Annotated in this window: 45 protein-coding genes (1 of these 45 only partly in view); 20 read left to right on the top strand and 25 right to left on the bottom strand. The window is 51.8% G+C overall.

Translation table 11 applies throughout. From position 1 onward, the window contains the following. The 3 genes from SH287x_RS07355 to SH287x_RS07345 all read right to left on the bottom strand — a co-directional run. Positions 1-603, bottom strand: partial view of a molybdopterin oxidoreductase family protein gene (locus SH287x_RS07355; RefSeq protein WP_479517962.1) — the 5' end (the start) only. The gene continues 1,623 nt to the left of window position 1, outside the view; only the first 603 of its 2,226 coding nucleotides appear in the window; the start codon lies at positions 601-603; the stop codon falls past the left edge of the window. Next, a complete protein-coding gene (locus SH287x_RS07350; protein ID WP_479517961.1) occupies positions 600-2,402 on the bottom strand; it encodes a DmsC/YnfH family molybdoenzyme membrane anchor subunit in 1,803 nt (600 codons plus the stop codon). Before SH287x_RS07350 ends, SH287x_RS07355 begins: the two co-directional genes overlap by 4 nt. Before the next feature lie 93 nt (positions 2,403-2,495). Then, entirely contained in the window at positions 2,496-3,893 is a 1,398-nt protein-coding gene (locus SH287x_RS07345; protein ID WP_479517960.1) for an MFS transporter, read from the bottom strand. Between the two features lie 452 nt (positions 3,894-4,345). Here SH287x_RS07345 and SH287x_RS07340 point away from each other — a divergent pair, with 452 nt between their 5' ends. After that, positions 4,346-6,301: an ATP-binding protein gene (locus SH287x_RS07340; protein ID WP_479517959.1), complete on the top strand. Its 1,956-nt coding sequence runs from the start codon at positions 4,346-4,348 to the stop codon at positions 6,299-6,301. After that, a complete protein-coding gene (locus SH287x_RS07335) occupies positions 6,231-6,923 on the top strand; it encodes a response regulator transcription factor (protein WP_479517958.1) in 693 nt (230 codons plus the stop codon). The genes SH287x_RS07340 and SH287x_RS07335 overlap by 71 nt, the downstream gene beginning before the upstream one ends. A 51-nt stretch (positions 6,924-6,974) precedes the next feature. Here SH287x_RS07335 and SH287x_RS07330 read toward each other — a convergent pair whose 3' ends face one another. Together SH287x_RS07330 and SH287x_RS07325 are read right to left on the bottom strand one after the other, a co-directional pair. Next, on the bottom strand, positions 6,975-7,508 hold the full coding sequence (locus tag SH287x_RS07330) for a hypothetical protein (protein ID WP_479517957.1): 534 nt from the start codon (positions 7,506-7,508) through the stop codon (positions 6,975-6,977). A gap of 19 nt (positions 7,509-7,527) precedes the next feature. After that, the gene (locus tag SH287x_RS07325) at positions 7,528-9,882 is read right to left on the bottom strand and encodes a DUF2079 domain-containing protein (RefSeq protein WP_479517956.1); all 2,355 of its coding nucleotides are present in this window, start codon (positions 9,880-9,882) and stop codon (positions 7,528-7,530) included. Positions 9,883-10,092: 210 nt separating this feature from the next. Here SH287x_RS07325 and SH287x_RS07320 point away from each other — a divergent pair, with 210 nt between their 5' ends. Then, the gene (locus SH287x_RS07320) at positions 10,093-10,881 is read left to right on the top strand and encodes a nucleoside 2-deoxyribosyltransferase (RefSeq protein ID WP_479517954.1); all 789 of its coding nucleotides are present in this window, start codon (positions 10,093-10,095) and stop codon (positions 10,879-10,881) included. A 130-nt stretch (positions 10,882-11,011) separates the two neighbouring features. On the opposite strand, the gene glmS is transcribed toward SH287x_RS07320, so the two are convergent. Both glmS and SH287x_RS07310 read right to left on the bottom strand, forming a co-directional pair. After that, on the bottom strand, positions 11,012-12,874 hold the full coding sequence (gene glmS / locus SH287x_RS07315) for a glutamine--fructose-6-phosphate transaminase (isomerizing) (protein WP_479517953.1): 1,863 nt from the start codon (positions 12,872-12,874) through the stop codon (positions 11,012-11,014). Positions 12,875-13,006: 132 nt separating this feature from the next. Beyond that, positions 13,007-13,966: an NAD-dependent epimerase/dehydratase family protein gene (locus tag SH287x_RS07310; RefSeq protein WP_479517951.1), complete on the bottom strand. Its 960-nt coding sequence runs from the start codon at positions 13,964-13,966 to the stop codon at positions 13,007-13,009. Positions 13,967-14,332: 366 nt separating this feature from the next. Here SH287x_RS07310 and SH287x_RS07305 point away from each other — a divergent pair, with 366 nt between their 5' ends. Together SH287x_RS07305 and SH287x_RS07300 are read left to right on the top strand one after the other, a co-directional pair. Then, entirely contained in the window at positions 14,333-14,629 is a 297-nt protein-coding gene (locus tag SH287x_RS07305) for a hypothetical protein (protein ID WP_479517950.1), read from the top strand. 62 nt (positions 14,630-14,691) lie between these two features. Further along, a complete protein-coding gene (locus tag SH287x_RS07300) occupies positions 14,692-15,042 on the top strand; it encodes a hypothetical protein (RefSeq protein ID WP_479517948.1) in 351 nt (116 codons plus the stop codon). Between the two features lie 26 nt (positions 15,043-15,068). Here SH287x_RS07300 and SH287x_RS07295 read toward each other — a convergent pair whose 3' ends face one another. Continuing rightward, positions 15,069-17,537, bottom strand: coding sequence for a PAS domain-containing hybrid sensor histidine kinase/response regulator (locus SH287x_RS07295; RefSeq protein WP_479517947.1), 2,469 nt, complete (start codon positions 17,535-17,537; stop codon positions 15,069-15,071). Between the two features lie 587 nt (positions 17,538-18,124). On the opposite strand from SH287x_RS07295, the gene tgt reads away from it, so the two are divergent. The 6 genes from tgt (at position 18,125) to SH287x_RS07265 (ending at position 25,613) form a co-directional block, all read left to right on the top strand. Next, entirely contained in the window at positions 18,125-19,243 is a 1,119-nt protein-coding gene (gene tgt / locus SH287x_RS07290; RefSeq protein ID WP_479517945.1) for a tRNA guanosine(34) transglycosylase Tgt, read from the top strand. A 207-nt stretch (positions 19,244-19,450) separates the two neighbouring features. Beyond that, the gene (yajC, locus tag SH287x_RS07285) at positions 19,451-19,816 is read left to right on the top strand and encodes a preprotein translocase subunit YajC (RefSeq protein WP_479517944.1); all 366 of its coding nucleotides are present in this window, start codon (positions 19,451-19,453) and stop codon (positions 19,814-19,816) included. A 183-nt stretch (positions 19,817-19,999) separates the two neighbouring features. Next, complete coding sequence (secD, locus tag SH287x_RS07280; protein ID WP_479517943.1) at positions 20,000-22,996, top strand: protein translocase subunit SecD; 2,997 nt, start codon at positions 20,000-20,002, stop codon at positions 22,994-22,996. A gap of 274 nt (positions 22,997-23,270) precedes the next feature. Continuing rightward, on the top strand, positions 23,271-23,618 hold the full coding sequence (locus tag SH287x_RS07275) for a lipoyl domain-containing protein (protein WP_479517942.1): 348 nt from the start codon (positions 23,271-23,273) through the stop codon (positions 23,616-23,618). Further along, complete coding sequence (locus SH287x_RS07270) at positions 23,602-24,657, top strand: DNA polymerase III subunit (RefSeq protein ID WP_479517941.1); 1,056 nt, start codon at positions 23,602-23,604, stop codon at positions 24,655-24,657. The genes SH287x_RS07275 and SH287x_RS07270 overlap by 17 nt, the downstream gene beginning before the upstream one ends. A gap of 146 nt (positions 24,658-24,803) precedes the next feature. Next, positions 24,804-25,613 carry an SDR family NAD(P)-dependent oxidoreductase gene (locus tag SH287x_RS07265; RefSeq protein WP_479517940.1) on the top strand — a complete coding sequence of 270 codons (810 nt, stop codon included), beginning with the start codon at positions 24,804-24,806 and terminating at the stop codon, positions 25,611-25,613. Positions 25,614-25,639: 26 nt separating this feature from the next. Here the strand turns inward: SH287x_RS07265 and SH287x_RS07260 are convergent, their stop codons facing one another. Continuing rightward, positions 25,640-26,689 (bottom strand): NAD(P)H-dependent glycerol-3-phosphate dehydrogenase, encoded by a 1,050-nt coding sequence (locus SH287x_RS07260; protein ID WP_479517938.1) that lies wholly within the window; start codon positions 26,687-26,689, stop codon positions 25,640-25,642. Positions 26,690-27,042: 353 nt separating this feature from the next. Here SH287x_RS07260 and SH287x_RS07255 point away from each other — a divergent pair, with 353 nt between their 5' ends. Then, positions 27,043-27,324 carry a hypothetical protein gene (locus tag SH287x_RS07255; RefSeq protein ID WP_479517937.1) on the top strand — a complete coding sequence of 94 codons (282 nt, stop codon included), beginning with the start codon at positions 27,043-27,045 and terminating at the stop codon, positions 27,322-27,324. A 32-nt stretch (positions 27,325-27,356) separates the two neighbouring features. On the opposite strand, the gene SH287x_RS07250 is transcribed toward SH287x_RS07255, so the two are convergent. Both SH287x_RS07250 and SH287x_RS07245 read right to left on the bottom strand, forming a co-directional pair. After that, entirely contained in the window at positions 27,357-28,625 is a 1,269-nt protein-coding gene (locus tag SH287x_RS07250; protein WP_479517936.1) for a tagaturonate epimerase family protein, read from the bottom strand. Positions 28,626-28,722: 97 nt separating this feature from the next. After that, positions 28,723-29,778 (bottom strand): Ldh family oxidoreductase, encoded by a 1,056-nt coding sequence (locus SH287x_RS07245; protein ID WP_479517935.1) that lies wholly within the window; start codon positions 29,776-29,778, stop codon positions 28,723-28,725. Between the two features lie 435 nt (positions 29,779-30,213). On the opposite strand from SH287x_RS07245, the gene SH287x_RS07240 reads away from it, so the two are divergent. After that, positions 30,214-31,836: a serine/threonine-protein kinase gene (locus SH287x_RS07240; protein ID WP_479517934.1), complete on the top strand. Its 1,623-nt coding sequence runs from the start codon at positions 30,214-30,216 to the stop codon at positions 31,834-31,836. Positions 31,837-31,843: 7 nt separating this feature from the next. Here SH287x_RS07240 and SH287x_RS07235 read toward each other — a convergent pair whose 3' ends face one another. The 3 genes from SH287x_RS07235 to hrpA all read right to left on the bottom strand — a co-directional run bounded on the left by SH287x_RS07235 (position 31,844) and on the right by hrpA (position 37,550). Beyond that, the gene (locus SH287x_RS07235) at positions 31,844-32,542 is read right to left on the bottom strand and encodes a uracil-DNA glycosylase (protein ID WP_479517933.1); all 699 of its coding nucleotides are present in this window, start codon (positions 32,540-32,542) and stop codon (positions 31,844-31,846) included. Between the two features lie 156 nt (positions 32,543-32,698). Continuing rightward, positions 32,699-33,595: a rhomboid family intramembrane serine protease gene (locus SH287x_RS07230; protein WP_479517932.1), complete on the bottom strand. Its 897-nt coding sequence runs from the start codon at positions 33,593-33,595 to the stop codon at positions 32,699-32,701. Positions 33,596-33,626: 31 nt separating this feature from the next. After that, complete coding sequence (gene hrpA, locus SH287x_RS07225) at positions 33,627-37,550, bottom strand: ATP-dependent RNA helicase HrpA (protein ID WP_479517931.1); 3,924 nt, start codon at positions 37,548-37,550, stop codon at positions 33,627-33,629. A 204-nt stretch (positions 37,551-37,754) separates the two neighbouring features. On the opposite strand from hrpA, the gene SH287x_RS07220 reads away from it, so the two are divergent. Continuing rightward, positions 37,755-38,522: a class I SAM-dependent methyltransferase gene (locus SH287x_RS07220; RefSeq protein ID WP_479517930.1), complete on the top strand. Its 768-nt coding sequence runs from the start codon at positions 37,755-37,757 to the stop codon at positions 38,520-38,522. A 142-nt stretch (positions 38,523-38,664) separates the two neighbouring features. On the opposite strand, the gene SH287x_RS07215 is transcribed toward SH287x_RS07220, so the two are convergent. Then, positions 38,665-39,540: a ThuA domain-containing protein gene (locus SH287x_RS07215; RefSeq protein ID WP_479517929.1), complete on the bottom strand. Its 876-nt coding sequence runs from the start codon at positions 39,538-39,540 to the stop codon at positions 38,665-38,667. A 207-nt stretch (positions 39,541-39,747) separates the two neighbouring features. Here SH287x_RS07215 and mtnA point away from each other — a divergent pair, with 207 nt between their 5' ends. Beyond that, on the top strand, positions 39,748-40,833 hold the full coding sequence (gene mtnA / locus SH287x_RS07210) for an S-methyl-5-thioribose-1-phosphate isomerase (protein ID WP_479517928.1): 1,086 nt from the start codon (positions 39,748-39,750) through the stop codon (positions 40,831-40,833). Between the two features lie 197 nt (positions 40,834-41,030). Here mtnA and ilvC read toward each other — a convergent pair whose 3' ends face one another. Together ilvC and ilvN are read right to left on the bottom strand one after the other, a co-directional pair. After that, on the bottom strand, positions 41,031-42,035 hold the full coding sequence (gene ilvC / locus SH287x_RS07205) for a ketol-acid reductoisomerase (RefSeq protein WP_479517927.1): 1,005 nt from the start codon (positions 42,033-42,035) through the stop codon (positions 41,031-41,033). 311 nt (positions 42,036-42,346) lie between these two features. Continuing rightward, positions 42,347-42,892, bottom strand: a complete 546-nt coding sequence (gene ilvN, locus SH287x_RS07200; RefSeq protein WP_479518677.1) for an acetolactate synthase small subunit — start codon at positions 42,890-42,892, stop codon at positions 42,347-42,349. 711 nt (positions 42,893-43,603) lie between these two features. Between ilvN and SH287x_RS07195 the strand changes: the two genes are divergently transcribed. The 5 genes from SH287x_RS07195 to SH287x_RS07175 all read left to right on the top strand — a co-directional run bounded on the left by SH287x_RS07195 (position 43,604) and on the right by SH287x_RS07175 (position 47,663). After that, positions 43,604-44,200: a 4Fe-4S binding protein gene (locus SH287x_RS07195; RefSeq protein WP_479517926.1), complete on the top strand. Its 597-nt coding sequence runs from the start codon at positions 43,604-43,606 to the stop codon at positions 44,198-44,200. Between the two features lie 345 nt (positions 44,201-44,545). Then, positions 44,546-45,139: a DUF2203 domain-containing protein gene (locus tag SH287x_RS07190; protein ID WP_479517925.1), complete on the top strand. Its 594-nt coding sequence runs from the start codon at positions 44,546-44,548 to the stop codon at positions 45,137-45,139. A gap of 62 nt (positions 45,140-45,201) precedes the next feature. Further along, on the top strand, positions 45,202-45,762 hold the full coding sequence (locus tag SH287x_RS07185) for an NADH-quinone oxidoreductase subunit A (RefSeq protein ID WP_479517924.1): 561 nt from the start codon (positions 45,202-45,204) through the stop codon (positions 45,760-45,762). Positions 45,763-45,834: 72 nt separating this feature from the next. After that, positions 45,835-46,356, top strand: a complete 522-nt coding sequence (locus SH287x_RS07180) for an NADH-quinone oxidoreductase subunit C (protein WP_479517923.1) — start codon at positions 45,835-45,837, stop codon at positions 46,354-46,356. Between the two features lie 56 nt (positions 46,357-46,412). Beyond that, on the top strand, positions 46,413-47,663 hold the full coding sequence (locus SH287x_RS07175) for an NADH-quinone oxidoreductase subunit D (protein ID WP_479517922.1): 1,251 nt from the start codon (positions 46,413-46,415) through the stop codon (positions 47,661-47,663). 44 nt (positions 47,664-47,707) lie between these two features. On the opposite strand, the gene SH287x_RS07170 is transcribed toward SH287x_RS07175, so the two are convergent. The 8 genes from SH287x_RS07170 to SH287x_RS07135 form a co-directional block, all read right to left on the bottom strand. Then, positions 47,708-49,225 carry a hypothetical protein gene (locus tag SH287x_RS07170; RefSeq protein WP_479517921.1) on the bottom strand — a complete coding sequence of 506 codons (1,518 nt, stop codon included), beginning with the start codon at positions 49,223-49,225 and terminating at the stop codon, positions 47,708-47,710. Between the two features lie 359 nt (positions 49,226-49,584). Further along, positions 49,585-50,292: a response regulator gene (locus tag SH287x_RS07165; protein ID WP_479517920.1), complete on the bottom strand. Its 708-nt coding sequence runs from the start codon at positions 50,290-50,292 to the stop codon at positions 49,585-49,587. Positions 50,293-50,485: 193 nt separating this feature from the next. Beyond that, positions 50,486-51,187 (bottom strand): phosphate signaling complex protein PhoU, encoded by a 702-nt coding sequence (gene phoU, locus SH287x_RS07160; protein WP_479517919.1) that lies wholly within the window; start codon positions 51,185-51,187, stop codon positions 50,486-50,488. 60 nt (positions 51,188-51,247) lie between these two features. Next, positions 51,248-52,024 (bottom strand): phosphate ABC transporter ATP-binding protein PstB, encoded by a 777-nt coding sequence (pstB, locus tag SH287x_RS07155; RefSeq protein ID WP_479518676.1) that lies wholly within the window; start codon positions 52,022-52,024, stop codon positions 51,248-51,250. Positions 52,025-52,088: 64 nt separating this feature from the next. Then, positions 52,089-53,147 carry a phosphate ABC transporter permease PstA gene (gene pstA / locus SH287x_RS07150; protein WP_479517918.1) on the bottom strand — a complete coding sequence of 353 codons (1,059 nt, stop codon included), beginning with the start codon at positions 53,145-53,147 and terminating at the stop codon, positions 52,089-52,091. Then, entirely contained in the window at positions 53,144-54,175 is a 1,032-nt protein-coding gene (pstC, locus tag SH287x_RS07145) for a phosphate ABC transporter permease subunit PstC (protein ID WP_479517916.1), read from the bottom strand. The genes pstA and pstC overlap by 4 nt, the downstream gene beginning before the upstream one ends. 116 nt (positions 54,176-54,291) lie before the next feature. Further along, positions 54,292-55,287: a PstS family phosphate ABC transporter substrate-binding protein gene (locus tag SH287x_RS07140; protein ID WP_479517914.1), complete on the bottom strand. Its 996-nt coding sequence runs from the start codon at positions 55,285-55,287 to the stop codon at positions 54,292-54,294. Positions 55,288-55,688: 401 nt separating this feature from the next. Next, positions 55,689-57,515 (bottom strand): sensor histidine kinase, encoded by a 1,827-nt coding sequence (locus tag SH287x_RS07135; RefSeq protein ID WP_479517913.1) that lies wholly within the window; start codon positions 57,513-57,515, stop codon positions 55,689-55,691. Positions 57,516-57,671: the final 156 nt, after the last annotated feature.

The following is a 57,671-nucleotide window of genomic DNA, read 5'->3' as shown; positions in this document are numbered from 1 at the left end:
ATATGGCGGTGCATCGAAACCAAACGATTCTTTATATGCCACAACGGCCGTTGCCATACATTGCCGCGTGTTACCATCACCGTGCTGGAGATTCATGCCAAATTTGGCCAGTGATCCAAGAAAAGCCATCTCTTCTGTAGGGATCTGTCCCGTACTGAGGAACGCCACGGCTTGCGGCCCGTGTTCTTTCTGAATTTTCTTGAAGCGGCCTGTGAACAGCTTCATTGCCGTGTCCCAGTCCACGGCTTCCAGACGACCGTTTTTCTCGGCCCTGTATAACGGAGTTGTCGCACGATCTGGTGCATCGAGAACTCGAAGAGCCTCCCACCCTTTGGGGCAGGCCATCCCAAGATTGACCGGGTATGACGTTGTGGGAGTCAGATTGACCGCTTCCCCATCTTTCAGATGAATTTTCAGATTGCAGCCGGTGGAACAGTATCCGCAGACCATTTCTGTGGTCGAGTCAGGGGCCATTTGTTCGGGAACCTGACCTAGCCCAAAACCGCCTGGTTCTTGCAGCAATTGCCGGGTTAATTGACCATCTCGTTGATGGAATAATGTCATCAGCGGACGTGTCACAGGAGTCTCGGGGAAGAAGCTCATGGCCGCACACCTCCGGGCATCCGGGGATTGGAGACCGCAGAAAAGAAGAGATACCGCTCTAGAAGTTCACCACCCAGGCAGCAACCCCATGCCAGGCCAATCAATAAAGTGGTGATCAGGCTGAACTGGACGGCTTCCGTTGAGGCGTTCGCTGGGAAAGTGGTATCTCCAAAGAAGCTGAGAGGAATCACAATCCCGCCAATACCACCCAGCAGGAGGCGGCCCATGGAAATGTGTTTCAGTGGGCCGATCACCAATCGTGCCGATCGCTTAAGCGAAGAATTACGGAATGTCGCCAGATGACGTAAAAGTGAAACGTCATAGATTAACTTGAGGATGGAGAACGCGATGACAGCGCGTGCGAGAGGACGATTCAATTCCAGTGCCAAAGGTTCCCAGGTTTCGGAACTTAGAAAACCTCTGGATAGACATAGCATCAACCAGATCGTGGCGACGCCCAGGAGAGCCGTAGTTAATCCAAAACGGATCGATGTCCGTTCCAATGACCAGAGTTCCCGCTGTGTGAAAACGTAGATCATGACCGAGCAGAAAACACCGACCAGGCCGACGATCGACACACTCAGTGAGAGAGGGGAAAGCCAGGGCTTTAAGTCATTCATGTTAATGACATGAAACAATTCAAAATCAGATATCGGCGCTCTCGTTGAAATCCAGCAGATGATAGCAAACGGAAATGCCAGCCCTGCAAAGACACCAAAGGCCACAATTTCACGACTTAGCCACGAATGACGGAATCCCAGAATGCCACGAAACGCATAGAGGGGCCGGCCCAGATGTAGTGTGCTGGCTGCCAAAGCAAGAAGCCCCAAAGCCAGGGCACCCGTGGCATGGATGGGACGGAAGGCAGATGCCAGGCTTGGTTCGAGAACCCATTCGAGATAGCAACCTGTGGTAAATGCTCCCACAGAAAGCTGTGTAAGAACCAGCATGACTATTAAAGGCCAGTGTGGATGCTGCGGATTTATGGAGTGATAATCAGCGGGAAGCAAATTTCGGGGGAAAACACGTGACGACTTATAGGTGGTTGTCGGAAGCGTGATATAAGGTTCTGGAGCGGCTGGTAAAAAATGATCGGCTTCCGAGTTCTCAATCACGCGTGTCACATCGACAATACGGATCGAAATCGCCTCGTGAGGGCAGGCTTGAACACAGGCCGGAGCTTCGCCGTGTGCCAGCCGGTTGGCACACATGTCACACTTTCGAACGATTCCTTTGGCATGGTGGTATTTAGGAACATCATAGGGGCAGGCCAGGGTGCAGTATTGGCAGCCAAAGCATTGATCATCGAGGTGACGCACGATTCCAGTGCGGGGATCTTTTTCATAGGCATTGACAGGACATGCCTGCATACAAGCCGGTTCAAGGCAATGATGACAGGCCGATGTGACGTGTTGAATGACCGGTAGAGCTTCCGTCCCACCAACAAGCAGGCCAACGCTTCGCCACGTTTCTGTATCATCCAGTCCGTTCAGAGAATGGCAGGCCGTCACGCAGGCTTTACAACCCGAGCAACGATCCAGATCGACCTCAAATCCATATTGTTGGCCGGGATTGACAGCCGTCGCGGGTAACAGTTTTGCATAGTAATGCGCCTGATCAGGAAGCGTGCGCATTTCTTGATCACGACTGAAACTCTCGACGGCTGTCAGTTCCCGCTGCTCATTCAACAGCCGACGCACTAATTGCTCACCTTCGGATTGGATGACATCGGGAGAGGTATACCCGGTCATCAGGTCATCCAGAGTGAGAAGTCGTGTGAGTGGCAATGTGTCGCTCATAAACTTCCGATTCACAGTCAGAAGGACAGCTCAGTTCATTTTCTGATACCGAAAGACATACTGCGGGGCGAGTGGAAACTCGTGTTTGCCACCTCACGCAGGAACCATCTCTGTCGAGCGCTCTACGACCAGGTCTTGATGACTGTTGTCGTGACCGATCGTACCGGGAAAAGCTGATGCTTCTGGTGTGGACTCTGTTCGTGCGGCAAAGCGAATGGCAAGGACACCAAACGAAAGGCCAGTGATCAGAACACCCAGGATCAATAAGGCGGTCGGCCACGTGATGGCAGAGCTTTTCAAGAGGAAGCCAATAGCGACAGCCGCCATGTTCCCGCCAGCCCCGACTATTCCAGAAACCGAGCCTAAGGCCCTTTGATTGATGAACGGGACAACGGCATAAGTTGCTCCGTTGGACATTTTGACGAACAATCCCAAGATCAACATGGATGGGATGGCGAAGGCTAATGTTCTGGCTTGAGAAAAGAGGATCAAGGCGATCCCCTCACACAGAATGGCAATAAAGAGTAAGCGGACACGTCCAGATAATGCCCAGTGAGCCGCAAAGCGATCAGAGGCATACCCACCCAACGCTCGAGCAAAAAGGTTCATCGATCCAAACAAGCCTGCTACAAATCCAGCGATTCCTAACGCGTGGATTGGGTCGGCATTTTTGAGTTCATCAAAGCTGTCCATGAAGTAAAGAACGGCAATGTTGTCGAGAGTCAGTTCTAATCCAAAACAGGCACCATAGATCAGGAATAAAATCCAGACGCGATAGTCACGGCAGGCTTCCTGAAAGGCCCCTTTTGTCGCTGATTTCTGGGGCATCTTCCCAGTTGCCCGCAGCGGCGCGAAGTTTCCTTCAGGTGTATCCTGAGTTAAGAAATAGTAGGCGACACCAGCCAAGGCACAGACCACACCAGCCAGTAGCATACAGACCCGCCAGGAACTGGCCGTTGATATGCCAAAAACGGCAATCAATAGAGCGAACAGGGCTGGCATGACCATTTGTGTAACACCACCACCGAGATTGCCCCAGCCAGCGCTCGTCGCGTTAGCCGTTCCGACACAGTTCTGTGCGAACATGATCGACGTGTGATACTGTGTGATTACAAACGAGGCACCGATTGCGCCAATGGCGATGCGAAACAACAGGAATGTTGTGAAGTCATAAGCCAATCCGATCCCCATGACAGGAATAGAGGCCAGAACTAACAGGCCGCTATAGGCCAATCGCGGCCCGACACGGTCGCACAACCAGCCGACATACAAACGAGCCAGAACAGTGATGGCAACAGAACCAATAATGCACCAGCCCACCTGATCCTTGGTCAGCTGCATTTCATCGCGTACCACAGGCATTAAGGGCGCGATGCCAAACCAGGCGAAAAAGCATAGAAAAAAGGCGAACCACGACATGTGGAACGCACGCATGGGAGCCGTTTGAAAATCCCACAGCCGAATACTTGTGGCTTTGGCAGAAGGGGGCATTCCGGGAGACCTTACTGGACGTCAATCATCCAAGCCTCACTTTTCCGACGAGCGACTGTCGTTCGCTCCCTTTCAGGAGTGACAAGTGAAACCTTTGCGTCAAAGACCTCAATTGCAGGTTCGATTCCATTGTGGATTAAGGAACGGATTTGTTCGGTTACCCGAACTGAGTGGGGGGAACTCAAGTGATGAACGCCTTATTCCGTGCAACCGAACAAGGCAAAGCTGCATGCTTTTCTCGCGAACAAGTCCTGTCATGGCATCGCGATTTACCTGAGAAAATCACTTCAGGAACAGTGAAATCAGGCGATCTGGCAAAATCTCACAGGAATCCCTGATCCTCGGCATGAAGTTTTCAGGTAACGACTGTCTCACAACAAAGGCTGTCTGCCAGGAATATGGCCAGCGGAGATCGTGTGTCAGATTGTGATAGATGCCAGAGATATTTCTTGATGACACAAACTTCGGAGAAACTGATTCAGGGAATGAGTCGCCGCTACATGGTGATTCTGGCGATTGTGGCTCTCTTGTTGTTAATTGATCAGGCGTTGTTGCAACCGGTCTTAATGAGATTGAATGGCATGGGGCCGGTGATCAATCTGGCGGGCCGACAGCGAATGTTGAGCCAGCGGATCACGAAGGCTGCGCTGGCGATGGAACTGGATCATACGCGATCAAGTCAATGGCGAGAGGAATTACAGACTTCACTCGCTCGCTGGCGTACCACTCATTTGGGCTTATATCACGGCGATCCTCAACTGAACCTGCCTCCAGCGAGTGACGCTCGGATATTGGCGGCGTTTGAAGAACTGGAGTCACCTTTTCAATTACTCTCATCTGCTGTGGAAAGAGTGCTCAATGAACCATCTGGCAGCGAAGAAAAAACTTCTCATCACCAGCTTTTACTTCCGATTCTTGAACAGGAAACCCGCTATCTCCAGTTGATGGAGCAGACTGTCGGATTATTTGAGCAAATCGCGAGCGAGCAGGTTCGGTGGTTACGCGGGCTGGGACTGATTTTGACGGTCGCCGTTCTCGGTTCGATGGTGGCATTGTCCTGGTTAATTCTGAAGCCGGCAAAAGATCTGATTCGATCACAATGGCAACAACTTCATACCAGTGAGGCCAAATTCCGTTCGCTGGTTGAGCGAATGCATGATGGACTGGCGGTCTTATCCCAAGACTATCAGATTCTCTACGTCAATGATCGCTTTGCAGAGATCATACAACGCCCTGTGACAGAACTGTTGGGACGTCAGTGGTTGGAGTTCGTGACATCGGAATCGCTCGCGAGGGCCGCTCAATTTGTCGAGAACCTGACTGACGAAGGAGGAGCTGTTGTCAATGAAGTGACCTGGGTTCTTCCTGCGGGAGGCTCGCGGATTACTCTCGTTGCACCAGGACAATGCCCTTTGCAGTCAGACTCTGATGAATTGAGATTCTTGATCGTGACGGATATTTCCAACCAAAAGCGAGCGGAAGATCGCCTCCGTGAGGCCCATCTGGAGTTGGAACATCGTGTTCTATTGAGGACTCGTGAACTCGCAGAAAAGCACCAGCAACTTCTCCATGAGATCGAAGTCAGGAGCATTGCGGAAGAACAATCTCGACAGTTGCAATCTCAATTGACACACGCCAATCGTGTGACAAGCCTGGGACATTTTGCCACGGGGATTGCCCATGAAATCAATCAGCCGTTAGGAGCCATTGCGACCTATTCGGATGCCTTGTTGCTGTTATTACAGGCATCCTCTGCTTCGTCAGAAGAAGCAGAAAGAATCGCTGGTCGCATGCGGGATGCATCACTCCGCGCGGGGGCGATTGTCTCCCGGATGCGATCTTTCCTGCGAACATCACGTCTAGAGGTTCGTGATGAACTCCTTAATACTCTCGTCGACGATGTGTTGCTTTTGTGCTCTGGGGAACTTCTGAAATATCGGATTAGAGTCCTCTGCCAGTTAGATGAAACGCGTGACCGGAAAGTGCGGGTCGATGCGATTCAGATTCAGCAAGTCCTGATGAATCTGATTCACAATGCCATTCAGGCCATGGCGGGGGAGGAACAACCTACCGGCTGCCTGACGATCCGATCGTCTTGCTCAGAAGAGAAAGCCACGATCTGTATCGAAGATACGGGGCCAGGGTTTCCCTCTGAATGGTTGGAATCCTGGCCACTCCCATTCCATTCGACTAAAGCCCAGGGTCTGGGAATGGGTTTGTCAATCAGCAACTCCATCATCAAATCCCACCTCGGCACTTTTGAAATTAATAACATTTTTCCACGCGGTGCTCGCGTTCAATTGACTCTCGCGTTAGCCCATGAGGTTCATGATGCCCATGACTCTTACGATACCCCATTCCTCAATACTTCCCACTGCTCAACGGCCGACCGTCTATGTGCTGGATGATGACATTGATCTGCGGGATTCTGTCGAGACGCTCTTGCGAGTGGCGGGGCATCACGTCGAGAGTTTCTCTAATGCTGTCGAGTTCCTGGCTCATTATCGGCAGGGGCAAGCTGGCTGCCTGCTGCTGGATATTCGCATGCCTGGCATCAGCGGCATCGAACTCTATCAACAACTTCTTTTAGAGGAAAAACGACTTCCTGCCATTTTCATGACAGCGCACGCGAATGTTGAAATCGCGGTCAATGCGATGAAATCGGGAGCGATCGAGTTTTTGGAAAAGCCTTTTCCGGGCGATCGTCTCTTAAAGCTGGTGGCTCATGCTTTAAAGATTGATGCTGACTGGCGGAGCAATGAAGCTCGTTTTGAACGTTTAAGCCTAGCTATTCAGGAGTTAAACGCCACAGATCGTGAGACCCTCGAACTGATCATTCAAGGCGAAACCAATAAGTCGATGGCAGCTCGGCTTTTTATCTCAGAGCGCGCTATTGAGTTAAGACGGCAGCGGCTCATGCGGCGGCTTAATGTCCGCAGTCTGGCCGAACTTCTCGACCTGACGATCACACACCGTGTTCTCGCCGAAGTTCGTCAAATCAATCTGCAAAGCACTGACCGACTTCGATAAGCATCATTATTGCGAATGCCCCGCGAGATAAATCCGTCAGACGGCACCGCACTATTTCTTTTTTTGCTTTTCTGCGAGGCGGCGATAGATTTCTGCCACCTTGGGCTTCCCTTTTGCCTCGGCCTCCTCAGCCTTCTGCTGGTAATTAGTCGTTGTATATCGGGAAGTGGCTAGTGGTTGCAGAGTCGTATCCCCTGCCATTGGGAAATCGCTGGAAGCACTTTCCAGAATCTGGCGATCCATTTCTCGAAGATCGATGATTCGAACACTCGCAGACATACTGCCGCCGCTTACCGTGCGACCGTAACCCCCACCTCCCCAAAGTGGGCTGCGAGATACAGGCCCACGGCCCAACGGAAAAGAGGGCCGCGTCATCGAAGAGGCACCACGCGACACGCCACCAAGAGATGCACTACCACCATCAGGAACACTGACTGAAGTACCAATGCTGGCCTGGCCAACTGATGGAAGTTGCACGGCTTGAACGGGTTGCTGAGCGGACGCATCGTCACCGGGAAGAACGAACTCTCTCACGATGATCATCGAACCGATCGCGAGCATTTTGAAAGATATTTCAGCAGACATTGTGAACTCCTCGCTCAAATCATTGAGGCGACGGAAACGATCCTCGTCTAGTTTCAATCATTTTTTCTGGTGGAGCAGGGGCTGGTTTGGAATCTGTAGGCCGCCGCTTCAAAATATAATAATACCCATTGGTGTGATCAGGGAGAAGCTCCCATTTATCAGGGTGCTGGGCATACTCGGGAATCTTATCGGGAGCGTCGATCTCGCTGTAGGGGCCTTTCGCATCAATAACAATATATTCCGTATCGTGGGGCACACGGAGTTCATAACCACTGACTTTACGAGGGTATTTGCTGTAGTCATATGATCTGAGATGATGGGTATACCGGGGGTGGACATAATCGGTGGACGCTACGGTCGATGTGTTGGGCACGATGTCGGCAATTTTCTGAAAAGCGGCGGCACGTTCGGTTGGTGCATACAACTTGGCCAACGACCAAAGGGAATTGGGATCCCAGAAAGTCACTCCTAATGGCGAAAGCGAGAACCAGATTCCCGTCTGAAAAGCAGCGGAGGCTGCGAGAACAGCCATTGATTCTGATGACCAGCGACGACTTTCGCTTTGAGGGAGAAAAGGTGTCAGGTTCTTCCAGCGGTAGATCACCGCTTCGCTCGCGGCTTGGATCACTCCTCGAATAGAAACAATTCCTGCCGCTGCCGACCAGAATACAACCGCCACCAAAGGGGCATGGAAATGATGCCGGGGGTCTTGTGCGATGTTGTTCAGACTCAACAGGCAAAAAAGAGGCAATCCCACCAGTAAGCGGGTGGGGGCCGCTATTGGAAGAAAAGCACAAGGAACCAGCAACAATAGTGCAAAGAGTGTGGTGGAAAGGTTGGCCAGTCGTCCTAGAACACGATCGGGTCGCAAAGCCATGTTCCAGGCAATTTCAGTGAAAGAACTGCCAAACTCGGCGTAATAGCGGGCGTAATGCACGCCCTCGCCACTTCGGAAGTAAGGAATGGCCACTTTGACTGCAAAGAGCAGATAAGCCACGGAAAAAATCAGCAGCATGCCACCGAAGAATCCTTGCGGTGTGCGGAACGTCTGGATGAGGGAGGGGATCCATTTTTGACGTGGCGCTTGCTCTAATTCAGGATTTTCAACGGAAAATGATTCGCACCAGGTAACCCAGACGATCCATAAACCCAGCGGGCCAAAGACCAGTGAATAATCTTCTTTCACTGTCAACGTCGCGAGAAGTGCCGCCAACAATGGCCAAAATGAGCCGGTTTTCTGACGCCATCGCTCCAGAAGCCAGAATGTCAACAGGAGCAGGGGAATCCCAAACGCTTCAGGTCGGAAAGTTTTTAAGTCAATTTCAATATCCAGAAACTGCATAGGGAAGTAGAGCAGATAAGCCAGTCCGAGCCAGAACCCGGCTCGTCGGCTTGCTCCTAAAGTTAAGCAAAGCTGGAAAACAATCAGTGAACCGGAAGCAAGTGCCAGCGTCTCACAGAGTTCCAGCAGCAAATGGGATGGCCAAAAGTAATATAAAGGCAGTAGCCCGACATGCACGACTTGCAGGTGCTCTCCCAGAAACAGACCCTGATCGAGATAACTGCGAAATCCTTTGCCGTGTAACAGGTTCCAAAGGTGTTCTTCGTACATGACGGAGTCACCATGGGGCATTCGCAGATTTCCCCACAAAGCCCAGTTCATGCTGACAAAAATCACACTGTAGGCCAGCATGACCACGACCAGAGCCTTAAACCCCCAGCGTCCTTCATGCGACTCAACCGGAGAGAGTGCGAGTTGATCAGGAGGCGTCGTGAATAAAAACCACCAGTTCCACATGGCCAATGCAAGGCTCATGCTCAGCGTTAATGAAGCGGTGGCCTCTGCGAAGCCTTGAAGACTTTCCCATCCTGTGAGCAGCCCCACTGTCCACGCAAATTGCCACAGCATTAACAACGACAAGGACTGTCCCAGCCGCTTACCCCATAATGGAAATTTGCCAGGCGGTTCCTCTTTTCGTGCGGGATCAGTTGGTGCAAAAGAGGTTGCGGGAAGAAACCAGCCACCAACAATCCAGAACGACAGCACGATCACGGTGCTGATGACAACAGCCGAAACCAGAGGAACGGTGAATGAAACACGTACTCCTTCTGCATTAGTCAATCGCTGAATGCCACTTCCCAGGTTGAAACAAAGCGTCTGCCAGGTGGAAGGGCTGAGGAATTGACCGGCGAGATGCTGTTCACTCAACCAGTCACGCACGCACATCGCCAGCGCAATGATCGCCAGTCCCAGCCAGCCGCCGGCACTTCGCCATGGGGTACGCTTCCAGCGGGAATCAGCAGCTGAACCTGAAGAATTTGGCGTTATTTGAGCCGATCGTCCGGTGCGGTCGGCACGTTTTTTTTTCGACATTCGCTAAACTGGCTCGCCATAGCAGGGAATGCAAACTGATATGAACAGATTCGCAGAGGTCGAGTCTTCTGCCAGATCATCAAAGACCTCATACGAAAACTGTGACAGAGACACTTTAAGCCGACCACATTAAGGGTACGACATCCTGGCCGCCATGCAATGAATGCCAATTGTACGAATGCCTGGTATCGATCGTCGAAGGATTCGGAAATGCCTCAATCAGCCAATGGCTGTGAAAACACTCACTTAGGTCAGCCGGCCAAATCTTTGGAGGCGTGCCGGATTTATTGTGCCGGCCCACTGTTTAATAGTTCTGAACGAGAGGAAATGACCCGGATTGCTGATCGGCTGGTCGCAGCCGGCTACCCGGTTTATCTGCCCCATCGCGACGGGATGGAGTTTCGCCTGGTGCTGGAAGTGCTGATTGAACGAGGCTATGAGAAAGCCGTTGCGGGCCAGTTTCTGCATAGCGCCATTTTTGCACTGGATGTGTTTCAGCTTGTCCATGCCTGTGATGCCGTGGTTTGGAATCTCAATGGGCGTGTTCCCGATGAAGGGGCCGTGTCAGAAGCCGCCATGGCCTGGATTCTTGGTAAGCCGATGGTGGCCTATGCCGACGATGCCCGTTCATTAATTGAAGGGCGAATCAATCCTCTGCTGTTCGGCTTAGTCGATTTTCAAAAAGTGACGACAATCGAAGAGATTGTTCCCAGTCTAAACCAAACGCTTCATCGCGCGACAACCGAAGCCTGGAACGCTGAAACCAAACGCCGTACGATGAACCTGCCTCCTCGCGTTGCTCGAGCCGTCTCAGATGGCGCTGCCCTCTGGAGTTTGCTGGAAGGTCATCCACATGAATTAAATCAGGAATGGCACCACATTCCCGATTATCAGGTATCTGTCGTATTACCTGCGAAGAGCAAGATGGAGACTTCAGACGAGATTGACAATGAGCGTATTGCCGATTGTGTGACACGCCTGTTCGCACCAGATCGATGAAGCCACCATGTCATGCTGCGTTTACAAAAACCAAGGGCTTGAGAAGGAGCGAAAAATCCTTCTCAAGCCCTTGGTGAATTTCTGGTTATGGTCGCTTCAGCGTTCCAGTAAACGGCTGCTGTTCGACCAATTATTCGACAGTGACGCTCTTCGCCAGATTACGAGGACGATCGACGTTACAGCCTCGCAAAACGGCAATTTCATAGGCCAGCAATTGCAGTGGAATCGAGGTCACCATGGGCTGAAGATATTCATCCACATCGGGAACATAGATCACGTCATCAGCCAGATCGGCCACCTTGTCATCACCTTCACAGGCAATGGCGATCACCGGCCCGCGGCGGGCTTTGACCTCTTCCATATTGCTGATGACTTTGGGATAGATCTGACAACGAGGTACGACAAACACGCTCGGCGTCTGTTCATCCACAAGTGCAATGGGACCGTGTTTCATCTCAGCGGCGGGATACCCTTCCGCATGGATGTAACTGATTTCTTTGAGCTTTAACGCTCCTTCCAAAGCCACAGGGAAGTTATGCAGACGCCCCAGATACAGGAAGTTTTCAGCGGTGTAATACTTGCGGGCGATTTCCTTGACCCGGTTATAGCACTCCAGGGTCTGGCGAATCTTGTCGGGCATTTTTCTCAGATTGGCAATCATGCGCTGGCCGGCAGGGTACGAAAGATGCCGGATACGTCCCATAAAGAGGGCCAGTAATGTCAGCACAGTGACCTGAGAGGTGAAAGCTTTCGTTGAAGCTACGCCAATTTCGGGGCCGGCATGGAGGTAGATCCCTCCATCGGCTTCACGGGCAATCGATGAACCAACCACATTGCAGATGGCAAGCGTGGGGTGCCCTTTGCGTTTGCATTCTCTCAATGACGCCAGAGTGTCGGCCGTCTCACCACTTTGGGTAATGGCGAAGACCATCGTTCGTTCTGACATAGGAGGGTTGCGATATCGCAATTCGCTCGCATATTCCACTTCCACTGGAATACGGGCAAATTCTTCGATGATATATTCACCAACAAGTGCTGCGTGCCAGCTTGTCCCACAGGCGGTGAGCACAATTCGATCGATCCCGCGTAGCTGCTGAGGATCAAGATTAAGTCCACCAAAGCGAGCGGTGGCTTCATCATCATCCAGGCGACCGCGGAAAGCATTTTCAATACTGGTTGGTTGTTCGAAAATTTCCTTGAGCATGTAATGCTCAAACTGTCCCAGGTCGGTATCAGTGGCTGTCTGCTCCAAAACACGGATATGAGGCGTCTGGGAGCCGGTATCGCGATGCAAAATTTCCAGCTGATCAGCAGTAATGACGGCAATTTCGTGGTCGTTAAGATAGACCACTTCTTCCGTGTAGCCAACCAGAGGACTGGCATCACTGGCCAGAAAGTGTTCCCCTTTACCGATTCCCACAACCAACGGACTTCCCAGGCGGGCAGCGATCAGCAGGCCAGGCATCTCGCGGAACAGGATGCCCAGGCCATAGGTTCCTTTCAACTGCTTAATCGTGTTTTCTACAGCACGCAGATATGTCGCCTTGTCTGTGACATCGGCCCCAAGTTTGATTTCTTCTTCGAGTTGATAGGCCGTCAGATGCGCGACAACTTCAGTGTCGGTTTGTGAGTAAAACACATAGCCAAGCTCCTGAAGCTGATTCCGCAGGCTGGCATAGTTCTCGATCACACCGTTGTGAACAAGAACTACTTCACCATTCCCTCCTATATGAGGATGCGAATTCACATCGCTCGGCTGGCCATGGGTCGCCCAGCGGGTATGCCCAATTCCATAATGACCAGTCACCGGTTGGGTCTTCAGCAACTCGGCCAGTTGACCAACGCGGCCAGTTTTCTTACGAACAGAAATCTGATCACCGGTTTGGACAGCAATGCCGGCACTATCATATCCCCGGTATTCCAGGCGGAAGAGACCTTCCAACAGATAGGACGACGCAGGCTTCGGGCCAATGTAACCAACGATTCCGCACATATTCAAAATTCCAACATGAGTCGCACGAACCGGTCTTTTGGACAACTCTGTTCACAACCATCGCGCAGATGGGATTTTATGGCAATATCATCTGGCAGAACTTACGAAAGTAAATACAGTGAGAGCTATTAGTTAAGCCTGATTTGCAAACCATTGCACTGTTTTTCGCAGCCCGACCATCAGTTCATGCTCAGGCTTCCAATTGAGAAGCTTTGCTGCTCGTTCTGGCAGAACAAGACTGGAGCGAAGGTCTCCGACTCGTGCCGGCCCATAGTTCATGCCAGGTAATTCGACTTCAGTCCCTTGCGATTTTCTCAGGGAGATCAGTTCGGATTTAATCGTTTCAGCGAGCTGATTAACATCTGTCGGAATCGCTGTCCCGATATTAAACGCATCAAAGTGAGTCGAGAGTGTTGCTTCCAAAGCAAGAGCGTTGGCGACAGCCACATCAGGCCCATAAACATAATCACGAATATATTTTCCATCGCCATTGATGGTCGGTGCCTGCCCGGCAAGGAGCTTCTGACAGAAGATCGCGACCACACCCGCTTCCCCGTGAGGGTTCTGGCGTGGGCCATAGACATTAGCGTATCGTAAGGCAATACCCTGCATGCCGCGTTCACGAGCATAGAATTCAAGATATTTCTCACCGACCCATTTACTGATTCCATAAGGGGAAATAGGAGCGGCTGGATAATCTTCTGCAGTCGGCTCGGTGACATCCCCATATAGCACACCGCCAGAAGAGGCAAATGTGATTCGCTTCGCGCCTACAGCCGCGGCGCTATCGAAAACATTGAGCAACCCCATCACATTGACTTCTGCGTCGAAAAGCGGTTCGCGAACCGATCGACTCACCGACATTTGAGCAGCCTGATGAGAAACGCAGTCGGGCTTCACCTCTTCAAAAATTTCACGCACTCGCTGACCATTGCGAAGATCGGCCACAAAGAGCGGTGTTCCTTCGGGAAGATTCTTAGGAGAGCCTGTCGAAAGATCATCAATCACAAAGGGTTGGTGCCCTCTTTGAATCAGGGCATCTACGATATGGCTGCCAATAAACCCGGCACCGCCTGTAATGATAACTTTCATAAGTGTGCTACTTCCCTGAATTTAAGGCGATCGACATTTTGAGCATAGCTCGAAAAAACATCCAGAACAGGTACAGGCTGACAATTTTCCAGCAGCGACGACCCGCCCTTTGGCTGAGGCCTTGACTTGAACACGATTGATAGCGATGGATTGCATTGTTTGTAAAGCCTGATCTTCACGAGGGTTCCATCGGTAATGACCCTAAATCCGGTCTTGCAGCAAACTCAAGTTAGCTGCTATGAACCGTCATGCAGGCTGTAATCGGCCTGATTTGCCTTGATAGATCTGGCAAGTTTGTGACTGGAAAATCTCATAAACGCCCCTTGTTTTTTGACAGATATCGCTAATCTCCGACAGGATCGACGCATGGCTTTCTCCGCGCCGTCCCCAATAATTGTGACAAAAAGCACACGCATGAGCACTTATTGCCGCCGCGTTGGGCCGTGCTCCACCATCGGCGGCTACTTGTTGGTCATGTTGATGTTCGCGGGGTGCAATGCTTTTAAGCCAGATCGTGCGTTTTCCGGCTTACCCCCTCAAACAGAACCGCCGGTTAAGTCCGTCGAACGTACCGTCCCAGATCTTAAAAGCACTTCTGATACCAAGCTCACTCAATCCCTGGATACTGACACTAAATCCGTCAATGAGTTTGGTTTTGATTAATGCCTATCACAGAGATCCTTTTTCACTAAATTTGCAATCGCTGTCAGGGAGACGGTGGAGAAATGGTCTCAGGCCACATCCTCAAGCCTGCAAAACTCATGCGGATCCTTGCCGTCATAGCGGCATTGTCTTCGCTGGTCTCTACGGGTTGCGTTACTGGCAACAAAAGTTTTTCAATTGACAGTAACTCACGCGTCCCGTTTTTTGGGCTGGAATTGGCACCCGCCGATCGTTCAACAAAAAACGAGATTCGCTCGATAGGACAAGCCGGTAAACCTCATCGCACGTGGAGTGATCCGTTTGGCAAAGAGTCTAAGAATCGTGACGCACTTCCCCGAATCCCACTTCCACGCACTGATGACTCACCAGGCGAACCAATAGCACTGGATTCGGATGCTCTCAGCGAATTCTAAAAGGCCATGAGGTTCGCATCGCTCTTTTACTGACTGGATTTCACTATTGTCTTTGCTAATCCACGGAAATGATGTGATTGAGTCGGATCGCTGGATATCGTATCTGGTTCTTGCTGTGGTTGAGATATTTGATCTCGAATAAGCTCTATCAGGCGGGTCTTGTTAATAGGCTTGGTTGTGTAGTCACTGCAACCAGCGGCGAGGCATTTCTCACGGTCACTACTCATGGCATGGGCGGTCAACGCCACAATAGGCCGGGTGTAGTGAGCGTCGCGCAACCGCCGCGATGCCTGATAGCCATCCAGCACGGGCATCTGCATGTCCATCAGGATGACATCAAACGCTTGATCATTTTCTAATGCGGATAACGCGGCCAGACAGGCCAGTTCACCATTTTCAACGACGGTCACTTCGGCACCGGCTTTTCGTAGAATCAGAGAAATCAGCTTTTGGTTATCCGGCCCGTCTTCCGCCAAAAGAATTCGGCAGTTAAGAGGCGGGAGACCCTGAGCAGGCGCTGTGCGATGGTCATGAGGTGTCGTCAGTAATTGGCCCTGTGCTTTTAAGTGACCCTGTATTGATTCATTGGCTGGTCTGGAAACAAATTGTGGCGAGACGGCTTCAATACGCAACGCGAACACCGAACCGATATGCTTCTTTGACGTCACGTCGATATCGCCATTCATCATACGAGCCAGGCGGCGACTGATTGTCAGGCCCAGGCCCGTTCCACCATACTTGCGTGTTGTTGATGTGTCGGCTTGCATGAAAGGTTGGAAGAGGCGACTCAATTGCTCTTCAGTCATGCCGATTCCTGTATCACAGACACTGAATCGTAATTCGCCTTTTTTGCAGGCGGCGACATGGCTCTCTGCTCCACCTAGGGGCAAATCGCTTTGGTTTGGCTCGAGATACTCGACCCGGAGCTGGATGTCCCCACAGTGGGTAAATTTCACCGCGTTTCCTAACAGATTCAGGAGAATCTGACGCAACCGAGTCGGATCCGTTTCAACATTGTCGGGAACATTAGGAGCGGTATGCACAATCAGCCGCAAGCCTTTGTCGCTCGCTCGGATTCTCATGAGCGCGCAGGCATCATTGACAATCTGAATGGGTGAGCAACACACACGTTCAATCGTTAACTTATCCGCTTCGATTTTGGAAAGGTCGAGAATATCATTGATAATTTCCAACAGGAACTCGGCATTACGACGCACCGTTTGAAGAGATTCCGCCGCATGCGGAGCAATGTCCGGTTGTTCGATCAGCAGTTCGGTATATCCTAGGATTGCCGTCATTGGCGTCCGGATTTCATGGCTCATGTTCGCCAGGAAGTCACTTTTGGCACGAGCCGCATCTTCTGCCTGAGTTTTGGCTTTTCCAAGTTCCTCGACCAGTCTGGCGAGATGCGCACTGTTTTCTTCTTCAAGTTCTTTGACCCGCTTCAGGTCGTCGGCATAGCGTTTCAGAGCCTCTTCGGCATGGATTCGCTCCGTGATGTCTTCAATCGTGCCGACGTGAGTCGTGCCTTCATCTGAAAACACCGGGTTGGAACGAATCTGAACCCAACCAGCAGTGCCATCAGAGTATTGACTACGAAAGATGCCAGAGAATCCTTCCAGTTCGTCAAGTCCTCTCTGCCACCCCAGACGGACTTGTTCACGGTCATCGAGATGAACAAATTCAAACCATTCGCGTGTCAGGCTCTCCTGAAGCGTCATCCCGGCAATGGCTCGCCAGGCGCTATTGGTATAGCGGCAGTGAGCACCCGCTCCTGCTTCAAAAATCCCGATAGGCACCGATTCACTTAAGGTTCGCAAGCGCACTTCGCTCACCCTGAGGTGTTGCAGCGCATCTTCCAATTGGGATCGTTCGCGCGAACGCCGAACTTCTTGTGCCTGCTGCTGGTTGAGTTGCCTCGTTCTGACGACATAGATCCCTGTCGAAAAGATGATCGCCGCCAGATAGCTGGTGATATCAGGCGAAATCGGCAGTCCAAGCCACCATTGACGATAGATAATGATTTGAATCAGGCCGAGAATGCCTGCCACGACAAAATCCTGACGATGGCGAAAAACAACCACCATCCCCAGGCAAGTGACCGCCAGCTTTAACCCTCCGACAGAAGAGTTGCTTTGAAAATAATCGATTAGGGAAACGGTAAAGAGGGCTCCCATCAAGAGAGGAGCGCAGTCAGTCACCCAACTGGGTAGCCGGGTTTCCTGCCGGACAATCGCGATCATCAGAACGCAGATCAGCAGATGAACCGCATGCGACCACTCATAAATCCAGCTAAGGTGGGTTATGTTGGAATCGCTGAGAATCGCCAGGCCGTGCATGGCGATGGTAGAAATCGCGACCCAGCGAAGAATCTCGCTGGCATCGAGAGAAAACTGGGAAGAGATCGCTTCACTGACGCTGGTCTTAGGTTTGAAGGCAGCTGTATGTTGCCGGAAAAGTTGGTCTGACTGGCCAAAATCAAGATCAAGCCGCATTTCGTCGCCCCCAATACTGCCCCAATTCAGAGGTAGCCTCAATCCGCGATTAGTCCGCTGCCAAGCCAGGAATTTGGTTGCCACATTGATGTGACAGGGCGCGATATGCCCGACAGTGTCGTGATTCGCCGTCATGTTGCTTTTGGGAAACGTAGATTGGTATTGGCGTACAGTTGAGGGATTTTCCGCAAAGCGGGGTGAGAGAAATCTCTCCAACCGTATTTTCAACGCGTAGATCGATTGTGCCGGTTGTGACGAGTGCCGTGTCACGGCTTTGTCTTCGGGTTGATGTCGCCGCAACGTCCTCCGTTGTCGGACTTAACAACAGAAGGGACCCGAATTTTATACTTTGACAATGCACGAGTAGGCCAAAAGCGACGAAGTCGTCTTTTAGGAGGAAGTCAGCTATCCTGCGGAAGACCCTTGCAAGAGTTTCGTGCTGCTCCTACATAAATTTTACGGTAGATGAGCCGAAACGGAAGTGGCCGATGAGTCGTGGCACAAGCCTGAATAACATCATCGAGATCAGGATTGGCAGGGTTCTCAATGAGAGTTACTGCGTTTGTAAGACTGTTGAAGGATGAGTTTTGACGAAGTTTGGCTACAAATTATTGGCGACAGATCGTCAGTCAATGGCGCGGGCTGGTGTCTGGTCGACACCTCACGGTGAGGTATTGACTCCGGCGTTCATGCCCGTTGGAACTGCCGGAACTGTGAAAGGGCTGACTCCTGATCAGATCCGTGCGACAGGGGCCGCAAAGATTTTGGCCAACACCTATCATCTGGCTTTGCGGCCTGGCGCTGAGGTTGTGGCAGATCTTGGAGGGTTGCATCGCTTCTTTGACTGGAGTGGCCCGATTCTGACCGATTCAGGTGGGTTCCAGATTTTCAGCCTTGCAAAGCTGTCAAAAATGACGGAGGAGGGAGTGACTTTCCGATCACATCTTGACGGAAGCCCACTTAACCTCACCCCTGAACGGGCGATGAAAATTCAGGAGCTTCTCGGGGCTGATGTCATCATGTGCCTGGATGAGTGCCCCCCGGCTGACGCTCCCTATGAGAAAATTTTGACCGCAGTCGACCGCACGACTCGCTGGGCGGCTCGTTGCCGGGATGCTCATCAGAGTTCTCAGCAGGCTTTATTTGGGATTGTTCAGGGCGGAACCAATGAGTCCCTGAGGGTTCGTTCTGCAGAGGCCTTGCTTCCTCTCGATTTTCCAGGGTATGCGGTGGGTGGACTCAGTGTCGGTGAACCTCCTGTGGAAATGTACAAAACACTGGAGTTCACCACTCCTGTTTTACCGGTGGAAAAACCACGATATCTGATGGGAGTGGGCCGTCCGATTGATCTCATAGAAGGGGTTTTGAGGGGGATTGACCTGTTTGACTGTGTCATGCCCACTCGCAATGGCCGAAATGGGATGGCGTTTACAAGCCAGGGAGCTGTCAGACTGAGAAATGCCAAGCACTTACGTGATTTAGCCCCTTTGGATCCAAATTGTCTGTGCCAAGCCTGCCAGAGATTCAGCCGGGGCTATCTCCGGCATCTGTTTATGGCGGGGGAAATGCTCGGGCCAATTTTGCTGACATTACATAACATCACGTTCTATCAGAACTTGATGCGAGAGCTTCGGGAAGCGATTCTTGCGGGAAGAGGAGCAGACTTCCGGGTCGATCAACTTGCCCGGTGGGGGGAGTCCGGCTAGGATACGCCCCGCACGAATGATCGAGAGAGTCCGCGCTGAGTCTTATCCCACAACAAGTTGGGGAATTTGTGCTCATCTCGGACTCGCTTGAAAGGTGATCGGAACCGAAAATCTTCGGCTGAAAGCTGGTTAGTGCATCATCAGCAGTGAACGATACAGGTCAAATGCCAGCGATTTCTGGTGCGACGACCTGAAGGGAGAATTCGAGTGAATTGGCAGGCGGGCTTTTCAATCGCACAACAGGCTGCACCGGCTCCTGCTCCCAATGCAGGCGCTGAAATGTGGGGTATGTTCGTCCCCATGATCATCGTTGTGGGACTGTTTTATTTCCTGATGGTGGTTCCTCAACGCAAAGAGCAGGCCAAGCGGGATTCCATGATCAAAGCCCTCAAGAAGAACGACCGGGTCGTCACTATTGGCGGCATGATTGGTCAGGTCGCCAACATCTCGGCAGATGGCAAAGAAATCACCGTTAAGTTTGGTGACAGCACACGTATCCCTTTCCGCCGCAGTGCCATTCAGGAAGTGCTTGTTGGTGAAGAATCTCCAGCAACCGAAACCAAACTCTCCTGATTTTTACTGACGCTCTGCCTGAGGACAATGGTTAATATTCTCCCGTTGATAAATGCTTCCAGTCAGTACTGCCTTAAAAAATACAAACGCCCCGCCAGTTTTGATCCAGGCGGTAAGAAATATAGAACCTCATACAAGCACGGCAACAGCAGAGTTCGCCAGCAACTGATAGGAACATGCGGAATGGAAGGTTTGTTCTCAGGATTGACTTTGCTTCAGGCGGATCCCGTGATCACAGCGGAAGCAGCAAAGATGTCGTCTTCTGATCTGTGGCTGATGGCCGTGATTGCCATCAGCGTGGTGACGCTTCCCTTTGTGCTGGGCACATTGATTGCCAATGCGTTGCGAATGAAGGATATCGGCTTCAGGCTGAGTATCGTCCTTTTCTCCGCAGCGCTCGCGCTCACCCCCTTCATTTATCATGGAGTACGGGGCGAAGGGATTCTCAAAGCCATTCCCCTTGGGATCGATTTGGCCGGGGGAACGAACCTGGTTTATCAGATCGATACTGAAGCGGCCAAAGCTGACGGAAAGACTCTGGATACAGATACAGTTGATCGCCTGGTACAGGCTATCGCCAAGCGACTCAATCCTTCGGGGGCAGAAGAAATCACGATTCGCCGCGTGGGTCGCGACCGAATTGAAATCATCATTCCCGGTGCCGACAAGGATATTGTTGAGCAGAAGAAGCGACTGATTACCCGGCTGGGAAGCCTGGAATTTGCAATTCTTGCTAACAGCCGCGACCACGCCACCCTCATTGGTCGGGCTAAGCAATTAAGTGATAATATTGACGACCTTCGCGAAGATGGTCTGTTGGTGGCCAGTTGGCGAAATATTGCTGCCGGGAAAACTGTTGGGCAAAACCCCAACGACCAAACTCAAACTCGTCTGGTCAAACGACGAAATGACCAAGGGACTGAAGAACCCGTCGAGCAGTTTCTGGTTGTTCACGAAACCCCAGATCGTCAGGTGACTGGTAAGTATCTGCAGAACGCTGGCTACACCCAAGATCGTCAGGGGCGTCCTGCGGTCGCATTCCGGATGACCACAACAGGTTCGATTCGACTTGACAATCTGACCTCGAAGTATGCCCCTGATCCCGTCGACAAGTTTGAAAGACGGTTGGCGATTCTCCTCGACGGCAAGATTTATTCAGCGCCCTCTCTGCAAGATCGCTTGTCCTCGGGCGGTGGTGAAATCACCGGGAACTTTGATCGTAAGGAAGTGGACGAACTCTCTGGCGTGTTGAATGCGGGGGCTTTGGAAGTGCCACTGATTCCCACACCCGTCAGTGAATTCACCATTAGTCCTCTGCTGGGGGCCGACGTCCAGCAGAAAGGGATTCTGGCAATTGTTCTCTCTGCCGCTGCAGTGTTCATTTTCATGGCAGTGTATTACATGGTCTCGGGGGTCATTGCCGACCTCTGCCTGATCCTCAACCTGATTTTGGTCGTGGGGGCCATGGCCTTTATCGATGCCACATTCACCCTGCCAGGTTTGGCGGGGCTGGTGCTGACCATCGGGATGGCGGTTGATGCCAACGTGCTGATTTACGAACGGTTCCGCGAAGAAATGGCTCGTGGTGCCAGTCTGCGGATGACGATTCAAAACGGCTTTGACAAGGCGCTCTCAGCCATTGTCGACGGCAACGTCACCACGCTGATAACGGCTGTCATCCTCTTCATGATTGGCACTGATCAAATCAAAGGATTTGCCGTTTCCCTGTTTATTGGTTTGACGGCTTCGATGTTTGCGATTCTGGTCTTTGGTCGTATCTGCTTCGACATTATTGAACGAAAGCGACTTGTCAAAACCTTGACCATGATGCCAACCATCAAGATTCAAGGTGTGGATTTTCTTGCAAAGAGTGTTCCTGCCATCATCTTTTCAATGGTCGTGATTGGAGCAGGACTTTTTGCTCTGGTAGCACGCGGAAAAGATAATCTCGATATCGACTTCACTGGCGGTACGATGATTACACTGGAATTCCAGAAGCCTCAAAAAGCCTCTGTTGTTGAAGAGAAGCTTGAAGAAAAATTCCCCTCAGCAGTCTCTGTCGAAGAACTGCGTCTGAATGACCAGTCTTCAACTGAGGGAACGCGTTTCCGCATTCGTACCAGCCTGTTTGATCGCGATGAAGTTCGCTCTCTGATCAATGCCGCATTCGCTGATCCTGAGCAAGCATTGACTCGCGTGCAGATGAAGTTCGGTGAAATCACTGCGGTGACCCCCGAAGACGCCAAGACCATTCGGATGCGAGCCGGCTCCAATATCGATCGCTTCAGTGGTGGCTTGCGTGTTCCACTGACATTCACAGGGCCAGTGGCCGAAGGCACTATTGCCGAGTATGTCGCCGAACAGTTGAAAAGCATTACTGGTTCAAATGATCGCCCAAAGTATGACACTCCGATCGCACTGGTGTTGGTCGATGGCGTCAGCACCGATGGCAACAAGACATCTGCCAAGTACACAGAACTTATTGCCCGTGTGACTCCTGATGTCAGCAACGCCGACCTTGCGAAAGCACTTCAGACGATTTCCACACAGCTAGCCAATGAGCCTATCTTTGACGAGTTCAACTCGTTCGACACCTCAGTAGCATTGGAAGCTCAGGTCAATGCGTTTGTGGCGATCGTGTTGAGCTTGATTGCGATTGTGATTTACATCCGCTTCCGATTTGAAAAGTTCTACTTCGGTTTAGCGGCTGTGGCAGCATTGACACATGATGCCCTGGTCGTGCTTGGCAGTGTGGCTCTGGGAGCCTGGGCTGCTCAAACACCGATCGGCCCGATCCTTGGTCTGGAAGACTTTAAGATTAACATGGGCTTCATTGCCGCGATCCTCACCATCATTGGTTACTCACTGAACGACACGATCGTGATCTTTGACCGTATCCGTGAAATCCGCGGCAAAAATCCCAATGTTACTCGCGATATGATCAATCTCAGCGTGAACCAGACCATGTCGCGAACGATCTTGACTGCCACGACTGTGTTGATCGTTGTGGTGATCCTTTACATCTTTGGTGGGGAAGGGATCCACACTTTTGCCTACAGCTTTATCGTGGGAACGATTGCCGGTACCTACAGTACGGTATTTATTGCCAACCCTGTCCTCTTCTGGCTGGTCAATCGCGAAGCCTCACGAACGGCATCTCCTGCAAAGGTACTTGGTTAAAAAACGAATGGTTGATCATCTGAACTGATCAGTTATCTTTGATCGACATTGACCAGCTTCACGAAGTTTCTCAGTCACCGCTGCCACACCTTTTGCGTGGCAGCGGTGACTTTTTTTGATCTCCATAAAAGTTTTGGCAGCTGGAGAGATGGCCATCAGGGAGCATGAGCTTTACAACTCAAGATCGGGATGTTTTGCCCTTGATGATGCAGATGGAGTAAATTCCAGTTCCTGAAAATGCTCATGCACGGGCAGTTGTCTGGAGAATGCCGCAATGAATAATTCTTCGATCCCTGCTGATTATTCCCCGAGTGAAAAACAACTGATTGATATTCATGCTCCAGACTGGTCAACGGGAGATGAGTTAATTCTTTTTGCCTGGCTGGTGGATGTCGATGATCTCATCTCTCCCGGTGACAGGTTGGCAGAAATCGGAATTGAGGGAATCAGTCGTGACCTGGAATGCCCTTATCCGGGCACCGTTGCCGCGCGATATGTCGTCAGTGGCAGCACCATTTCTCCCGGCCAGCGGTTGCTGACACTCAAAGCTGAAGGGGACACGGCAACGCCAGGCCAGGGTCCGAATTTAGAGGAGCCATCCAGCAATGTCAGTCTGGAATAATGTTCTTGGGCAGGCTGCAGCGATCGAGCAACTCACTCGGGCTGTTTCACGCGGGCGACTCGCGCATGGCTATCTCTTTGTCGGCCCTCAGGGCGTTGGAAAATCGTTGATTGCCAGAAAGTTCAGTCAAGCTCTTCTTTGTCGTCAGCGAAGCCCGAACGAGTTAGATGCCTGCGGAGAATGCAGCAATTGCAGACCATTTCTCGCGGGGAATCATCCCGATTTCCAGCTTGTCGAATGCCCGGAAGGGAAGCGGGAGATTCCCATTGAGCTGCTCGTGGGTTCCAAAGAAAACCGGGGGCAGGAAGGATTATGCCATGGACTCTCGCTCAAGCCCCTCGTTGAGAGTCGGAAAATTGCGGTCATTGATGACGCTCACCTGCTTAACGAAGCCGGGGCCAATGCCATTCTGAAAACATTGGAAGAGCCTCCGGAACGAGCGGTTTTGATCCTCGTGGCAGCAACATTAGACACGGTGCTTCCCACCATTCGCTCCCGGTGTCATCTGGTCAGGTTTCAACCTTTACCAGAAAAAGATCTCCTGACGCTGCTCACCGCGGATGGTTCAATCAATTCAACCTTTGCAGAAGAAGTTTGTGGCATAAGTGATGGCAGTCTGGCGACCGCCCGGCAACTGCTGGAACCCACTCTGTGGGAACTGCGTCGAAAGATTCAATCGACACTCAATGAACGCAACTTCTCGGCTCAGAGTCTTGCCAAATCGGTGATGACCACGGTCGAAGGCCTGGCATCAGAAACGTCTGGCCAGCGCGAGCTTTTACAGCATATTTTCAAATTCACAATCGACTATTTACGGCAGGTGATGGCAGGGCTTTGCGAGAAGTCTTCTGAAAGTCGTTCGGCGAAGCCCTTAATTGTCGCGCACCTGAAGGCAGATGTTCGAAGTTTGGAGGGATTAGCCAGAATGATTGAGCGCGTCATTTTAGCAGCAGCTCAAATTCATCAAAATGCGAATCTCGGACTCTGCCTGGAAGCTTGTTTTGATGATCTGGCACGTACGCGGGGCCAATTGGGCTGATGTTGAGTGAACGTGCTCTATCATCTGAGCCGCAAACATGTTATGAAGGTGCATTCTGCCGTAATGGTCTTGCTGAATCGTCATGTTGTCAAAAACCGACATGCGCGATTATTCAAGAGAAGCTTGCTCGAACTGGGTGTTGAACCGTGTCACGTCTCGCCTCCATGGCTGATTGCTGGGGAGTCATTACAGGAGCGTCGTCAGGGATCGGTGCCGAGTTTGCCCGTCAACTGGCCGCCCGAGGTATGCATCTTGTTTTGATTGCACGTCGGCAGGAGTTGATGGAACCCTTAGCTGAAGACCTTCATCGTCTCCATGGGACGCGTACTGAGATCATCAGTATTGATCTGACAAGCGAAAATGCCGTTGGTGAAGTCGCACGACGCATCGAGCATATGGGAGTCGAGATCGATCTTCTGGTGAATAGTGCCGGGTTCGGTATTGTGGGTGAGATTCTTGAAACCGACTCTCAGCGAATTCAAAAGATGCTTCGTCTGAACATCGAAGCATTGACAGCTTTAACGTACCAGTTTCTTCCATCCATGATTCGGCGAAATCGTGGTGGCGTGGTGAATGTGGCTTCACTGGCCGCTTTTCAACCCGTGGCCTACATGGGAGCTTATGCCGCCAGTAAATCTTATGTGCTGCACTTTTCTGAAGCACTTCATGCGGAATTGGCAGACACCGGCGTCGTCGTCATGGCTCTCTGTCCGGGGGTCACTCAAACCGACTTTTTTGATGTCGCCGGCGCACCTGGTTGGCTGCAAAAGAATTCATCCCAGACACCAGAAGTGGTGGTTCGCAAAGCGATGACTGCACTGGATCATGGTCGGCAGTACGTTATTCCCGGATGGCGCAATTATCTGATTACCATTCTTGTCCGCATGGGGACACGCTGGCGCGTTGTGAATGAATCCAAACGTTTCTTCCGTCCACGATCGACCAAAAAAAGATAGTTGCCCGCTGCTTGAGTCATCTTCCCTTACGTTGCTTCAACCCCGTTGGGAATTGCATCCACGATGGCGGCGATCTCGGTCGATTCTGATCGTGGCGGGCGTTCCAGCAAGGTGGCTGTTGCCCGGGCAGGTGTCTTGCCTTCATGCAGGACTTCATAAACCTGTTGCATGATCGGCAAATCCAAAGCGTGCTGCTTTGCCAAATCGGCGATACTGCGGGACGTTGCGACTCCTTCAGCTACTCCCTCCATGCTCCTTAGAATCTCGGTGATCTGTTCTCCTTGACCGAGTCGGAAACCCACTTTGCGATTTCGACCGTAAGGGCTGACACAAGTGGTGATCAGGTCGCCCATGCCAGCCAGTCCTGTAAATGTCATCGGGTTAGCGCCAAAATGGACACCAAAACGCTGCATTTCCACAAGCCCGCGTGTCATCAGGGCCGATTTGGTGTTGTCACCAAACCCCAGGCCGTCACTAATGCCCGTGGCGATGGCGATGACGTTCTTCAGGGCGCCGGCCAATTCCACGCCGATGGTGTCGGCATTCGTGTAGATCCGAAATCGATCCGTCGAAAACATCTGCTGTACGCGTTCTGCCAGATCAAGATCATCACTCGACGCCACGACAGTGGCGGGCAATCGCCGGGCAACTTCTTCCGCATGGCTTGGCCCACTGAGAATGGCAACAGGACGATTTCCAAGAATCTCGGTCACAATCTGACTGGGGCGCTGGAATGTCCCGTTTTCAACCCCTTTGACCACGCTGATTACAGGAATATCAGTGGGTAATGACTTTTCAATGACCTCTAAAGAGTGGCGCAGGAACTGACAGGGGATACCCAACACGAGGTAATCGGCTCCTTCAGCCGCTTCCTGAATCTGAGACGTGACAGTGACATTCTCTGGCAGGATGGCACCGGGCAGGAGACGGCGATTTTCTCGCAGTTTCTGCATTTCGGCTCCCTGTTCCGGATCACGAACCCAGATCGTGACCTGCTGATGGGGCTGCTCAGCCAGCAACAAGGCACAGGCTGTTCCCATGGCACCACCGCCGAGAATCGTCAATCGCGTTGTCATACTGTAAGTCTCGATCCCTCTGAGAAACATTTCCGCGAGATGACCTATTTCATCCTTATCTTATTATGCCATTTGATCTTCGGTGTGATAACCGAAATGCCACATCTCTGAAAGTGTAGAGCCGAGATTGGCTGATTCCTTGCTGCCATACCTGACACCTGAAAACTCTAATGACCTGAAAAGAGACATCCCCAGGCCCTCTGGCCAGTGTGATCGGACTGAGGAGCCATAAGTTCTGGGGAAATCGTGATTCTGCGTTTGCATTCTCGCAGCCACAACCTAGGTTTTTCAGAGTCGACAGATTGCACTTGCATTCTATTCCCTGCCAATGAATTCTGCCCGGAGCGTGTTCAATGGACACCTTTCAAAGTTATCCCGTCCCGTCACTGACTCCCCAATCCACTTCGGGAACTCAGCTGACGTCTGCGCAATTTGCCGACCGACGTGCGTCACGACCAGAAGGGCGGGGCGGCGGGCCTGAACGGCGTCAGTTTACCACGACCCCCAGTTCCATGCGGCCAGAAGTGGCGGAACTTGCCCAAGCCGTTGACCTCTATAAAATGGAACACCGACGACGATTCATCACTTTTGAAGAGCTTTTCAATGTGATGACGTCTTTGGGATATCACAAGTAACTGGCCAGTAAGTCGCTGACAGAGAATAGCGTTTACATGCCAGAGCGAAGCGCTTCCAGGTGCTTTACAAAATGGGTTTCCAGCACATCGCTATAGATGGCCTGATTCTCTCGCAGGATTTGCTGGACGATCGCCCCCCAGTGAGGATCCTGAAGTGTACTACCGAAAGTGCAATGGAGTATCTGTCGTCCTGGAGCACTAAACCCAAGGCCTGCGGGGACGTCTTCCCAATTTTCTAAATAGATCTGCCGCAGGCGATCATCAGAAGAGATGTCGTCTGGTGCGGGAACGGTCTCGAGCGTTGCCGAAACGTGGTATGTCGCTCGATCGACGTCATAATGGTCTCGTGCATAGGCGACGAGAGACCGGAACTCGGACGGTGCCGCAATCGAAACAACACGCAAGGCTTCCAGATAGCTTGTCCCCGCCGTTTTGACGTGAAACATGCCACCGGTCAGCTTCGCTAACTGCTGATAAACGGTGAGCTTGTCAGATCCCGAATGGAGACTCAGCTTATAAGGCCCCACCACTTTGGCAATGGAAGCGTGGTCGGCGAGTGACTGTTCCAGCGCGGTGAGATCTCCCTTGAAATCAACACCTTTCTCAAACTCCCCGATGAATCGGGGAGCGAGGCTGACCATGCGGACTCCGGCCGAGAGCAGTTGCTGCGCAATAATCAGATGCTCAGCTGCCGTCGTAGGTTGGTCGGTCTCATCGATACTCAGTTCGATTTCGCAGCCACGGCCTGCTCGATCCTGTACCGATTGTATGTAGTGCCCCAGACGGATGGCAAACTGGATCGCCTGCCCATATTTAACAGCGGCTCGCATCAAAATGGGTTCGTTTAGCTCAATGACAGTCCCATGAGGAAGTGTGATCTTCTTGCCCAGGTATCCATCGACCCAGGGAGCAAACTCTCTGGCATCATGGAAGCGATATTTCAGCTCGTCATGGGAGTAATTATCGGCCTTCTGATCAACGTAGCCCGAAGGGTCAATCGTGAAGAATACGAACCCTGCATCCGCTGTGACATCGACATCGGCTTCCGTCTTCAGATGGTCAGCATCAGCACCCACCGGGCCATCCCAATGGGCTGCCCTGACGGATCGGAAAGCGTCTTCAATCACGGCTTTTGCATTTCGTCCCGTTCTCGCCATTTCGCGAATCGATTGCTGGGCGAAAATCGGCAGAATCCCGGCGCCGCCCGCCTTCATTGCGGCAATGTGCCCTGGAGTGGCAAGACCTGTTCGGTCTCCAAAACCAAAACTCGGATTTAACCCCAGACAGCTTGCAGACATCATGTAAACCCTTTTGTGTTGGCCTGATGGGTCTTCTTGAGACTTGAAAACGTCTTCTAAAAGAAAACCATTCATGGTGTTTCTGAGAAAAGGCGGCAAGCTAAACGGCTGGCGCAGCAACTCCCAACTTTTCACTGAGGTTCACCAGGGCTTTCCAGTTGCCTTCATCAAGCGGAACACCACTGGCCGAACGAGAAGCCAATACGGCTCGTTCGGGATCACCGGGGAGCATGATTGTGGCGGCTTCATCGATCTTGGGGACACTGCGGACATACTCTTCCAACTGCTTGACTTCACAGAGAAGGTGGTCGGTTCCTCCAAAGAAATCTGGAGAGATCGCCATAAACCAGCCGCAGTTACCGATAGGAGCGGGAGGGTTGGGATAAGCGCATTGCCCACCAGAAAGGGCACCGCATAACATTTCGATCATGAATGCCAGCCCAAAGCCCTTGTAGGCCTGATCGCCTCCCAATGGGAGAATCGTCCCCGGTGGATTTCCATAAAGCTGATTTGGATCGGTACTGGGGCGACCGTCGGGATCAAGAATCCAGCCGAGGGGAACTGGTTCGCCGGCAATCTTTTTCACCCGCACTTTTCCTTCGGCCGTCGCGCTGGTGCCGATATCAAAGATGAATGGCCCGTTAGCTCCGCCGGGAACTCCAATACAAATGGGGTTCGTCCCCAGGCGGGGGCGTTTTCCGCCCACTGGTGCCACCCGCTGGGCCGCCCCATGAGTGTTGGCCAGGCCCATGGAAATAAGACCTTTTGCGGCGAATTTTTCTGCATATTCGCCGAGTCGTCCGATGTGTGATGACTGTCTGAGCGTGCCAATCACCACCGCGGAATTGACCGCTTTTTCGATCATCCGATCGACCAGTTGATGTGCCAGTACCAGCCCCAGCCCCCAGTGACCATCTGCCAGAATGGATGATGCTGATTCTTTGACAACTTCTAACTGGCTTCGGGGGATGATCCGCCCTTGCTGAATCTGGTCAACATAGGAGGCAATCCTCATGACCCCGTGGGAGTCGTGTCCCCGCAAATTAGCCTCAGTCAGGCTGGTCGCCATTCGATCCGCATCTGTGGGCTCCACCCCTGCTGCCCGAAACAGATCACTTGCAAATTGAGTCAGTGTTGAAGCAGAAATCAAAGGCACAAGGAGATCCTTTCAGAGATGAAAACCTGCAACCGCGCCACGGTGCAAGGCAGCGTACGTGTTAACGAACGTTGATGCCACCGAACGACGGTCTGTCTTGTTCATCGAAACTGGTGATCTTCGGCCTTTCTAAAAAACAGATGCAGAAAAGCCAGTTTCTGTGAACTTGTGAACTGGTGCCACGTCCACTATTGGCATAAGATGCCAGCAATGAATTGATGATCAAAATGATCTTAATTGAAATTCAGTGGGCGATTCACGGGCTTTTTTGAGGGCATCATGCTCTCACGCGTTGGGCTTACTTGCCGGTTCAAACTGAAATTATCCAGGTGATGGGGCGATGGTATTCTAAAGATGTCTCCTGCCACCCTGTGTCACTTTTCACAAACATGAGCTGTGGCTCAAACATTGCGAGTACCGTTGCCTGGAAGTCCAATGCCTGACGAAGAGTTCATCTCCTCGAAAATTGAAGCTCAACAATTTCCCCAAGCTCCCGGGGATTCGCTGAATGAGTTAGCCAACCTTTCTGACGAACTTAAGACGGCGTTTCTTCACACCAGTCCTTCCCCACAAACCGCTGTCATCGGAACTGCAACTCTCCAGCGGATGGACAAGCTGCTTGAAAACCTCAAGACCCATCTGAAGGGGGAGTCCGAGAGAACTTCTCCGTCTGTTTTGATCGATTGCCCCAGTCATGTTGGGCGCTACCAGATCATTCGGCTTCTTGGGCGTGGTGGTTTTGCTGTGGTCTATCAGGCCCACGATCATCAGTTGGAGCGGGATGTTGCCCTGAAAATTCCTTTGCCCCATCGTCAGCTGACTGAAGACACTCGCCGTCGATTTTTAATTGAAGCTCGGGCTGCGGCGCGCCTTGATCATCCCCACATTGTTGCGACGTTTGAGGCAGGAGAATCAGAGAGTACGCCCTATATTGCTTATTCACTCTGTCCGGGGCCAACACTTTCTCACTGGATACAAACACACGGGCCACTGCCTCCACATGTTGCCGCACGGTTAACGATGCAGCTTGCAAAGGCGATTACTTATAGCCATCAATTGAAGATCCTGCACCGTGATTTAAAGGCCGCTAATGTTCTGTTATTTCCCAGTAGCGACCCTCAAGATGCCGAGTTTCCTTATATCCCCCGACTGACAGACTTTGGCCTGGCAAAAGTGCTGGAATCGGCTGCGATCGAAACGCGAACCAGCATGATCATGGGGACTCCCAACTATATGGCGCCGGAGCAGTTGGAACTGGGCCTGCGCCATTGTGGGCCAGCGACTGACATCTTTGGTTTGGGGGCCATTCTTTACGAGTCGCTCACGGGAAAGCCGCCACATTCTGGTGTCACACTGGTTGAAATTATTGCCTCCATTCGTGACGGAGCAATCCCTTCTGTTCGCAGCTTGCGCCCCGATGTCCCTGGGGATCTGGCGAAAATTTGCGAAAAATCCCTGAGTCGGCGTCCAGAAGATCGATATGCCTCTCCTGACAAAATGCATGACGATCTTCAGCGGTTTCTGGCTCGTGAATCGGTTCATGCGGTCGGGCCTGGGTTGACGACCCGCGTGATTCGTGTCATTCAGGATCCTATTCGGATTCGTGAAGCCTCGGTCTTTCTGATGCTGAGCCACGCCACAATTCTGTTTTGGATTTCCACATTCCCGCTGGCCATCTGTCTGGGAATGGCCATGACACGTGGTTTCACAATGGAGGATCTGATCCCTTACACAGCTCCCTTGTGGGCTTTTCATCTGACTTCGTTGATTTTCGGTTGGTGGGTCGGTCGAAAAAGTGTCTGGGCGGCGGCCGTGTCGACGATTTCAGGCCTCTGCCTCATGGTATTCATCTTGTTAGTGCTGACCCGATGGATTAACCCGCCTTATCCTGCCGTCTACTCCGATGCGAGATCACGAGATATTGTGTTTGTGTTGCTCTTTGGAACCTTTGGCGCCCAGTTTGCTCTGAGCTTCTGCGCCTGGCAGGCAATCCTGGCGTCAAACCGGCAGCAACGACGTCGGCAATCGATCGAATTGGCCAGTGAATGGCCGAATTGAGACCTCTTCAGAGACTTAGCCGTCGTTTGGCTTCAGTGAAGATGCTGTCGAACATGGGTTCTGTCAGTCGTCCCGTAAATGTGTTTTGCTGGCTGGGATGATAGCTTCCCAACATCCATCGACCGTCAGTAAATTCAATCATGGCTCCATGCGAGAACTTGGGGAGCGATCCTTTCCAGAGGCCGGCTTGAATCGCGAAGTCCATGACACCTCGCCAGGCAATTTGTCCCAGTGCCAGATATCCATGAGGTGCAAACAGCTGAATGGTTTGCGAAAGATAAGCATGGCAGTTGGCAATTTCCTCGCGCTCAGGCTTGTTGTCGGGAGGAGCACAGTGACAGATGGCTGTAATCGCGCACTGGTGAAGTCGCAACCCGTCATCACGTGAGACCGATTCAGATTGATTAGCAAATCCGGATTTATACAGGGCGCGATAAAGCCATTCTCCGCTGCGATCTCCCGTAAACATCCGGCCGGTTCGATTGGCGCCATGAGCAGCGGGAGCCAACCCGACGATCAATAACCCACTGTTCGTTAACACTGTTTTTTCTGGGAGCAGATTAGGGACGGGCTTTCCCCAGTATGTGTCATTCGTAAATTGGCGGCGTTTTTCAGAGGCAATGGTCGTACACCATTCCCGCAATCGTGGGCAGCGTTCACACTCCACGATCGTCTGGTTCAGTGTGGCGAGAGCCTCTGTTGACACCTGAAAACCTTTCACTGCCTGGTGCATTGCCAAAGTTGAAAAGCAGGGTTTAACAGGTTGTCAAGTCCGACAACGGAGGACGTTGCGGCGAAATCAACCCTAAGACAAAGCCGTGACACGGCACTGGCAGACATCCGCCGCATCACGGGGTTGAGACTAACGAAAAAACTTACGGCGTACGGTGACATCCAGCCAGGCAATCCCACAGCCCATGAGAAAACCGACACCGTGGGCCCAGTTGGCCATTCTCATGCCGCCACCCATCCATTCACTGCTGATACCAAGAAACATCCAGACAATCGCAATCACAAAGGATTGTCGCGACAGGAGCACGCCTTCTACGGGCGCCATTTTTCCTTGGACGACGGCGTAACCAATCAAGCCGTAAGCCACGCCACTGAAGCCACCGAAGATGGGGTTCACAAACCAGGCTTGTGCGAAGTTAGAGCCGACCCCAACAACCAGGATAAAAACCAGCATCCAGATCGATCCGCGCCGCCGTTCAATGGGTGGTGAAAGGTCGTAAAGAATCATGCCGTTGAACAAGATGTGGAAGAGACCAAAGTGTAGAAAAATTGGTGTGATTAACCGATAAAATTCACCGGCTTTCAGCTCACTCCAGTTCATATCAGTAGAGAACAACAACAGTGAAACCCACGGGCTTTTGGGATCACCGACTCCAGTTATTACAGCCACCAAAATGCAGATTGCCAGCATCATGAACGAAATGGGCGCCGCGCCACCTTGAGCATCGGCGTTCCAATACTTACGGGGATCAATGGTATTTTTGCGGTACTGCTGCCGGACACTCAGTTCCGCCCGGCGAGCCGCTTTGGCAGCTTTAACCCCCTCCTGATATATGTTTGCGGAAGGATCTTCGATAAATCGCTGAAAATGTTCTCTCGCCGCCAAAACTTGATCATCATCCAAGGCCCAAAGCACAAATTCTCCGTCTGGCGAGGGATTGATATGACAGCGAATCCCTTGAGAAAAGAGAAAATCTGCCAGTAAATCGGCCTGCTGAACGTCACCCAACGCCCCTACTTTCCGCATGCGATTTCCATCTTTCCAGTCATGAGTCAAATTAAACGGTGGTTGATAACCACTGTTTTTCCAGGCGTTTTTCAGAGACAGGAACGGCAGTTGTCATCTCCTGCACGAAGAGATGGACTCGGTATTCTTCAATCATCCAGCGAAACGTTTCCATCTCGACATCGACCAGCTTGCGGCGATTATGATCGTTCAACCGCTGAGCGTAACGAACAATCCATGGCTCCAGTTGCATGATGCGGTCGCGGTCTTTCTGCACATTCCCTGTTAATCGATCCATTCGCATGAGAATGGCTTTGAGATAGCGTGGATATTGCGCCAGCCAGAACCAGGGAGTCTGCGTGAGGAACCCACTGGCAAACAACCAGTTGTATTGCCGATGAAGATCACGTTTTGTCAGTTCGTGAACCGGTGGGATTCGATCGAGCCGGACGCGAATTTCAGCCGCTTGCTGGAAGATGCTGGTCATCAATCGAATCATCTCACTGACGGCGTTCCCCAATTCATCGAAGCCGGCATCAATCAAGTGCTGAAATTGTTCTGGCGACCTGGGCAGCGTCTTGCCTTCGCAAACCGCGCGCATGGCTAACAGATCGACCAGGTGCGCTTTGAGCGGCAGAGGTTGGGGCAGGGCTTTGGCCGCCAGTTCCCAGCGTTTGATCTCTGGCAAGTGCGTCACTTGCATCGATAATTCTTTGTGCAGTTTGATTGCGGTGAGGCGACGCACCCCTCGCTTATGCTCGTGCAATGCTCGCAAGGGGTTGTCAAAAAGCTTTAGACCGACGGTCTCACCTTCATCGAAGATCGCCGGGAATGCTTCAATTTCAAGTCCTGATTGCCGAACGATCATCTTTTCGTGAACGGTGGCAAAATCCCATGTTTTGACGCCCGTTCGCTCCAGAGTACGACTGGCAAGCTCACTGGGTATCAATTGCCCGGCCTTGGCCTCCAGTGTGCTTTGCTCTCGGCTTGTAAGAACTGTTTCTCCCTGAGCATTAACCAACCGGATATTCATCCTGAGATGATGCGGCAGTTTGGATTCATCGAACATTGCCGGTAACACGCGAGCCCCGAATTTGTCCCGGACAATCTTGGCCAGTTGATCGGCCAGCATTCCTTGTCCCATCTTCAACAACGGGAGGATCTGCTTGACGCTCTCCGGGATCGGAGATAAGGAGACGCGGTACTCTTTGGGTAATCCTCTGAGAAGCGCAATGACCTTTTCTTCCAGAAGCCCAGGAACCAACCAGCCCAGACGCTGCCAGTCCAACTGGCGGAAGCCGGCTTGAGGCACATTGATGGTCATGCCATCCCGATCACTTCCCGGATCGAGGTGATACTCGACATTTAACTGCATGCTGCCGACTCGGATCTGGTCGGGAAACCGCTCGCGCCAGTCATCATCGGCTTCGCTGGCCAGCAAGTCTTCTCGCGTCATTTTGAGGATGTCTGGAGACTCCTTGGTAATGATGCGCAGCCACTTATCTAACTTGGGGCCGTCGTAAACATCTGCAGGAAGTCGATCGGCATAGAACTTCGCCTGTGTTTCAGCATCGACGACCAGCACTGGCTTTCGCAGTCGGGCCTGAAGATCTTCCAACTCTTTGCGAAGCTCCAGGTTGTGCACGAGGAACGGAGGAGGGTTGGGGTAATCCGCTTCGACCAGTGCCTGTTTGATAAAGATCTCGCGTGCCTCAGCCGCATTGACGTTGCCGAACTTCATCCGGCGACGATTAACAATTGGCAACCCTTGCAATGAGACCTTTTCATAGGCCACAACGGCTCGACTGTGAGCTTCCCAGTGGGGATCATGATACGTGCGGTTCACCAGATGGGGAACGTAAGGCTCGACCCATTCCGGTTCGATCTTGCCAGCGACTCGCAAAAAACGACGGGTCGTTTCCACAAACTCGGCAGCCACAATCCAGCGAGGTCGCTGCGAGGCCATCCCTGAGCCAGGCCAGAGGACGCCCATCATTCCACCCGCTACCTGATATTCCCCACTATCTGTCTTCATGGCGATATTCGTGGGAAACCCGGCCAGCATGGCCCGGTGGATGGCAGAGGTGTCCAGCAGCCTTGGTCTGATCACCAATCCTGCGGCTCGAACCAGTTCCGAGAGTTCTCGATGCAGATCACTCCATTCGCGCAGGCGGTTCAACGAAAGGAAGTTCTGAGAACAAGCTCTTTGTAACTGGCTGCGGGACAATTTGGCTTTCAGGTCGTGGTAGAAATCCCAAATTTTAAGGTAAGTCACAAAGTCCGACGTTTCATCCAGAAACTTAGCGTGAGCTTCATCTGCAGCATCCTGCTTGCCAACAGGGCGTTCACGTACATCCTGTGCTTCAAGAGCCGAGGCAATGATCAGCATTTCCGCCAGGCAAAGTTGTTCATTAGCGGCAAAGAGGACGCGCGCAATCCGGGGATCTGTCGGGAGCTTGGAAAGTTTCTTCCCCAACTCAGTGAGCCGGTTCTCCTCATCAACGGCCCCCAGTTCATACAATGTGCGAAAACCATCACGAATGGCTTCTGTCTTGGGGGGATCAAGGAACTGGAACGTTGAGAGACTTCCCAAGCCCAACGATTCCGTTCGCAAAATGACCTGAGCCAGATTGGTTCGCAGAATTTCTGGAACAGTGAAAGGCTCGCGAGCGATGAAATCATCTTCTCCATAAAGTCGATAGCACACGCCAGGGCCGATACGACCGCATCGGCCAGCACGCTGATTGGCAGACGCTTGAGAAACAGGCTCAATAGGCAACCGTTGAATTTTGGAACGGGGAGAGTAACGACTCAGCCGGACGGTTCCGGTATCAATCACATAACGAATTCCCGGCACTGTCAACGAAGACTCCGCCACGTTCGTCGCCAGAATAATCCGTCGCTGGCTGGAAGACGTCTCGAAGACTCTTTGTTGCTCGGCGGCAGAGAGTCGGGCATAGAGTGGCAAAATCTCACGGTGGGCTGCTGCTCGCTCACCTCCACGCAAGACTTTTGCCGTTTCATGGATCTCACGTTCTGTCGGCAGGAAGATCAGAATGTCACCAAAGCCATGGGCAGTGGCTTCCTGAACGGCTTCCACAATGGCCCGCTGCATTTCGGCGTCGCCGTAACTTTCGTCATCGTCTTTGAGATGAATCGGGCGATAAGCGATTTCAACGGGATAACTACGTCCTGAAGCTTCGATAATGGGAGCTTTGACCCCATGAGCTTCAAAATGCTCACTAAAACGCTGCGCATCAATGGTGGCGGACGTGATGATCACTTTGAGATCATGCCGCTGCTGCACGAGACGTTTGAGATACCCCAAGAGAAAATCAATGTTCAGCGACCGCTCATGGGCCTCATCAATGATGATGGTGTCGTAATGCTGCAAGAGAGAATCTGATTGAATCTCAGCCAGCAGGATGCCGTCTGTCATTAACTTAATGAACGATTGGGGGCCAACTGCCTCTTGAAAGCGGACCTTGTAACCCACAGCCTGCCCAATCGGCGTGCGGAGTTCTTCCGCCAATCGGGCTGCTACCGAGCGGGCGGCAATTCGTCGGGGCTGGGTATGTCCGATCAGGCCATCAATACCGCGGCCAGCTTCCAGGCAGAATTTGGGAAGTTGAGTCGATTTCCCCGATCCTGTTTCTCCGCAAACGATGACAACCGAATGCTGCTCGAGAGCGTTGAGAAACTCCTGTTTTCGTAGCATGATCGGAAGATCGAGATCATATCGCACCTGGGGTCGGCGGCTGATACGTTCATTCCGGGCAGCAGTCGATACTTCCAGCCATTGGAGAAAACGAGCCAGGTTTCGATCACAGGGCTGGCCTCGCTGAGCCATTTTCTGTGTTGACTGCAAAAGTCGATGCAGCCCCGGTCGCTCATAGGCCAAGGCTTCGCGAATCCGATGCCTGAGAGCGGTAAAGTCGGGTGGGGGAGTCACTGCCCCCGCTGCGACTGAATCCATTTCGCCTGATTGATCCAAACCATCAGCCCATCAAAGACAAGAACTCACCACCAAAACCCTGCTCAGGATTGTAGCTGACGCACGTTGTCGGCAGGATGTTCAGAGGAAAAGTTCTCTCTAAATTTGAAAAGCCAAAATCTCAAAGCTGGCAGAACATTGGCTTGCAAATGGCGATTTCTCTCGCAAGCAAAGGACACGCGACCGTTGACCGAACATCCCAGCCACCTTGCTGAGCCGAGGGCATCAACGACTTCATCTTCACTTTTGAAGGAGATTCGTTATCCGGCACAGCCTCTGGTCGAGCTTCCTCAAGGACTGTTTCCGATCCCTGATGGCTGGGCTTTGGCTCGGTATGATGTTGGCTACAGTGAACCATTAAAACTGTATCAGCCAGCCCGTCCTGATGCGTTTCTTGAAGATGATGCCGTGCTGGCTCGCCATGAAAAAGACGGGTACATGCCCTATTGGGCTTATCTGTGGCCAGCTGCTGTGGTGATGGCGCGCGTCCTGCAACATGCCCCCTGGCCAGTCGGTACATCGCTGCTGGAAATAGGGGCTGGCGTGGGACTTGTGGGTGTCACTGCGGCCATGCGAGGCGACCACGTGACGATGACTGATTATGACGCTGACGCCGTCAAAGTTGCCGCACTGAATGCGGAACTCAACGGCGTTACGGCCCGCGCGCAGACTCTCGACTGGCGAGAACCCATGCTGGAATCGTTTCCAGTGATCATTGCCAGTGAAGTGCTCTATGAGGAGCGAAATCATGCTCCCATTCTGTCGTTACTTGAGAAAGCCTTGGCCAAAGATGGCGTCTGCTGGATCGGCGACGCAGGCCGAACACGAGCTGAATGGTTTGCCAGTAAGCTGAAATTTACGCCGTTTACTTCCCGGCTGTTCGATGAAAACTATCAACCGATCCCCGCCCCACGATTCGGTGAGTTCCAGTTATTTGAACTGCGATGGAAATGAGTCCCTTGCCGGCCTATTCAAATACCAGCATAAGAAGAGACGGAACAGGGCAGTGTAAAACATCACAACCAGTCCGACTTTCTCTGAAGAGACTCGGGATTAGACGGGCTGGTTGATGCACTTGCAGTCCATCAATTGACGATTACTTGGAAGCTTCGACTGCTGCTTTGGCTTCTGCCTGTAATTTGGCTTGCAGTTCAGGATTCGGAGTGGCATCACCCTTTTCCAACCCCATGGCCCAGCGGATGCCCTGTGTCGTGTGAGCGAGGAAAGCCGGGTTTGTCCAAGTGGCTTCATTGTGTCCCAGGTTGGTGTAGAAATAACGGCCGTTGCCATATTCCTTGACCCAGGAAACCGGCACCATATAAGGCCGCTTGGTCTTGCACTTGGACATATCCAGACTCATCAGCACCCGTACTTTTTCAGGTTGGTAATGCCTGTACTGGTAGATTTCATCCTTGATGACCAGTTCATCGCCCAATGGCTTTGTCGCGGGAAATTCGGGATCATTGACCTTGATTGTGACCGTTTCACCAGATCCCCAGGGATGTCCATCGAATGTACCGCCAATGAAATCCCAGTAGGGCTCATAATCTTTGAAGGTATCTGTGGCAGAATGAAAGCCAATGAACGAGTGTCCTTCCTGCTTCAGCCATTCGTTAAAAAAATAGTCTTTGTCGGCTTTTGCAATTGGCAGATCACCTGTCGTGTAGAAAATGACCATGTCGTACTTGGCCAGATTCTCCTTGGTGAAGTCAGCAGCAGCGTCCTGTGTGCAAGTGACATCGAACAGTCCGGTCTGCTGGCCTAATTGCGTCATCGCCACTTCAGAGGCACTCAACTTCTGTGGAGCATCACCTTCCACTTTGGGGCGGCTTACAGAGCCATGCTTGAACCCCACACTCTGGGTCAGCATCAGGGCCTTGGCCTTCTTCGCCGGGGCATCCTCAGCCTGAATACCGAACGTTAACAGAGAGCAGGCCGCCAAAGCGAGAAAACGGACAATCATCGACCGCATCACAGATCTCCACGGAGTCAATTTGAGGTGCCATTCAGCCCAAAATAGATGAACGCTTATTGATATTAGCAATAGTCTACAGCCAAAACATCTGATGACTTGAGACTGGACTGGATGGCTGGATGGAAGTGATTCCGATACGTTTGGAGCATTCGGGGACATTTGCCCTCTTTGTGAACGACACCCTGTATAGCCGCGAGCCTGCTGATGACGACCCCCTCAACGACTCCCAACTACCGTGCTGCTGAATGGATGGGAAATGCCACGACCGGCTGGCTCAAGCTGATTGATCAGACGTTGCTGCCAACGCAACTGACGTATGTGGATTGCACAACCGTAGAGATTGTCTGGGATGCGATTAAGCAGTTAAAAGTCCGCGGCGCTCCGGCCATTGGTGTGGCGGCGGCCTACGGAATCGTGGTGGGGATGCAACCTCTGTTAGCCAGCGACGCCAATATCTCGCGAGCGGCCTTCGATCTGAAACTTCAAGAAGTCGCGTGTTATCTGGCAAGAAGTCGACCGACAGCCGTCAACCTTTTCTGGGCCATCGACCGGATGAAGAAGGTTGCCCAAGCCGAAACGACTTTGACACCTTTACAGCTTCTCGAACGTTTACTGACAGAAGCGATCACAATCGATGAAGAAGACCGGGGCATGTGTGCGAAGCTCGGTGAATACGGAGCATCGCTTCTCCCTTCAAATCAGGGTGTTCTGACTCACTGCAATACGGGTGGTCTGGCCACCGCTGGTGACGGAACAGCTTTTGCCGCCCTGGCCCATGCTCATGCTCAAGGCAAAAACATCCACGTCTATGCCGATGAAACGCGACCGCTTCTCCAGGGTGCCCGTTTAACCATGTGGGAGTTGATGCAACGAAAGATTCCCTGCACGCTCATCACGGATTCAATGGCTGGTCAGGTGATGAAGGAAAAACGCGTCGGTGCGGCCATTGTTGGTGCCGACCGAATCACTGCCCGTGGCGATGCGGCCAACAAAATTGGCACTTATACTGTGGCCGTGCTTTGCAAGTACCACGGCATCCCCTTCTATGTCTCGGCACCATCTTCAACATTTGATCTGACGCTGACCGATGGTGGCTCGATTCCCATTGAAGAGCGAGTTTCTACAGAGATTACACATCCGGGAGGAACACAACTCGCGCCGACGGGTGCGCAGGTTTATAACCCGGCATTTGATGTCGCTCCCGCTGAACTGATTACTGCAATCATCACAGAGAAGGGGATCATTCAGCCTGTGACCGAAGAAAACATCCGGCGAGTGCTGGGAGCCTGAACGAGAGCAGCAGGAATGAGAAGCTTTCACTGACGAAAAAACGTAACGGCCTCTGTTCAACGCGGAATTGAACAGAGGCCGTTAATCGTTCAGGTGCGAATTCCGTGATAAGTGTCGCGTTCTGGCGGCGTACATTCCCATTCTTTTACGAATAGATGTCGTACACACGCCGCCACAGTCCCCGGAACTGGGTTGGCTTAAAATTCCTTGGCGTTGATCCACTTCATCATCTTGCGAAGATCGCGGCCAACCTTTTCAATCTGATGCTCACGTTCACGGCGGCGAACCGCCTTGAAGCTGGCCTGGTTGACCTTATTTTCCAACAGCCAGTCGCGAGCGAACTGACCACTTTGGATTTCGCCGAGAATCTTCTTCATTTCCTGCTTGGTTTCAGCAGTGACGATGCGTGGGCCACGGGTGTAATCGCCATATTCAGCGGTATTCGACACGCTGTAACGCATGTAGTTGAGGCCGCCCTGATAGAACAGGTCGACGATCAGCTTCATTTCGTGCATGCACTCGAAGTAAGCCATTTCAGGCTGGTAGCCAGCTTCAACGAGAACTTCAAAAGCGGCCTTGATCAGGGCGCTCACGCCGCCGCAAAGCACCACCTGCTCGCCAAAGAGATCGGTTTCCGTTTCTTCGGCGAAAGTCGTTTCAATCACGCCGCCACGAGTTCCGCCAATCCCCTTGGCATAGGCCAGAGCCAGCTTACGGCTGTTGTCGGAGGCACCTGGCCACAAAGCGATGAGCGAAGGAACCCCGCCACCCTTTTCGTATTCGCTACGAACAAGGTGTCCTGGGCCTTTCGGAGCCACCAGAGCAGCATCGACACCCGCTGGTGGGACGATCTGGCCAAAGTGCAGGTTAAAACCATGCGAGCACAACAGCAGAGCGCCAGGTTTGAGATTGGGGAGAATCTCAGCCTTGTAGGTATCCCCCTGAACTTCGTCTGGGAGCAGAATATTGATTAAGTCAGACTGCTTGACAGCTTCAGCAATCGAAAGAGGCTTAAAGCCATGGCTGACGGCCAAGTCATAGTTTTTGCTGCCAGGTCGCTGACCTACAACGACATTCAGGCCGCTGTCACGCAGGTTCTGGGCCTGCGCATGACCTTGGCTGCCATAACCCAGAATGGCAATAGTCTTCCCCTTGAGCAGGGAGAGATCGGCATCGTCGTCGTAGTAAACCTTAACTGCCATGATACTGCGAATCTTTCGTAGAGAGTCTCAATCGGAGGACTCGGGTTCCTCAAACAGCGGTAGAAATCTGCACCGCCTTTTCAAAATTACGGCATTCACTTTCGTTGATCAGTCCAGCGAATTGCCAGAGTCTAATCAATTGTGCGGGAATTTCAGCTACGACGGCCAGAATTGAGCCAAATGCCTCTGGAGTGACAGGTTACCAGCATACGCAACAGGCATGTCTTACCAGCCCTGAGCGTACCACTCCGCGATGTAACTTACGACCAGAAAACATCTTACAAACTAGCGACTTGACACGAGTACGATTGCTAGACAACGACTGGCTCATCTGATGTGTCATAGGGAGCTGGTGGCTGAAGAGCATCTTCGATGGACATGGAAGTCTCACGTGCCAATGCGATTCGGCCGGTTCTGACCAGTTCCAGAATACGAAATGGCCGCATGAGATCGATAAACGCGTCGATCTTGGATTCGGGGCCGGAGAGTTCAATCATGAGATGGTCGGCTCCCACGTCCACAATTTTGGCGCGGAAAATGTCGACCAGCTCTTTCACTCGGGCCAGGCCGCACTCGGCGGTCGACACTTTAATAAGCATCAGATCACGCTCGACAATGTCCTGATTGCCGTAGTCCATCACCTTGACGACGGTGACAATCTTTTCAAGCTGCTTACGAACTTGATCGAGAACCTTATTATCGCCAGCGACGACAAAAGTGATTCGTGAGAAATCAGGGCGTTCGGTTTCTCCGACAGCCAGGCTTTCAATATTGAATGCTCGCGAGGCCAGCATTCCTGAAATGTGAGCCAGAACGCCAGGCTGATTCATTACCATGGCCGACAAAACATGCTTCATCATGAACGTATTCTTCTTCGCACGAGAACTTGTTTCAAAACCATTTCACTGCAAAGGTTTTAAAGCTTGGAATGAACGATTCTGGCGACGATCAGAGCCAATCAGGGATCGGCCAATCAAGTGCAATCCTGTTTCGCTAAGGTAACCCAATCACGCTAACCATTTCTCAGCGTGCCAAGTCACTTCAACGGCAACGAAAACATTTCACCTGATATTTGCCTGTGACACCAGTGTTTCCAGGTGAGTTCGCCTGCAAACTCTCATGCCCGGAAAATTTCAAACAAACAGACGCCAAGTTTGACCAGTCTAATGCGCCGCCTGGGGAGTCACAACCAGGCATCAAAGGAGTTGCGAAGACAGAGTGTTGATGGGGCTGGAAACACTGACTGGGTAAGGGAGGAGTTAATCGTCGGAGAACCTTTTTTACGAAATGAGAACCATGTCGATCGCCAACATTTGGGATAATTCAGTTAATCTCGATTCAGTTTTGAAACAGAAGAGTAAGAGTAAAAATGGGGAGTGAAACGGAGATACAGGGGCAGTATGGTCAGTTTTGTGAACCCGTTTAATGGTTGCCGGCTCATTCATTGTGGACTGATCGTCGAAAATTGAAGCGAAGCATGCCTGAAGGGATGGCCTTGCGGCTATTTGGGGGCACCCTATAATTTTGGTAGCGAAATTGGTGATGCCATTGTTTTGGCGGGACTCTTAATGCGGATTTGGTTAAGCAACATCTGGCTGGCAGTGACCAGCGTTATTAACGGCTTGTGGCTGACACTTCGGGTCTGGATGGGGACTTACAAGCGTCCGACCTACACGGAAGTGTACGAATATCCTGAGCAACCAGTCCCTCTTAAGGCTCGCTACCGTGGTTTCCACCGGTTTGACCTGACAACCTGCATTGGTTGTGATAAGTGCGCTGTGGCTTGTCCTGTGGATTGTATTTACATCAATAAGTCACGAATTCCAGGGGCAAAAGGATTTCAGGTGGATGGCTTTGCCATCGACTACACCAAGTGCATGTTTTGTGCACTTTGCGTGGACCCTTGCCCTGTGGACTGCATTTTCATGGGATCGAATTACGACCTGAGTTGCTACGACCGCGACGGATGCGTTGTTGATTACGCCAAGCTTCCTCTGGACATTGCCTGGGGACGGGCCACGTTGACTCCGCATGCCGTGGCTGCTTCAAAAGTGCTTTATGAACCCGTCTGGATCAAGGGCGAACCCACCGTGGCGACATTGCCTCAATCTGAGATTTCAGCAACACAACTGGAGCCTGTGGAATCCCAAGGGGCAAAAACGTAGGGATGATAGGGCGAAGTGGTGCATGATCAATTCAACTGACCAAATCCCTGGTGATTGGTAAAATGGGGAATCTGTCGCCATTCAGAGATCTGATGGAAATTGCGAGTGGTACGGTCATTCTGTGTCGGGGGACGTCTCGACTCCATCCACAGGCAGATGGGCTTGCTCTAGACTCATTGCCTGGCTACTGAAATCAGGCTTTATGCCCAACAAAACTGCCTGAGCATAGAGCCTGCGTGCGATAGCAAGTGAAAAAAGTCTTATCGATTGTTCATTAAAGTGATGGAAAAAGGGCTGGTTGGGGCCGACTTTCTGTCCTGTTCTGACTAAGATAAATGACGTCTGATGGCCAAGAGATTGGCCGGTTTGAAGTTTAGGTTGATTGATTTTTTCAGTGATCTAAGGGGTTGGCTCGTGCAAGCACCTGCGACACGCTCTCGGCAATACACACTTGCGTCAGCGAATAAAGCGATGCCTTTAGTTCGTGCGATTGTGCAAGACATCGTCGAATTGCATCGAGATTTGATGAGTCGCCATGGTCTTTTGCAGGAAATGCGATCACGTAATCGTCGGTCAAAATCCTCAGCCCCTCCTGCACATCGTGAGGAAGTTGAGCAGATTCAACTGGATCTGGCCCAGGACGAAGCCCGTTTAGAAGGTTTTGTGGCGGAGTTGGTCTCTTTAGGGATTATTGTTCGCGACCGCTCTGTGGGTCTGGTCGACTTTCCCACGCGGATCGATGGCGTCGATGCCACTCTTTCCTGGAAGCTGGGTGAACCAGAAGTTGCCTTTTGGTACGGCGTAGGACATCAGGCAGACATTCGCTCCCCTTTGCCAAAATCATTATTATCAGAAAGCGGCGGGGGGCCTGTTGAGTTGGCTGGGGATGCCATTCATCCAGCGAACCCGCAGCCTTCTACTGAACCACCTGCGTTGTAACGTTCGGAAGTCTGCGTTTTGGTGATCTTCTGTTTTCCTGTTGATTGACTGTTACGCCTGCCATGATTGACATCGCCGGACATCTGCTGGTCTTTGTGATTTGCGGTGTCGTTCTGTTTGTGATTCCACTGGTCATTGGCAAATTGGTTCGCCCTAAACGACCGTCTGCCGATAAAGACGCAATTTACGAGTGCGGTGAACCGACGATCGGTTCCAGTTTCATTCAGTTTGATTTGCGATTTTATGTGGTCGCGCTTCTCTTCATTGTCTTTGATGTGGAATTGGTGTTTTTCTTCCCTTGGGCACAGGTCTTTGGCTCTGCCACTCAATTGGCGGATACGTCAATTTCCTCCTCGGCAGCCACACACTTGGGACAGTCTCTGTTCCCGGAACTGACTTCGAGCTATCCCGCGCGACTGGAGAGTGCGCCATCAAGCCTCTTTTCCCTTCCCTCATCCTCGGCTCTTGTTTTAGGCTGGATGGCTTTTGCTGATGTCATCATTTTCTTTGCCGTGTTACTGGTAGGGTTTGCTTATCTTTGGAAGCGGGGCGATCTCGATTGGGTCAGGGCTGATGAACTTCGTTCGGTTGTCCCGCAGAGCCAAAAAACCGGGAATCTGTAACAATCCTTTTCTTCAAGTTTGGGACGTGGCAACCGTTCCGCCGTTTTTCGACCTGATGGGCCGTTTGTCACAATGACTGACACTTCCGCATATGCTGAACTGCTGAATCAGCACCTCCCACAATGTCTGCCACGCCTGGTCGCTCCAGGCCCCGGAGACGATTGGATTGTGGTTGAGGCCGCTTCTCTGATCTCGGTTCTCGCTCTATTGCGTGATCACAAAGAGTGTCAGTTTGAGGTTCTGACGGATCTGACCGTCGTCGACTGGCTTTCATTGGCAGGAAAAAAGCCTGTGATTAACGATCCTCGCTTTGAAGTCGTTTATCACCTTCTTTCCCTCACACGACGAAAGGCGCTGACAATCAAAGTTGTTTTATCACGCCCTTCGCCACAAGAGATGCCAGAGATTCCTTCGGTATCCGGTCTTTGGGAATCTGCAAACTGGCATGAACGCGAAGCTTACGACATGTTTGGCGTGAAGTTTACAGGCCATCCTGATCTTCGACGCATTCTCTGCCCGGAAGATTGGGTTGGTTATCCTCTGCGCAAAGACTATGAGTTTCCTCGAGAATACCATGGCATCCGAGGGCAATGACGTCGCCCCGATCTACTCCACGTCTTGAGAGACTGCAAATTCACTGAAATGGGATCATGCCACAGTTAGCCGACCAGCGAATCATTGAACTTGATGTGCGTACGGATGAGATGCTGGTCAATATGGGGCCACAGCATCCCAGCACGCATGGAGTTCTTCGGCTGGTCTTACGAACTGATGGTGAGATCGTCCATGAAGTGGTGCCTCATCTGGGATACCTTCATCGCTGTGCCGAGAAGGTTGGAGAGCACCTCGCACCGCCGCAATGGATTCCTTACACCGATCGTATGGATTACATCGCGGCCATGAATATGAATCTTGGCTTCTCGTTGACTGTTGAGAAGTTGATCGGGCAGCCGGCACCACCTAAAGCACAACTCATCCGTGTCCTGGTGTGTGAATTGAATCGCATTGCCAGCCATCTGTTGGGGATGGGAGCGTATGGCTTGGATCTGGGGTCATTTACCCCATTTCTTTATAGCTTTCGTGAACGCGAGATCATTCTCGATCTGCTGGAAGAAGTCTGCGGAGCACGACTGACCTATAGCTACATCACTCCTGGCGGCGTGACGCATGATCTGCCCGAGGCGATCACGATACCGCCGGGACTGGCCATGCTAACCGGCCGCTCCAAGACCGACACGCTTTCGTGGGTCGATGCCGTCATTCTGTTTCTCGACTGGCTTGCACCGCGAATTGACGAATACCACACGCTTCTGACCCGTAATCATATTTTTGTACAGCGGACAGCAGGCCTGGGGATCTTGCCGACAGAACGAGCAATATCATATGGCTGTTCCGGGCCGGTACTTCGTGGTAGCGGTGTCACTTTTGATTTACGCCGGGATGGCGATCCCTTTTACACATCGCTTTACGAAACTTTTGAGTTTGACATTCCCGTGGCTCCCTTTCGGCTGGCACCTCGTGAAGTCGTTTTGGGAGATAACTGGTGTCGCTTTTATGTGCGGATGCTGGAGGTCACCCAGTCTATGCGAATACTGCGACAGGCGATTGATCAATGGACAGTCGGAGGTGTGAAGCTTGACCTTCAAGGCCACAAACTTCCCTACCGTCTCACGACCAAATTACCTGTGGGTGAAGTCTATTTAGAAACGGAATGCCCACGCGGACAGATGGGGTTCTATGTGGTCAGCCACGGAGCAGCAGAACCCTTGAGAACGCGGGCGAAGAGTTCGTGCTTTTGCAATCTTTCGGTTATTTCTGAACTCTGTCGCGGAGTTTTGCTAGCTGATATCCCCGCGATTGCTGGCTCGCTGGATATTATGATGGGCGAGATAGATAGGTAGTAGCAGTAGCAGGAACGGGCTGTCGCACCGGGGCAATTTTCGGGTTAATTCTTGGGAACAGTGCCGAGAAAACGGCGCCAGCGACGTTCGGCCGACTTCGCATTTCCCGTTGCGGTAGATGACGACTCTGCTGGCTCTTCGGCCCGGCGTTCTCGCAACTCGTTTACAGCCTCTTGCTGTTGACGAATTTTAGCCTGGTCTCGGGCACAGCGAGCACGTTCAAGTGATAGCTCAACTTCCGCCAGGCGCAGATGTTCCTCCAGGCGGGTTTGCAGTGATCTCAGTTCTTCCACCAGTTCTGCCGGAGCATGTTCAAGAACGGCCCAGTTGGGTGGGCCTCCTGAAATTTCCCGGGCGCGTAACCGCCGGATCAACCAGCTGATGTAGGCATCCCGTTGATTGATAGCTGATTCAAACTCTTCTTCACGACAGGTGGTGATGTCGATAGGAAAAGGAACTTCCGGCTCCACGAAATCCGTTTCGACAAGAGATTCGATCGGCGTCGCGGTTATATTTCCAGAGTATGCTCCAGAACCCTCGTGATCATCAGAGAGCATTTGAGCTTTCAAACTCTCCCATAAGACCGAGTTACCAGAAGATGTATCTGAAGAGGATTCCGTGGATTGAGGATCCAGGAGAGCCTGAAGAGTTTCATCGACAGCGTCATCGAGTGAAGAATGTCCACTGGAGGCGGAATAGTACAATCGTTGGCTGCGGAGCAGATCAAATTGCTCCGACATATAATCGCGAATATCAGCCAGACGGCTATCCAGTTGTCCCAGCAACACAGCCGGTTGCATGGTGTCCCACTGATCCAGGAAACGCTGCATATCGGCAGTTAACGTGGCATGACGGTCGACACTGGCCCCAAATGACGACGTGACAACTTTGCGATCGGCCCCTGTGCGGTGCAGTCGATCCAACTGTTCGGCTGCTTGCTCAAGGCGTTCTGTCAGGGCCTGAATTAGTGAGTTCTTGCTCTCGAGATCGGCTTCCAGATTCTGAATTCGTTGCAATGCCGCCGCTTTGAAATGTTCGTTGACGGCGTTATTAAATGTTGAATCTGATCGGGTCTGCTGACCTTTTGTTGACGACCGATTTCGAGTTCGGCTGGTCAGACGATAGGTGGAATCTCGAGAATCCTCTTGATTTTGCGACGAAGCTAACTGCTGATCTTCCGGGATGCCTGTGTGGCTCTCGGGACGATCAAGTTGACTCAAGACCTCATCAAGAGGATGCGCCGGCCGATTTTCTGATTGATAACGCCGGTAGTTGCTTTTTGTTGCATCAATGTCAGCAAAGTCTTCCAGAGTGACTTCCGGAGAATGAGCATTATTCCAGTGGCTTTGATTTAACAGGAGTTCGGGCGGAATCGCACTTTCATCTGTGGGTTCTTCGAGTGCTGGATTGCTGACCGCTTCGTTATCTGTTTCTAACGAATCTCTGTTGAACGTGCTTGCTGAGTCGACCTGTGCCCGCACATTCACTGAAAATTGCCCCTGAGGAAGGGCACTATTCAATGGTGCATTGTCAGTTGATCGTGGTTCGGACTGGTTCCGCATGACATGCCTGTCGGGTCGGACTCATACTGTTTCCCACCACCCACTCTTCAATACCAACAGGTTGAAGCGCGTCTCCAGGTTATGGGATATGATCAAATAAGATGATCATATCCCGCAACCTGGTTTTAAGCGGTTTGAAGACGGGGCTTGTCCATCATTTCTGGATGACGGACAGAGACCACCGACTGAGGCAAACATAGCATAAGAACGGCAGATCCAGCGGAGAGAATCACGTCTCAGTACAATCACTCATGATTCACGAGAACTTACAATCGCTACTGTCGTACTAATCGCGCCATCGTGGCTTCAGGTAATTTGTCCCTCAAGCAATAGATCTTTTTGATCCTGTCGACAGATGTTTACTCGACCATCATGTCTGCATTTTCGGCACGGAATCGGTAGCCCACGCCACGAACCGTTTCGACAACATCTGCAATCGCGCCCAGTTTTTGCCGGAGCGAGCGAACGTGAACATCAATCGTACGCTCCAGGGCATTGGCATCTTCGCCCCGACAACGGTCCATCAGTTCATTGCGACCAAAGGGCCGACCCGGCGAGCGGGCCAATGTCCAGAGCAGTCGAAACTCAGTGGGAGTGAGATGCAATTCTTCGCTATTAAGGCGCGCGGTATGATTGATGCGGTCAATCTCAATACCACGAGTGACGATCACATCGCGTGATTGCTCCCCGGCTTGGGAGCGACGAAGCAACGCCTTGATGCGATGAATCAGTGGTTTCACTTTAAAAGGCTTGGCGACGTAATCGTCGGCCCCCATATTGAAGCCCACGATCTCATCAACTTCCTCGGCCCTCGCGGTGAGCATCAGAATTCGAACGTTAGGGAGCTTGGGATCACTGCGGATCTGACGGCAGACTTCCAGGCCATCGATCACTGGCAGCATCAGATCCAGGATGACCAGGTCGGGAGCATTCGTCTGAGCGCGCCGCAGGCCATCCTGCCCGTCGGATGCCGATGTGACCTCAAACCCTTCCTTTTCCAGGTTATATGTCAGGATATCAATTAGCGATCGCTCGTCTTCAATCAGAAGTATCTTCGGCTTGGCCATACAACCTCAACGACGACGAAAAAGAAAGGACTGGAACCAGTGTTCCCCGGAAAACTCACAAGAGTCGGGCGTAACAATAACTACTAACGCCTAGGGAAAACCTGTGTGTGAGTGCGTTAAGAACGATATTCACAAGAAGTTCATTAGAATTACGACAACGGATAGCAACGCTAAGTGAAAAGAGGTGTGCCTATCAGTTGATTGTGGAGTCTGTCAGGGAATCAGAGTAAGGGCCACCATCACGATTACGATGGCGAATGATCTCGCCTTCAACAAGATAGACGACATCCTCTGCGATATTTGTGGCGTGATCGGCAACACGTTCGATTTGACGGCAAGCACTGAATAGATGCATCAGCGGCTCGATCAATTCGGGCTGACGCCGCATCTTTTGAATCAACTCCTGGATAATCTCGCGGTTCAATTCATCAACCCGATCGTCTGTGCGACACACTTCCCGTGCGACACGGACATCAAGATTGACATAAGCGTCAATGCTTCGATGCAACATTCCGAGAGATAAGTTCGACATTTCTCGCAGATCATCGGGCACATGAACTTCACCGCAGCGAATGATCGAAAGTGCCCGCTCGGCGATATTGGCTCCCAGATCTGCCACTCGCTCCAGTTCACCGGAAATTTTCATCACGGTTGTGATGCGGCGTAAATCGACGGCGACCGGTTGATGCAATGCCAGCATTTTGAGGCATTCTTCTTCGATCCGCACGTCCATGCGATCAATTTCATCGTCTTGGGCTGGAATCTGTTCTGCCCGGTCATAATCACGTCGGTGAAGAGCATCGACTGCAGAATCAATCAATTCCTCAACACGAGCGCACATGGTCAAGACACTGCGATGCAGAGCTTCCAGATCACGGATCAGATGGATGGCCAAGACAGTGTCCCTATAACGAGTGTTCGCAAAGAACGGATGACCAGGTTGGCCTCAGGAAGTTTAACCAAATCGACCTGTAATGTAGTCCTCAGTTTCTTTCTCACGAGGTTTGAAAAAGATCTGCTTCGTCAAACCCACTTCGACCAACCGGCCTTGGCAGAAGAATGCCGTGAATTCACTGATTCGTGCGGCTTGCTGCATGTTGTGTGTCACAATGACAATTGTGTAGTTCTGCTTCAATTCAATAATGAGATCTTCAATTCTCGCTGTCGAGGCTGGGTCAAGGGCTGAAGCTGGCTCATCCATTAACAGCACTTCAGGGTTGGTGGCCAGAGCACGAGCAATACAAAGTCGTTGCTGCTGCCCACCCGATAATGCCATGGCAGAATCTTTGAGCCGGTCTTTGACTTCGTTCCAGAGAGCCGAGTTCTTGAGACAACGTTCGACGGTCTCTTGAATATACGATCGATTGCGGATGCCAGCGATCCGCATGCCATAGGCAACATTCTCATAGATCGACTTTGGAAACGGGGTCGATTTCTGAAAAACCATGCCTACGCGTTTGCGAAGCGCAACGACATCAATGTTTGGTGCATAAATATCGTGAGAATCGAGTAAGACATCGCCGGTATGGCGTGTTCCCTCGATAATGTCATTCATGCGATTTAACGCACGGAGATAAGTACTTTTCCCACACCCTGAAGGCCCGATGAGCGCAGTCACGGCCTTTTCAGGAACTCTCAGATTGATATCAAACAGCGCCTGATGACTTCCATAGAAGAAGTTCATGTGGCGAGTTTCAATTTTGGGGGGAGACGTGGTCTGTGCACTGACCATGGACGACTCGGTCGTCACATGGGGGGATGGCGAGACCACGGGAGGAATCAGACTCATAAATGACCTACCAGCGAATCTTTTTCTGGAAGTGTTGTCGGATAAAGATGGCAACCCCATTACAGATCAGCAGAATCACCAGAAGAACCAGAATGGCTGCTGCGGCAACATGCTGGAATTCAGGTTTTGCCTCGTTAATCCATCCATAAATCTGCATGGGAATCGTGGTGAATGAATCAAACATCACCTGAGACATTTTCTGATCCGGCCGGCTCAGCAAATCAGACACCGAATTGATACGGCCTGGAGTAAATGTGATATAGGTTGCAGCTCCAATCGCCACGAGGGGGGCAGTTTCACCAATGGCTCGGGACATGGCCAAAATGACGCCAGTCATCATGCCGGGAAGCGCAGCGGGGATGACCTGAAAGCGAATCGTTTGCCACTTTGTTGCTCCCAGAGCCAGAGAAGCATGGCGCAAGCTGGATGGGACAGAGCGGAGAGCTTCCTGGCTGGCAATGATCACCACAGGAAGACTTAACAGGGCTAGGGTGAGTGCCCCTGAGATGACGGTTCTTCCGAAAGGAAGCGTCAGTTGCATGGCACCGATGCCGAAATTGATCACGTATTCACTTTTGGCGAGTCCGAACATCCGGACAAAAGCAGTGAAACCCAGGATGCCGTAGACAATTGAAGGGACGCCAGCGAGGTTGGCAATGTTGAGCTGAATGAATTTCGTCAACAGGCCAGGGCGGGCGTATTCTTCCAGATAGACGGCTGCTCCCACGCCCAGTGGCACAGAAAAAAGTGCCGTAAAGAAAATCAGCCAGAATGTCCCAACAATGCCAGGAAAGATCCCTGCTTCTGCCGGATTTCTTTTTGGCATCGAGAAGAGAAATTTTGGTGTTAACCAGCCAAACGCCTGCCAGGCCATCGTAGCAATGAGAACACCCAGGATCAGCACAGACCCCCAGGTTGCCAACCAGCAGACCCACTCAAAAATCCTTCCGATTCGGTGCCGACGGGCCAATCCCAGATCGAAGCTGGCTTCCACCAGATCTTGCCCGGTCGAAGGGACAGTTATCGATGAAGACAATGGCTCTGAAGACGTGGCTTTTTCAATCATTGGTAGACCTCCCGATAACGGGCCAGCACCAATTGAGAGACCAGATTCATCGTTAATGTGGTTAAAAAGAGCACCAATGCCACCGCGTAAAGACTTTTGTATTCAATTGTGCCGACAGGGGTATCGCCCGACATGACGTTAACCACATAGGCAGTCATCGTCTCAATCTGACTGAGAGGATTGAGCGTCAATGTCGGCTTTTGACCAGCGGCAATCGTCACAGCCATCGTTTCACCAATGGCCCGTGAAATCGCCAAAAGAAATGCGGCGATGATCCCTGATAGAGCTGATGGGACAACCACCCGCACACAAACATCAAACTTGGTCGACCCGAGTGCGTAACCGGCTTCTCTCAATGTGCGAGGAACGGCACGGAGTACGTCTTCACTGAGTGAGCAGACCGTGGGCACGATCATCAGCCCAACGACGATACCGCCGCTTAAAGCATTAAAACCATCGACAGGAATGTTCCACAGCCATGAAATCTCAAAAAAATCGGCTGGACGCAACAAGGGTTTAATGAAGTAAGGGGTGATAATCCGCAAGCCAAAATAGCCGTAGACGACGGTGGGAACGCCCGCAAGTAATTCCAGCGTGGGTTTCGCGATAGAACGAACTCGCGGTGAGGCATATTCGCTCAGATAAATCGCTGCCAGCAGTCCCGTCGGAAGGCCGATCAATCCGGCAATCGCAGCTATCAGGAATGTGCCGCAAACCAGAGGCCAGATTCCAAAATAGGGGTCAGCGTATTGGGGTGCCCAGCGGGTTTCGAGAAAGAACTGAGAAAAGCTGATCTCCTGAAAGAATGCTTTCTCAGGGGGAATCCCAATCAGGGCTTCGGTGACCAGAACAAAAATAATTGCCAAAGTCGTTAATACAGACAACAAGGCGCAAAGAAACAATACAAACTGAATCAGACTCTCCCGAGCGCGTTGCCAGGAGAATCGATAGGTCAGGCTGTTAGCGCCCAAGGCTTGTAGAGAAGCCTGAGGCACAATTGTCTTGGATTGACTGTCGTCGGCAAGCATCCGAGATCTATTCCAACATTCGTCGATCTGCCAAACTGCCGCGCAGGTTACATTACCTGACAATCTGGCTTCACCTCAGACATTGAGGCAAAGCCAGATCTCACAGCATCGTCCCATTACTTACTGGCTTCTGCCAGTCGTTGGGTCATTTCTTTCTTGACGGTCTCGGGAACCTTGATGTACTTCACTTCTTCAACCAGCTTATCTCCTTCAGGGGAAAGGAGAAACTTCACAAATTCAGCAACTTCAGGTCGCTTGAGCTTGGCTTTTGTCGTGTAGACGAAAAGCGGACGCGAGAGTGGAGTATAAGCCCCTGACTCGATGGTTGCGGGTGTTGGCTCAACGCAATCGGCATTCTTGCCGTCAGAGATTCTTACGGCTTTGAGCTTACCAGCGTTTTCTGCATAGTACGCATAACCGAAGTAACCTAAAGCGCCTTTGGAGTCGATCACCCCCTGAACGAGGATATTGTCGTTGGAATTGGCGGTGTAATCGGAACGGCTGGCTTTGGATTTACCGTTGACGGCTTCGGTGAAGTAGTCAAATGTTCCCGACGCGGTATCAGCACCAAAAAGCTGAATTGGTTCGTCGGGCCAACCTTCGCGGACTTCACTCCACTTGGTGATTTTGCTGCTCGGATCCCAGATCTTATTCAGTTCGGCAATGGTCATGCATTCTGCCCAGGTATTGGCAGGATTAATGACGACAGTCAGGCCGTCAGTCGCCACCTTGAATTCAACATATTCAAGCCCCTTGGCCTGACATTCCGCTGCTTCTTTTTCAGTGATGGGGCGGCTGGCACCTGTGATATCAATTTCTTCAGCGATGAATTTCTTGAATCCCCCGCCCGTGCCTGACATGGCCACCGTCAATTTGACATCAGGATTCTTGGCTTCAAATTCTTCGGCAACTGCCTGTGAAATTGGGAAAACGGTGCTCGACCCATCAATAGCAATGGTGCCACCCAAAGGTGCTGCTTTAGATGAGGAAGCCGTTTCGGTGGAAGTTGTCGCCCCTGTATTCCCTGAAGGGGCCTGCTGCACGCAACCATACTGAGCCAGACTCAGGAGGCCGCCCAGCACGAGGAAACGACTGACTGATCCCAAATTCATCGAGCGCATTCCATTCTCCAGAGAGTTCGTCTATGCCGAGTTTTCAACGTAACAACATCCGTGACATCGCCACAGAAAAATTGAACCGGGTGCAATCTGTCGCGAAGGTCACCCACAATTCACAGTCACGTCGTTTCATCAATTTGTTAAGACGGTGGGAGCCTACGCACTTCATATGAAAATTCCAACCGGCGAATTGTGAAGATTCTCTTAATTTATGCGGCGTATAGGCTTGCGTGAACTAGTTGAGAGCAATTCCCGCTGCTCCCGAAGGGAACGGTGTTGTCATCCTGGCCATATTCGGGAGCTGAATCACAAATTGCTGACGCGCAAGAAACGCTTTCATGTGAGCATGGGAGAAGTGACATCAACATTGAGAAATGTGCCACCTGATTGGCCCGTCACACTTGCGTCGTGACTCCCATCTCAGCAATCGCGTCTTCAGTGCCCCGCAGAAGCACTGTGAAGGTACTGCCGATACCGACCTGGCTGGTGACTCGAATAGAACCGCCAAACATCTGGCTCAAGTGTTTGACGATCGAGAGTCCTAACCCTGTTCCACCGACTTCGCGCGATCTGGCTTTGTCGACACGAAAGAAACGCTCAAAAATTCTGGCTTGATGTTCACGGGGAATCCCCACGCCCGTATCTTCGACATCAATTCGTGTCCAGGGACCTTCCTGCCCCCAGCGGACAGTCACCCTTCCTCCAGAAGGTGTGTAATTGATGGCATTGTCCAGCAGGTTATCAACAATAGTTCGCAACCCTTCGTAATCGGCATAGGCCATGATATCGATGGGAGGCTCGACCACATTCAATGTGATCCCCTTGTTTTGGGCAACTCCCAGGTGCTCATCAATACATTTCTTTAACACCTCTCCTGCGTTGACACATTCCAGGTCATAAGACTGTTCTGCCGATTCCAAACGGGCCAGAGCGATTAAATCAGCAATCAATGTTGTTAATCGTTCCGATTGATCGTAAATCCGCTGCAAAAAAGTACGGCAGGTTTCTTCATCTTCCATGGCCCCGTTGAGCAACGTTTCGGTGTAGGCACTGATCGATGTCAGAGGGGTTTTGAGTTCATGTGAAACGTTCGACACAAACTCTCTGCGAAGATTTTCCAGGCGGCGGAGTTCAGTCACATCGTGCAATACCAGCACGGCGCCCGCAGCCGGTGTTCCGGGAAGAGGGGATGCGACCATTGCCAATGTTCTTTGAGTTCTGGCAACTTCAAATTCAACGCGTTCTGAGGGTTTTCCCCCCAAGGCATCGCGAACGATCCGCTGCACTTGAGGATGCCGAACGGCTTCCCAGATGGGGCGTCTCATAAAGCCTTGCGGCTGGACATCCAGAAGTCGCAATACCGTGTCGTTGGCAAACAAGATTTGCTCGGACCGATCCACGGCAATCACGCCTTCGATCATGGCGCGCAGCACCGTCGCCAACTGTTCATGCTTTTCCTCCAGTTCATGGCTTTGTTCCTGAAGCTCGCTGAATCGCTGCGCAAGTTGCCGATCCATTGTGCGCAGTGTTCTTGCCAGCGTGCCGATCTCATTTTGACTGTCGAAGTTCAAGTCTTGTGGAGATTTTCCTACCGCCATTTGCTCAGCAGCCCGAGTCAACTGGTCAAGTGGCTGGATGATCCTTGCGACAACCACATAGGTCACGACTAACCCAATCAACAACAGCGTAATGGCTGTAATCCATAAGCGAGCAGTAAGCCAGGTGACGTTCTCGCTGACACTTTCCAGGGGTAAGCTCACTCGTAAGACAAATGGCTCCCCCCCCGTTTCAAATCGAACGGCATAAAATTGAAATAATGACGAAACCACTCTCCGCCGTGACGTCCCAAAATCTTTTGAAAGAGCATCGACAGTTTCCGGATCTTTAAGAGGACTCTCCTGAATCTCACTCACCGGGATGATTTCAAATCTTGCTTCAGAATTGGCGTTAATGGACCTGAGGAAATCCCAGTATTCCCCGGGAGGAATCTTCCGAATTTGTGGCAGCGTCACGTTGGCATTGTCGCGCAGGCGAGCCTCCATGAGAGGATAAGCCAGTTCCCGGTATCCCACGTTAAGTGTGAGCGCAAAAGCGAACGCCATACACAGGGTGAGGCCAGCGTAGATCGCGAAAATTCTCCAGAAGAGTTGCGATGTCAGCATGCCATAACCTGTGGTGTTAATCTGTAAGAAGCGCAGTCGCCGCACGACTGTAATACGCATGGTTGTGCCCGGAATGATTCGCGAGCCGATACCGTTGAACCAGTTATCCTGTCAGCCCAGTCAGTGTGAATCTCATTCTGTCTTAACGAGCAAACAACTCGCAACGTCAGGCTCTACTCCCTCTCACGATCCTTGAGAATTCCTCAGAATCACACG

The organism is Planctopirus sp. SH287, assembly GCF_056500625.1.
Note: the sequence above shows the minus strand (reverse complement) of the source record. Positions and strands in the feature narration are given on the sequence as shown.

What these genes read in the sequence shown, in the direction of transcription:
- SH287x_RS07230 (WP_479517932.1), bottom strand. Translation starts at nt 33,595, where the DNA reads ATGCGGAAAGTAGGGGCGTTGGGTGACGTTCAGCAGGCCGATTTACTG.
- ilvN (WP_479518677.1), bottom strand. Translation starts at nt 42,892, where the DNA reads ATGAAGCATGTTTTGTCGGCCATGGTAATGAATCAGCCTGGCGTTCTG.
- SH287x_RS07310 (WP_479517951.1), bottom strand. Translation starts at nt 13,966, where the DNA reads ATGAAAGTTATCATTACAGGCGGTGCCGGGTTTATTGGCAGCCATATC.
- ilvC (WP_479517927.1), bottom strand. Translation starts at nt 42,035, where the DNA reads ATGGCAGTTAAGGTTTACTACGACGACGATGCCGATCTCTCCCTGCTC.
- SH287x_RS07320 (WP_479517954.1), top strand. Translation starts at nt 10,093, where the DNA reads ATGCCTCAATCAGCCAATGGCTGTGAAAACACTCACTTAGGTCAGCCG.
- SH287x_RS07195 (WP_479517926.1), top strand. Translation starts at nt 43,604, where the DNA reads ATGCGGATTTGGTTAAGCAACATCTGGCTGGCAGTGACCAGCGTTATT.
- SH287x_RS07165 (WP_479517920.1), bottom strand. Translation starts at nt 50,292, where the DNA reads ATGGCCAAGCCGAAGATACTTCTGATTGAAGACGAGCGATCGCTAATT.
- pstC (WP_479517916.1), bottom strand. Translation starts at nt 54,175, where the DNA reads ATGCTTGCCGACGACAGTCAATCCAAGACAATTGTGCCTCAGGCTTCT.
- SH287x_RS07335 (WP_479517958.1), top strand. Translation starts at nt 6,231, where the DNA reads ATGACTCTTACGATACCCCATTCCTCAATACTTCCCACTGCTCAACGG.
- SH287x_RS07250 (WP_479517936.1), bottom strand. Translation starts at nt 28,625, where the DNA reads ATGATGTCTGCAAGCTGTCTGGGGTTAAATCCGAGTTTTGGTTTTGGA.
- pstA (WP_479517918.1), bottom strand. Translation starts at nt 53,147, where the DNA reads ATGATTGAAAAAGCCACGTCTTCAGAGCCATTGTCTTCATCGATAACT.
- SH287x_RS07255 (WP_479517937.1), top strand. Translation starts at nt 27,043, where the DNA reads ATGGACACCTTTCAAAGTTATCCCGTCCCGTCACTGACTCCCCAATCC.
- SH287x_RS07185 (WP_479517924.1), top strand. Translation starts at nt 45,202, where the DNA reads ATGATTGACATCGCCGGACATCTGCTGGTCTTTGTGATTTGCGGTGTC.
- SH287x_RS07270 (WP_479517941.1), top strand. Translation starts at nt 23,602, where the DNA reads ATGTCAGTCTGGAATAATGTTCTTGGGCAGGCTGCAGCGATCGAGCAA.
- pstB (WP_479518676.1), bottom strand. Translation starts at nt 52,024, where the DNA reads ATGGTCAGTGCACAGACCACGTCTCCCCCCAAAATTGAAACTCGCCAC.
- SH287x_RS07305 (WP_479517950.1), top strand. Translation starts at nt 14,333, where the DNA reads ATGGCTTTCTCCGCGCCGTCCCCAATAATTGTGACAAAAAGCACACGC.
- SH287x_RS07340 (WP_479517959.1), top strand. Translation starts at nt 4,346, where the DNA reads ATGACACAAACTTCGGAGAAACTGATTCAGGGAATGAGTCGCCGCTAC.
- SH287x_RS07260 (WP_479517938.1), bottom strand. Translation starts at nt 26,689, where the DNA reads ATGACAACGCGATTGACGATTCTCGGCGGTGGTGCCATGGGAACAGCC.
- SH287x_RS07135 (WP_479517913.1), bottom strand. Translation starts at nt 57,515, where the DNA reads ATGCGTATTACAGTCGTGCGGCGACTGCGCTTCTTACAGATTAACACC.
- secD (WP_479517943.1), top strand. Translation starts at nt 20,000, where the DNA reads ATGGAAGGTTTGTTCTCAGGATTGACTTTGCTTCAGGCGGATCCCGTG.
- SH287x_RS07190 (WP_479517925.1), top strand. Translation starts at nt 44,546, where the DNA reads ATGGCCAAGAGATTGGCCGGTTTGAAGTTTAGGTTGATTGATTTTTTC.
- SH287x_RS07295 (WP_479517947.1), bottom strand. Translation starts at nt 17,537, where the DNA reads ATGCGGCTTGATCTTGATTTTGGCCAGTCAGACCAACTTTTCCGGCAA.
- SH287x_RS07215 (WP_479517929.1), bottom strand. Translation starts at nt 39,540, where the DNA reads ATGCGGTCGATGATTGTCCGTTTTCTCGCTTTGGCGGCCTGCTCTCTG.
- SH287x_RS07170 (WP_479517921.1), bottom strand. Translation starts at nt 49,225, where the DNA reads ATGCGGAACCAGTCCGAACCACGATCAACTGACAATGCACCATTGAAT.
- hrpA (WP_479517931.1), bottom strand. Translation starts at nt 37,550, where the DNA reads ATGGATTCAGTCGCAGCGGGGGCAGTGACTCCCCCACCCGACTTTACC.
- SH287x_RS07140 (WP_479517914.1), bottom strand. Translation starts at nt 55,287, where the DNA reads ATGAATTTGGGATCAGTCAGTCGTTTCCTCGTGCTGGGCGGCCTCCTG.
- SH287x_RS07240 (WP_479517934.1), top strand. Translation starts at nt 30,214, where the DNA reads ATGCCTGACGAAGAGTTCATCTCCTCGAAAATTGAAGCTCAACAATTT.
- SH287x_RS07350 (WP_479517961.1), bottom strand. Translation starts at nt 2,402, where the DNA reads ATGAGCGACACATTGCCACTCACACGACTTCTCACTCTGGATGACCTG.
- mtnA (WP_479517928.1), top strand. Translation starts at nt 39,748, where the DNA reads ATGACGACCCCCTCAACGACTCCCAACTACCGTGCTGCTGAATGGATG.
- SH287x_RS07175 (WP_479517922.1), top strand. Translation starts at nt 46,413, where the DNA reads ATGCCACAGTTAGCCGACCAGCGAATCATTGAACTTGATGTGCGTACG.
- SH287x_RS07330 (WP_479517957.1), bottom strand. Translation starts at nt 7,508, where the DNA reads ATGTCTGCTGAAATATCTTTCAAAATGCTCGCGATCGGTTCGATGATC.
- SH287x_RS07180 (WP_479517923.1), top strand. Translation starts at nt 45,835, where the DNA reads ATGACTGACACTTCCGCATATGCTGAACTGCTGAATCAGCACCTCCCA.
- SH287x_RS07325 (WP_479517956.1), bottom strand. Translation starts at nt 9,882, where the DNA reads ATGTCGAAAAAAAAACGTGCCGACCGCACCGGACGATCGGCTCAAATA.
- SH287x_RS07345 (WP_479517960.1), bottom strand. Translation starts at nt 3,893, where the DNA reads ATGCCCCCTTCTGCCAAAGCCACAAGTATTCGGCTGTGGGATTTTCAA.
- SH287x_RS07300 (WP_479517948.1), top strand. Translation starts at nt 14,692, where the DNA reads ATGGTCTCAGGCCACATCCTCAAGCCTGCAAAACTCATGCGGATCCTT.
- SH287x_RS07275 (WP_479517942.1), top strand. Translation starts at nt 23,271, where the DNA reads ATGAATAATTCTTCGATCCCTGCTGATTATTCCCCGAGTGAAAAACAA.
- glmS (WP_479517953.1), bottom strand. Translation starts at nt 12,874, where the DNA reads ATGTGCGGAATCGTTGGTTACATTGGCCCGAAGCCTGCGTCGTCCTAT.